Source organism: Chitinophaga sp. NPDC101104 (assembly GCF_050277495.1).
Taxonomy (GTDB): domain Bacteria; phylum Bacteroidota; class Bacteroidia; order Chitinophagales; family Chitinophagaceae; genus Chitinophaga.
Genome location: NZ_JBNNSF010000001.1, coordinates 900,859 through 958,231, shown reverse-complemented (window position 1 = coordinate 958,231; position 57,373 = coordinate 900,859). Strand labels below are relative to the sequence as shown.

At 55.4% G+C, this 57,373-nt stretch carries 51 protein-coding genes (1 of these 51 cut by a window edge); 17 read left to right on the top strand and 34 right to left on the bottom strand.

The genetic code is table 11. The features are described from left to right. Positions 1–952, top strand: the 3' portion of a protein-coding gene (locus ACQKLP_RS04095) for a quinone-dependent dihydroorotate dehydrogenase (RefSeq protein WP_427320306.1). Its footprint begins 80 nt before the window's first position; the window shows 952 of its 1,032 coding nt (coding positions 81–1,032); the start codon falls outside the window, past its left edge; its stop codon occupies positions 950–952. A gap of 3 nt (positions 953–955) precedes the next feature. Then, positions 956–1,753 carry a TerC family protein gene (locus ACQKLP_RS04090; protein WP_427320304.1) on the top strand — a complete coding sequence of 266 codons (798 nt, stop codon included), beginning with the start codon at positions 956–958 and terminating at the stop codon, positions 1,751–1,753. A gap of 71 nt (positions 1,754–1,824) precedes the next feature. On the opposite strand, the gene ACQKLP_RS04085 is transcribed toward ACQKLP_RS04090, so the two are convergent. From ACQKLP_RS04085 to dnaB, 3 genes are all read right to left on the bottom strand, one after another. Then, a complete protein-coding gene (locus tag ACQKLP_RS04085) occupies positions 1,825–2,532 on the bottom strand; it encodes an RsmE family RNA methyltransferase (protein ID WP_427320302.1) in 708 nt (235 codons plus the stop codon). A 9-nt stretch (positions 2,533–2,541) separates the two neighbouring features. Continuing rightward, the gene (locus tag ACQKLP_RS04080) at positions 2,542–3,903 is read right to left on the bottom strand and encodes an MATE family efflux transporter (RefSeq protein WP_427320300.1); all 1,362 of its coding nucleotides are present in this window, start codon (positions 3,901–3,903) and stop codon (positions 2,542–2,544) included. Positions 3,904–3,974: 71 nt separating this feature from the next. Continuing rightward, on the bottom strand, positions 3,975–5,549 hold the full coding sequence (gene dnaB, locus ACQKLP_RS04075; protein WP_126244933.1) for a replicative DNA helicase: 1,575 nt from the start codon (positions 5,547–5,549) through the stop codon (positions 3,975–3,977). A gap of 485 nt (positions 5,550–6,034) precedes the next feature. Between dnaB and pheT the strand changes: the two genes are divergently transcribed. Next, on the top strand, positions 6,035–8,467 hold the full coding sequence (pheT, locus tag ACQKLP_RS04070) for a phenylalanine--tRNA ligase subunit beta (RefSeq protein WP_427320298.1): 2,433 nt from the start codon (positions 6,035–6,037) through the stop codon (positions 8,465–8,467). 3 nt (positions 8,468–8,470) lie between these two features. Then, positions 8,471–8,776, top strand: coding sequence for a hypothetical protein (locus tag ACQKLP_RS04065; RefSeq protein ID WP_341842763.1), 306 nt, complete (start codon positions 8,471–8,473; stop codon positions 8,774–8,776). On the opposite strand, the gene ACQKLP_RS04060 is transcribed toward ACQKLP_RS04065, so the two are convergent. Both ACQKLP_RS04060 and ACQKLP_RS04055 read right to left on the bottom strand, forming a co-directional pair. Further along, positions 8,771–9,238, bottom strand: a complete 468-nt coding sequence (locus ACQKLP_RS04060; RefSeq protein WP_427320295.1) for an RES family NAD+ phosphorylase — start codon at positions 9,236–9,238, stop codon at positions 8,771–8,773. The genes ACQKLP_RS04065 and ACQKLP_RS04060 overlap by 6 nt on opposite strands. 9 nt (positions 9,239–9,247) lie before the next feature. Next, complete coding sequence (locus ACQKLP_RS04055; protein WP_427320293.1) at positions 9,248–9,739, bottom strand: antitoxin Xre/MbcA/ParS toxin-binding domain-containing protein; 492 nt, start codon at positions 9,737–9,739, stop codon at positions 9,248–9,250. Positions 9,740–10,271: 532 nt separating this feature from the next. Between ACQKLP_RS04055 and ACQKLP_RS04050 the strand changes: the two genes are divergently transcribed. The 3 genes from ACQKLP_RS04050 to ACQKLP_RS04040 all read left to right on the top strand — a co-directional run bounded on the left by ACQKLP_RS04050 (position 10,272) and on the right by ACQKLP_RS04040 (position 13,067). Then, on the top strand, positions 10,272–10,568 hold the full coding sequence (locus ACQKLP_RS04050) for a cell division protein ZapA (RefSeq protein WP_126244928.1): 297 nt from the start codon (positions 10,272–10,274) through the stop codon (positions 10,566–10,568). Between the two features lie 167 nt (positions 10,569–10,735). Then, the gene (gene rny, locus ACQKLP_RS04045) at positions 10,736–12,295 is read left to right on the top strand and encodes a ribonuclease Y (RefSeq protein ID WP_427320291.1); all 1,560 of its coding nucleotides are present in this window, start codon (positions 10,736–10,738) and stop codon (positions 12,293–12,295) included. A 163-nt stretch (positions 12,296–12,458) separates the two neighbouring features. Continuing rightward, complete coding sequence (locus ACQKLP_RS04040) at positions 12,459–13,067, top strand: 3-keto-disaccharide hydrolase (RefSeq protein ID WP_126244926.1); 609 nt, start codon at positions 12,459–12,461, stop codon at positions 13,065–13,067. Positions 13,068–13,218: 151 nt separating this feature from the next. Here the strand turns inward: ACQKLP_RS04040 and ACQKLP_RS04035 are convergent, their stop codons facing one another. The 6 genes from ACQKLP_RS04035 to ACQKLP_RS04010 all read right to left on the bottom strand — a co-directional run bounded on the left by ACQKLP_RS04035 (position 13,219) and on the right by ACQKLP_RS04010 (position 17,805). Beyond that, positions 13,219–13,698, bottom strand: coding sequence for a LytR/AlgR family response regulator transcription factor (locus ACQKLP_RS04035; RefSeq protein WP_427320288.1), 480 nt, complete (start codon positions 13,696–13,698; stop codon positions 13,219–13,221). 130 nt (positions 13,699–13,828) lie between these two features. Then, positions 13,829–14,299 carry an RES family NAD+ phosphorylase gene (locus ACQKLP_RS04030; protein ID WP_427320286.1) on the bottom strand — a complete coding sequence of 157 codons (471 nt, stop codon included), beginning with the start codon at positions 14,297–14,299 and terminating at the stop codon, positions 13,829–13,831. 17 nt (positions 14,300–14,316) lie between these two features. After that, a complete protein-coding gene (locus tag ACQKLP_RS04025; protein ID WP_126244923.1) occupies positions 14,317–14,760 on the bottom strand; it encodes an antitoxin Xre-like helix-turn-helix domain-containing protein in 444 nt (147 codons plus the stop codon). Between the two features lie 82 nt (positions 14,761–14,842). Then, complete coding sequence (scpB, locus tag ACQKLP_RS04020) at positions 14,843–16,108, bottom strand: SMC-Scp complex subunit ScpB (protein WP_427320284.1); 1,266 nt, start codon at positions 16,106–16,108, stop codon at positions 14,843–14,845. A gap of 106 nt (positions 16,109–16,214) precedes the next feature. Next, entirely contained in the window at positions 16,215–17,099 is an 885-nt protein-coding gene (gene atpG, locus ACQKLP_RS04015) for an ATP synthase F1 subunit gamma (RefSeq protein ID WP_427320282.1), read from the bottom strand. Between the two features lie 124 nt (positions 17,100–17,223). Further along, on the bottom strand, positions 17,224–17,805 hold the full coding sequence (locus tag ACQKLP_RS04010; protein ID WP_427320280.1) for a DJ-1/PfpI family protein: 582 nt from the start codon (positions 17,803–17,805) through the stop codon (positions 17,224–17,226). A gap of 276 nt (positions 17,806–18,081) precedes the next feature. Between ACQKLP_RS04010 and ACQKLP_RS04005 the strand changes: the two genes are divergently transcribed. Next, positions 18,082–19,443 (top strand): 3-keto-disaccharide hydrolase, encoded by a 1,362-nt coding sequence (locus ACQKLP_RS04005; RefSeq protein WP_427320278.1) that lies wholly within the window; start codon positions 18,082–18,084, stop codon positions 19,441–19,443. A gap of 146 nt (positions 19,444–19,589) precedes the next feature. Here the strand turns inward: ACQKLP_RS04005 and ACQKLP_RS04000 are convergent, their stop codons facing one another. From ACQKLP_RS04000 to ACQKLP_RS03975, 6 genes are all read right to left on the bottom strand, one after another. Next, positions 19,590–20,951 carry an alkaline phosphatase family protein gene (locus ACQKLP_RS04000; RefSeq protein ID WP_427320276.1) on the bottom strand — a complete coding sequence of 454 codons (1,362 nt, stop codon included), beginning with the start codon at positions 20,949–20,951 and terminating at the stop codon, positions 19,590–19,592. 30 nt (positions 20,952–20,981) lie between these two features. Further along, positions 20,982–22,187, bottom strand: coding sequence for a metabolite traffic protein EboE (eboE, locus tag ACQKLP_RS03995; RefSeq protein WP_427320274.1), 1,206 nt, complete (start codon positions 22,185–22,187; stop codon positions 20,982–20,984). Between the two features lie 38 nt (positions 22,188–22,225). Beyond that, a complete protein-coding gene (locus ACQKLP_RS03990) occupies positions 22,226–23,377 on the bottom strand; it encodes a 3-dehydroquinate synthase (RefSeq protein ID WP_427320272.1) in 1,152 nt (383 codons plus the stop codon). A gap of 178 nt (positions 23,378–23,555) precedes the next feature. Continuing rightward, positions 23,556–24,464 (bottom strand): UbiA-like protein EboC, encoded by a 909-nt coding sequence (eboC, locus tag ACQKLP_RS03985; RefSeq protein ID WP_427320270.1) that lies wholly within the window; start codon positions 24,462–24,464, stop codon positions 23,556–23,558. A 47-nt stretch (positions 24,465–24,511) separates the two neighbouring features. Next, the gene (locus tag ACQKLP_RS03980) at positions 24,512–25,498 is read right to left on the bottom strand and encodes a TatD family hydrolase (protein ID WP_126244915.1); all 987 of its coding nucleotides are present in this window, start codon (positions 25,496–25,498) and stop codon (positions 24,512–24,514) included. A 59-nt stretch (positions 25,499–25,557) separates the two neighbouring features. Next, the gene (locus ACQKLP_RS03975; protein ID WP_427320268.1) at positions 25,558–26,439 is read right to left on the bottom strand and encodes an EboA domain-containing protein; all 882 of its coding nucleotides are present in this window, start codon (positions 26,437–26,439) and stop codon (positions 25,558–25,560) included. Positions 26,440–27,018: 579 nt separating this feature from the next. On the opposite strand from ACQKLP_RS03975, the gene ACQKLP_RS03970 reads away from it, so the two are divergent. After that, positions 27,019–27,429 carry a transmembrane 220 family protein gene (locus tag ACQKLP_RS03970; protein ID WP_341842747.1) on the top strand — a complete coding sequence of 137 codons (411 nt, stop codon included), beginning with the start codon at positions 27,019–27,021 and terminating at the stop codon, positions 27,427–27,429. 307 nt (positions 27,430–27,736) lie between these two features. Here ACQKLP_RS03970 and ACQKLP_RS03965 read toward each other — a convergent pair whose 3' ends face one another. The 7 genes from ACQKLP_RS03965 to ACQKLP_RS03935 form a co-directional block, all read right to left on the bottom strand. Then, a complete protein-coding gene (locus tag ACQKLP_RS03965) occupies positions 27,737–31,144 on the bottom strand; it encodes a ThuA domain-containing protein (protein ID WP_427320265.1) in 3,408 nt (1,135 codons plus the stop codon). 92 nt (positions 31,145–31,236) lie between these two features. Then, the gene (locus ACQKLP_RS03960; RefSeq protein WP_427320263.1) at positions 31,237–31,971 is read right to left on the bottom strand and encodes a ThuA domain-containing protein; all 735 of its coding nucleotides are present in this window, start codon (positions 31,969–31,971) and stop codon (positions 31,237–31,239) included. A 10-nt stretch (positions 31,972–31,981) separates the two neighbouring features. Further along, a complete protein-coding gene (locus ACQKLP_RS03955) occupies positions 31,982–32,704 on the bottom strand; it encodes a 3-keto-disaccharide hydrolase (RefSeq protein WP_427320261.1) in 723 nt (240 codons plus the stop codon). A 26-nt stretch (positions 32,705–32,730) separates the two neighbouring features. After that, positions 32,731–33,135, bottom strand: coding sequence for a c-type cytochrome (locus tag ACQKLP_RS03950; protein WP_427320259.1), 405 nt, complete (start codon positions 33,133–33,135; stop codon positions 32,731–32,733). A 47-nt stretch (positions 33,136–33,182) separates the two neighbouring features. Continuing rightward, positions 33,183–34,241, bottom strand: coding sequence for a sugar phosphate isomerase/epimerase family protein (locus ACQKLP_RS03945; RefSeq protein ID WP_427320257.1), 1,059 nt, complete (start codon positions 34,239–34,241; stop codon positions 33,183–33,185). Positions 34,242–34,300: 59 nt separating this feature from the next. Further along, positions 34,301–35,464: a Gfo/Idh/MocA family protein gene (locus ACQKLP_RS03940; RefSeq protein ID WP_427320255.1), complete on the bottom strand. Its 1,164-nt coding sequence runs from the start codon at positions 35,462–35,464 to the stop codon at positions 34,301–34,303. Positions 35,465–35,485: 21 nt separating this feature from the next. After that, positions 35,486–36,775 (bottom strand): MFS transporter, encoded by a 1,290-nt coding sequence (locus ACQKLP_RS03935; protein WP_427320253.1) that lies wholly within the window; start codon positions 36,773–36,775, stop codon positions 35,486–35,488. Between the two features lie 29 nt (positions 36,776–36,804). Between ACQKLP_RS03935 and ACQKLP_RS03930 the strand changes: the two genes are divergently transcribed. From ACQKLP_RS03930 to ACQKLP_RS03910, 5 genes are all read left to right on the top strand, one after another. After that, entirely contained in the window at positions 36,805–37,167 is a 363-nt protein-coding gene (locus ACQKLP_RS03930) for a hypothetical protein (RefSeq protein WP_427320251.1), read from the top strand. A 63-nt stretch (positions 37,168–37,230) separates the two neighbouring features. After that, positions 37,231–40,578, top strand: a complete 3,348-nt coding sequence (gene secA / locus ACQKLP_RS03925) for a preprotein translocase subunit SecA (RefSeq protein WP_427320249.1) — start codon at positions 37,231–37,233, stop codon at positions 40,576–40,578. 89 nt (positions 40,579–40,667) lie between these two features. Beyond that, a complete protein-coding gene (deoC, locus tag ACQKLP_RS03920) occupies positions 40,668–41,330 on the top strand; it encodes a deoxyribose-phosphate aldolase (protein WP_427320247.1) in 663 nt (220 codons plus the stop codon). Between the two features lie 39 nt (positions 41,331–41,369). Next, positions 41,370–41,795 carry an SPOR domain-containing protein gene (locus tag ACQKLP_RS03915; RefSeq protein WP_341842736.1) on the top strand — a complete coding sequence of 142 codons (426 nt, stop codon included), beginning with the start codon at positions 41,370–41,372 and terminating at the stop codon, positions 41,793–41,795. Then, positions 41,795–42,970: a M20 metallopeptidase family protein gene (locus ACQKLP_RS03910; protein ID WP_427320245.1), complete on the top strand. Its 1,176-nt coding sequence runs from the start codon at positions 41,795–41,797 to the stop codon at positions 42,968–42,970. The genes ACQKLP_RS03915 and ACQKLP_RS03910 overlap by 1 nt, the downstream gene beginning before the upstream one ends. A 46-nt stretch (positions 42,971–43,016) precedes the next feature. On the opposite strand, the gene ACQKLP_RS03905 is transcribed toward ACQKLP_RS03910, so the two are convergent. From ACQKLP_RS03905 to ACQKLP_RS03890, 4 genes are read right to left on the bottom strand one after another with little or no spacing between them, the layout of a single operon-like run. Next, entirely contained in the window at positions 43,017–43,748 is a 732-nt protein-coding gene (locus ACQKLP_RS03905; RefSeq protein ID WP_427320243.1) for a hypothetical protein, read from the bottom strand. 12 nt (positions 43,749–43,760) lie between these two features. After that, the gene (locus ACQKLP_RS03900) at positions 43,761–44,138 is read right to left on the bottom strand and encodes a GntR family transcriptional regulator (RefSeq protein WP_427320242.1); all 378 of its coding nucleotides are present in this window, start codon (positions 44,136–44,138) and stop codon (positions 43,761–43,763) included. Between the two features lie 16 nt (positions 44,139–44,154). Then, complete coding sequence (locus ACQKLP_RS03895; RefSeq protein WP_427320240.1) at positions 44,155–44,994, bottom strand: hypothetical protein; 840 nt, start codon at positions 44,992–44,994, stop codon at positions 44,155–44,157. 10 nt (positions 44,995–45,004) lie between these two features. Further along, on the bottom strand, positions 45,005–45,841 hold the full coding sequence (locus ACQKLP_RS03890) for an ATP-binding cassette domain-containing protein (RefSeq protein ID WP_427320238.1): 837 nt from the start codon (positions 45,839–45,841) through the stop codon (positions 45,005–45,007). A 160-nt stretch (positions 45,842–46,001) separates the two neighbouring features. Between ACQKLP_RS03890 and ACQKLP_RS03885 the strand changes: the two genes are divergently transcribed. After that, positions 46,002–48,353 carry a right-handed parallel beta-helix repeat-containing protein gene (locus tag ACQKLP_RS03885; protein ID WP_427320236.1) on the top strand — a complete coding sequence of 784 codons (2,352 nt, stop codon included), beginning with the start codon at positions 46,002–46,004 and terminating at the stop codon, positions 48,351–48,353. 80 nt (positions 48,354–48,433) lie between these two features. Here the strand turns inward: ACQKLP_RS03885 and glyA are convergent, their stop codons facing one another. Then, positions 48,434–49,714 (bottom strand): serine hydroxymethyltransferase, encoded by a 1,281-nt coding sequence (glyA, locus tag ACQKLP_RS03880; protein WP_427320234.1) that lies wholly within the window; start codon positions 49,712–49,714, stop codon positions 48,434–48,436. 220 nt (positions 49,715–49,934) lie between these two features. Between glyA and ACQKLP_RS03875 the strand changes: the two genes are divergently transcribed. Both ACQKLP_RS03875 and ACQKLP_RS03870 read left to right on the top strand, forming a co-directional pair. Next, positions 49,935–50,927, top strand: coding sequence for a sugar phosphate nucleotidyltransferase (locus tag ACQKLP_RS03875; protein WP_427320232.1), 993 nt, complete (start codon positions 49,935–49,937; stop codon positions 50,925–50,927). A 15-nt stretch (positions 50,928–50,942) separates the two neighbouring features. Further along, a complete protein-coding gene (locus ACQKLP_RS03870) occupies positions 50,943–51,890 on the top strand; it encodes an NAD(P)H-dependent flavin oxidoreductase (protein WP_427320230.1) in 948 nt (315 codons plus the stop codon). Between the two features lie 77 nt (positions 51,891–51,967). Here the strand turns inward: ACQKLP_RS03870 and ACQKLP_RS03865 are convergent, their stop codons facing one another. The 5 genes from ACQKLP_RS03865 to ACQKLP_RS03845 all read right to left on the bottom strand — a co-directional run bounded on the left by ACQKLP_RS03865 (position 51,968) and on the right by ACQKLP_RS03845 (position 57,121). Continuing rightward, positions 51,968–53,266 carry an ABC transporter permease gene (locus tag ACQKLP_RS03865; RefSeq protein ID WP_427320228.1) on the bottom strand — a complete coding sequence of 433 codons (1,299 nt, stop codon included), beginning with the start codon at positions 53,264–53,266 and terminating at the stop codon, positions 51,968–51,970. After that, positions 53,259–54,023: a hypothetical protein gene (locus ACQKLP_RS03860; protein ID WP_427320226.1), complete on the bottom strand. Its 765-nt coding sequence runs from the start codon at positions 54,021–54,023 to the stop codon at positions 53,259–53,261. The genes ACQKLP_RS03865 and ACQKLP_RS03860 overlap by 8 nt, the downstream gene beginning before the upstream one ends. Positions 54,024–54,028: 5 nt before the next feature. Continuing rightward, entirely contained in the window at positions 54,029–54,955 is a 927-nt protein-coding gene (locus tag ACQKLP_RS03855; protein WP_427320224.1) for an ABC transporter ATP-binding protein, read from the bottom strand. A gap of 66 nt (positions 54,956–55,021) precedes the next feature. Beyond that, entirely contained in the window at positions 55,022–56,608 is a 1,587-nt protein-coding gene (locus tag ACQKLP_RS03850) for an FAD-dependent oxidoreductase (protein WP_427320222.1), read from the bottom strand. A 117-nt stretch (positions 56,609–56,725) separates the two neighbouring features. Next, the gene (locus tag ACQKLP_RS03845) at positions 56,726–57,121 is read right to left on the bottom strand and encodes a DUF3127 domain-containing protein (RefSeq protein ID WP_126244890.1); all 396 of its coding nucleotides are present in this window, start codon (positions 57,119–57,121) and stop codon (positions 56,726–56,728) included. Between the last annotated feature and the right edge of the window lie 252 nt (positions 57,122–57,373).

The following is a 57,373-nucleotide window of genomic DNA, read 5'->3' as shown; positions in this document are numbered from 1 at the left end:
CGTGAATGCACTGCCCTTCGGCAAGAATCTGCTGGACGCCTGCTGCCGCCCGAAAAACACGGGCCTGGAACGCAAACTCTGGGGCCTTACCTTCGCCAACCCGGTTGGCCTCGCCGCGGGTTTCGATAAAGACGCCCGGTTTATCGACGAACTGTCGCACCTCGGGTTCGGGTTCGTGGAAATCGGCACCGTTACGCCCCTTCCGCAACCGGGGAACGACCAGCCCCGCCTGTTCCGCCTCCCGGAAGACGAAGCCCTCGTCAACCGCATGGGATTCAATAATGAAGGCGTTCGCGCAGCCGCGAAAAGACTGCAGAAACGCAGGTCGAACATCATCGTCGGCGGCAACATCGGCAAAAACAAACTGACGCCCAACGAAGAGGCCGTGAGCGATTACGAAAAATGCTTCCACGCCCTGTTCGACGTGGTAGATTATTTCGTGGTGAACGTCAGCTCCCCCAACACGCCCGGCCTTCGCGCCCTGCAGGAAAAAGAACCGCTCAAGCAGCTGCTCCATCACCTGCAAATGCTCAATAACCAGAAACAGCAACCCAAGCCCATCCTCCTGAAAATTGCGCCAGACCTCACCAACGAACAGCTCGACGATATCATCGAGATCGTCCGGGAAACGGAACTGGCAGGGCTTGTGGCTACCAATACCACCATCAGCCGGGAAGGACTGCAAACGCCGGCCGCAGAACTGGAGAAGATCGGGGCCGGCGGCCTCAGCGGGCGCCCCGTGCGCGGGCGCGCAACGGAAGTGATCCGCTACATCCACCGGAAATCAGGCGGCACGATCCCCATCATCGCCGTAGGCGGCATCTTCACGGCTGCCGACGCACAGGAAAAACTAGACGCCGGCGCCAGCCTTGTACAGGTGTACACCGGCTTCATTTACGAAGGCCCCACCATCGTGAAGAAAATCTGCCAGGGATTATCCATTCAACCATAACCAATGATCGCATTTCAAGAACTCCTGACCATTGATTCCCTCATCAGTTTGCTGACCCTTACCCTCATGGAAGTGGTGCTGGGCATCGACAACGTAATTTTCGTTTCCATCGTCATGAACAGGCTGCCCGAGGAAAAACGCCTCAAGGCCCGCCGCATCTGGATGTTCACCGGCATCGCCGTGCGCATCGCACTGCTGTTGTGCATCGGGTACATCATCCGCGCCACACAGCCCCTGTTCTCCATTTTTGGGAACGACATCAGCCTCCGCGACCTCATCATGCTCGCCGGCGGTATCTTCCTCACCGTCAAAACCACTTTGGAAATCCACCACAAACTGGAAGGCGAAGACGAAGCCACGCCAAAGAGCGGCGCGCAGAAAACCGCCACTTCCCTGTTGAATGTGGTGGGGCAGATCATCGTGATCGACATCGTGTTTTCGTTCGACAGTATCATTACCGCCGTGGGTATCGCCAAGCATGTGGAGATCATGATCGTTGCGGTGATCATCGCGATGTTCGTCATGTTCACGTTCGCGCCGAAAATCAGTGCTTTCATTCACAAGCACCCTACTTTCAAAATGCTGGCGCTGTCTTTCCTCATCATGATCGGCGGCATCCTCATCATGGAAGGCTGGAATCCCGACGCCGTGCACGACCTTCACCTGAAGAACTATGTGTACTTCTCGATGGTGGTGGCGCTGCTCGTGGAGCTGCTGAACATGCGCATGCGCAAAAAACAGGCGGCCCATCCCGTGGAATTGCGCGGGCCGAAAGAGACCGACATCGAGCCGAAGAAATAAATCATGCCGGCATAAAACGAGAAAAGGCTGACCTGCGGGTCAGCCTTTTCTATGTTGATCGATGTATATCCCTATTTGTTATTCACCGCCGCCAGCAGCGTACATCCCACCAGGCCGGCAGTTTCCGTGCGCAGGCGGGTGTTGCCTAACGTTACCGGGTGATAGCCGTATTGCAGTGACAATTCCACTTCCTCCGGCGTAAAATCCCCTTCCGGCCCGATAAGCAGCAGCGCATCTTCCCCCGGCCGGGCGATCTGTAAAATGGATTTTTTCTCTCCGGGAAGACAGTGTGCGATGAAGCGCTGGCCTTCCATCGCCATCAGCGATTCGAAAGGCTGCGGGGTATGCAGTTTGGGAAGATGCCATTGCCGGGATTGCAACATCGCCGAAACGAGGATGCTTTCCAGCCTTTCCATTTTGAGGTTCTCTTTTTCGGTGCGCCGGGTAATGAGGGGGATGATTTCCGACATGCCGATTTCCGCCGCTTTTTCCAGGAACCACTCCATCCGCGACGTGTTTTTGGTGAACGCGATCCCTATGTGCAGGCGCGGCGCTGGCGCAGGAACGTGCTCCGTTCCGATAATGGCGGACACGCATTTCTTGCGGTGATCGTCTGTGATCTCGGCGGTGTATTTCCCACCGCGCCCGTCGGCCAGCAGGATGTTATCGCCTTTGGTTTTGCGCAGCACGGTCACGCAATATTTGGACGTAGGCTCATCCATCGTATAGGCGGCGGCGCCGGGCGCCATATCTCCGGCGTAAAAAACGGGCAATTCCATCCCCCAAAATTAGCTATTTCCCGCATTCCTTTCCAGCCGGCGGGTAAAGTCCTGGAACCGGAAGAACAGCAGCACCGATGCCACCACCAATCCCAGCAGCAATCCCCACCAGATCCCCTGCACGCCGAGCCCCAGCGGAAACCCGAGGAGATACCCGACCGGGAGGCCGATCACCCAGTAAGCGATCATCGTGATGACCGTAGGCACCTTCACATCGCCCAAACCCCGCAGCACGCCGAGCCCTACAACCTGCGTACCGTCGAACAGCTGGAAGAACGCCGCGATGAGCAACAATCCCGATGCCATATGCACCACTTCCGGATCGTTGATGTACATCAGCGGCAACCACCGGCTGCCCAGCACGAACACCAGCGCCGCGATCCCCATCATCACCGCCACCATATGATAGCTGGCGATGGATGAACGCCGCAGATCGGAAAAATTCCCGGCTCCGAAGTTATTGCCGCTCCGGATGCCCGCCGCGGCCGAAATCCCGCTCGCCATCATATACGTCATGGACGCGAGGTTGATGGCGATCTGGTGCGCCGCCTGCTGCGTGGAGCCCAGCCATCCGGCCATCACCACCGCCCCGCTGAACGCGCTCACTTCAAAAATATATTGCAGCGCCACCGGCGTTCCCAATCCGGCGATCTTCTTCAGCAACGATTTCGATACGTCCCGGAAATGGAAATCGCCGAGATATTCGCGGAACCGCGGCGATTTCAGCACGTACCACGCCATGGTGATGCCCATGAGCAAACGGTCGGTAAACGTGGCGATCCCCACACCGGAAATCCCCATGCGCGGCACGCCGAGCAATCCATACACGAGCGTAACGCCGATCAGGATATTGAGGACATTACCGATGATACTGATGTTCATAGCCTGGCGGGTAAAGCCCAGCCCCTCCGCGAATTGCTTGAACGTCAGGAACACCATGAGCGGGAGGTAGGAAAATGCGAGGTACCGGAGGAAGATGCGCGCTTCCGGCGCCACGGCCGCCGGTTGCCCCATCCGTTCCAGGTTTTCGGCGGTGATCAATATCCCGGCGAACATCACCAGCCCCGTAATGGCGTTGATGATGAGGCTATGCGCAAGCAACCGCCCGCAGATCTCCTGCTCGCCCCGCCCGTTCGCCTGCGCGATGAGCGGCGTGAGGCCGTAGGAAATCCCGATCCCGGCTACCATGAAAATGCTGAAGAACCCCACGCCGAGCGACACGGCCGCCAGCGAGATCTCGCCGGTATGGCCCATGATGATACTGTCGCTCAACCCTACCAGCGTATGGCCGAGCTGGGAAATCACGACGGGGTATGCCAGCTGGAAATTATCCTTATAATGATGTTTGTACTTTTCGTAAATCCGTTTCATGTTGATCCATTAAAAAAGCCGGTCCATCTTTTCAGAACGAACCGGCTTTCGATTATGTGCGATGCTTTCGTTTAGAACGGAGCATCACCGAATGCGTCGTCGTCAAAATCCATATCGTTCATCTTCGATCCTTTCTGGATGAACACTTTCGCCTCATCGAATCCGCCGGGGCCTTTACCAGGGAACCCTGCAGGGCCGCCGGGGCCGCCGATGGGCGCGGGCGGGCCGTCTACGAAACCGTCGTCTTCGAAACGCTGGAACTCCAGGATCGCGCGGAGCTTCACGGTATCGAGCTGGCCGTTACGGTGTTTCGCGATACGAACGTGGGTTTCGCCTTTGTTGGATTCGCCCATTTCATTGGTCGTGATCTCGTAGTATTCAGGACGGTAAATGAACATAACCATGTCCGCATCCTGCTCGATCGCACCCGATTCACGAAGGTCGGACAGCTGCGGCATCTTGTTGCCGTCTTTCCGTTTCTCCACGTCGCGGGAGAGCTGGGAAAGCGCCAGTACCGGCACGTGCAGCTCTTTTGCGAGGCCTTTCAGATCGCGGGAGATTTTGGAAATCTCCTGCTCACGGTTGGTATTGCGGCCGTCGTTCGGGCCAGACATCAGCTGCAGGTAGTCGATGATGATAATGCCAACGCCGTGGTTGTGCACGAGACGGCGGCATTTGGCGCGGAGCTCGAAGATGTTGAGACCGGGGGTATCGTCGATGAAGATCGGCGCTTTCGCGAGGCGCTCGATACCGTGGGTCATCAGCTTGCGCATTTCATGCTCTTCGAGCTTGCCCCGCGTGATCTTCTCCAGCCGGATCTCGGATTCGGCGGAAAGGATACGCTGAACGATCTGTCCGCTCGACATCTCCAGGCTGAATACCGCCGCGCCTTTCGCGAATTTCGGGTGGAGGGCGGCGTTTCGCGCGAGGTTGAGGGCGAACGCGGTTTTACCCACCGCAGGACGGGCAGCCAGGATAATAAGGTCGGAAGGTTGCCAGCCGTAAGTGATTTTATCGAGAGACGGGAAGCCGGAGGGGACCCCGGTGATTTCGTCGCCTTTGTTGCGGAGGTCTTCGATACGCTTGATCGTATTCACGAGGATACGGTCGATGGAGTCGTAGTTCTTGCGAAGGTGGTTATTGGTGACTTCGAAGAGCTTGGATTCCGCGGCATCGAGGAGGTCGAACACGTCGGCCGTGTCTTCATACGCTTCGGAGATGATTTCGCCGGAGATGCGGATGAGCTCGCGCTGGATGAATTTCTGCAGTACGATACGGGCGTGCGCTTCGATGTTGGCGGTGGACACCACCATGTTGGTGAGGCGGGAAACGAAGAACGGGCCGCCAACGGCTTCGAGGTCGCCGCTGGACTTGAGCTCTTCCACAACGGTGAGAATGTCTACCGGCATCGATTTACCGGCCAGGCGCTGCATGGCGGAAAAGAGCTTTTGGTGGGCATCAACGTAAAAACATTCAGCTTTCAGGATCTCAATTACGGTATCGAAGGCTCCTTTTTCCAGCATCAGTGCACCCAGTACAGCTTCTTCCAGCTCCTTGGCCTGGGGGGGCACTTTTCCATACACCATCGTCGACAGGTCCACACCGGGCTTGCGGCGTGTATTTCGGTCTTTCTTCGTGAGATCCATTATATGTGCAATACGTTAAGAAAGTTAAAAAAATGGTTACTGAACGAGGCCGGACATAGGTTTTCTACAATTCCGCATGCTTTCCATTCACCCATCTTTAACAAATTGTAAAATTTTTATTAGCCAGGGAAACTAAGGTAACGGACTTTATCCATTTCCCTCCCGCACAACGGAATTATATTTGTTCGACACAATTCCACCGCTATCCGCACACTTCCAGGGCAGTTATCCACCGTTTTGCACTATCTTATCCACAAAATCAGCAAACAACACACCGCAAATGTCCGACAATTCACAATAAGTGTGAATAAAGATTTTTCCACATTTTCTTGCGCAAAATTCCGCCTTCCCGTACGGGAGATTTGTTAACTTTACGCGGCGCGACCTGCACCCGTAAACGGAGGCAACATCGCCACAAAATATTGATTGACAATAAATTAAATCGATCCGGCGGAAGCCGGACAGCATAATACAAGGAGCATCCAATGACAATTTCGTACAACTGGTTATGTGATTATTTGCCGGTAAAGCCCGCACCGGAGGAACTTTCCGTGATTTTGACCGGCGTAGGCCTGGAAGTGGAAAGCCTGGAACGTTTTGAAAGCGTGAAAGGGAGTCTCGAAGGACTGGTAATCGGGGAAGTGCTGACCGTAGAAAAGCACCCCAACGCCGACAAGCTCCGTCTCACCACCGTGAACATCGGCAACGGCGCGCCCCTCGCCATCGTGTGCGGCGCTCCCAACGTAGCCGCCGGCCAGAAAGTGGTTGTTGCCCCCGTTGGCACCACCATCTATCCCGCCACCGGCGAGCCCCTCACCATGAAAAAAGCCAAAATCCGCGGAGAAGACAGCTTCGGCATGATCTGCGCGGAAGATGAAATAGGCCTCGGCGCCAGCCACGACGGCATCCTCGTCCTCGACGCCGCCCTCACGCCCGGCACCCCGGCCAGCGAAGTTTTCCATCCTTACCAGGACTGGGTATACGAAATCGGCCTCACCCCCAACCATATGGACGCCATGAGCCATATGGGCGTGGCCCGCGACGTGTGCGCGTTCCTCAACAACCGTGAGAACACGCAGGTTTACCAGCTTCGCAAACCCGGCATCAACGCCGCCGCCAAAGCAGAAAAACCGCTTCCCATAGCCGTGGAAGTGAAAAATACCGAAGCCTGCCCGCGTTACTGCGGCCAGTCGATCACCGGCGTAAAAGTTGGTCCTTCGCCCGCCTGGATGCAGCATCGCCTGCTCGCCATCGGCGTTCGGCCTATCAATAATATCGTGGATATCACCAACTACGTGCTCCACGAAACCGGCCAACCCCTCCACGCGTTCGACGCTTCGCAGATCAAAGGCGGCAAAGTGATCGTGGAAAACCTCCCGGCCGGCACGCCCTTCCTGTCGCTCGACGGTAAGGAACGCAAGCTGGATGCCGGCGACCTCATGATCTGTGACGGGGAAGACAACGGCATGTGCATCGCCGGTGTGTTCGGCGGCCTGAACTCCGGCGTGAAAGACGGGACCACACAGATCTTCCTCGAAAGCGCGTATTTCGACGCTACCAGCATCCGGAAAACGTCGATGCGCCACGGTCTGCGGACCGATGCGGCCATCCGTTTCGAAAAAGGGCTCGATATATCCCTCGCGCCTTTCGCGCTGGAAAGAGCCGTAGCCCTCATCAGCGAACTGGCGCACGGCGCGGCGGCATCCGACGTGACCGACATCTACCCCTCACCGAAGCAGCCCTGGCAGATCGACGTTACGTATGATTACATCCGCACCCTCAGCGGCCATCAATATCCCGAAGCGCAGATCAAGAACATCCTTTGCAGCCTCGGGTTCACGATCCACGAGGAAAACGAAGGGCGCCTCCGCGTGGCGGCTCCCCTCCATAAACCCGATATCACCATCCCGGCCGATATCGTGGAGGAAGTAATGCGGATCGACGGGCTGGACAATATCCCCATCCCCGCGCTCGTATCCATGGCCCCCTCCGTTCAGGCGCAGCCCGACAAGGAACGCGTGAAGGAAAGGATCGCGGATTACCTCGCCGGGAACGGGTTTTCGGAGATTTTCACCAACTCCATCACCAACAGTCAATATTACAAACACCTCGACGCGGATTCGCTGGTGAAAATGCTCAACAGCCTCAGCGCCGACCTGGACGTGCTGCGCCCGTCCATGCTGGAAACCGGCCTGGAGCGCATCGCCCATAACCTGAACCGCCGGAACGAAGACCTGCTGTTCTTCGAATTCGGTAAAACCTACCGGCAGGAAGCCGTGGGGCAATATCCCGAGAAAGCCCATCTCTGCCTGTACCTCACCGGCCGCAAACAGCCCGAAAACTGGATGCATAAAGAAAAACCGGTGGATTTCTACGACCTGAAGGCTTACATCGGCAACATCCTCCAGATGCTGGGCATCACCGCTCCGCAGATGACGGCCAACACCGTTCATGGCCTCCAGCCTTCGTTCGAGATCACTTCCGGCGGCAAAACCATTGCCGTGGCCGGAAGCGTGGCGCCCGCGCAGCTGAAAGCCTTCGACATCAAGCAACCCGTTTGGTACGCAGATTTTAACTGGGACGTGATCCTGACCCTGCTGCCTACCAAAGACGCGTTCTACGAAGAGATCCCGAAATTCCCGGCCGTTCGCCGCGACCTGGCGCTGGTGCTCGACAAAAACGTGCCCTTCGCCGCCGTGGAAACCGCCGCAAGGTCCGTGAAAACGAATCTTTTGCAACAAATCAACCTGTTCGACGTTTTTGAGAGTGACAAGCTGGGCGCCGGCAAAAAGTCGTACGCCGTGAGCTTCACTTTCCAGGACAAGCAGAAAACCCTGACCGACCAGGATACCGACGCACTTGTGAACAAACTCGTAAAAGCCTTCGAAACCCAGTTACAGGCGGAGATCCGCAAATAAACCATGGAGATCGAACAGTACATACAAAGCATTGAGGACAAGCTGCAGCAGCTGTTCCGTAAACTGCAACAGGCGCAGGCGGATAACGTCACGCTCCGGGACCAGTTGAAAGCACAGCAGGAAGAGCTGCTGCAGCAGCAGTCCACCATCACCTCCCTCGACGAAAAGCTCAAGCTTTCCAAAATCGCTACCGCTACGCAGGGGAACGGGCTTTCGGAAGACGAAGACGCCTTCCGGAGGGAAGTCCGCGGGAAGATCAACGACTACATCCGTGAGATCGACCGGTGCATCGCCCTGTTGAATTCATGAGAAAATCCTGGCCTGCCGGGTTTGCCCGGGCTGCCTGATGGCGGGGTAATAGTCGAGCACGCGGATTTGTTTGGCCAGGGGATGGGTGATATTGATGACGTAGATCCATTCCCGGTGAAGCGAAATGGAAGGAAAAGCGAGCAGGAGCTTTTTGGTTTTCCGGAGCCGGGCGGTACCAAAATCCCGCGCCACGAGCCGTACCCTCACATCGTCCCATCCGTCGGGCAATTCCTCTTCCGGAAAATATTCGATGCTGCCGTCGGGCACATCCAGCACGATGATCTTGGCGTCTTTGGGGATCATGCGAAAACGTTTCACCATCTCCTTTTCCAGCAGGCATTGGGAAGATTGTCCAACGGCATACCTGCAGGGCACTCCGGCATGATTCCAATAGCCGGCGTAATTTACACGGCGCAGCAGATCGACTGAACCGGCGCTCCGGTTCAACATAAATAAGGTCATATCTTCTGTTTAAAGGATAAACGCATCTATCCGGTACAGCGCATTCTTCACCTCTTCGATACCCGCGAGGGTATCCATCACTTCCAACGGGGTTTTATCCCCGAACTCCCGAGAAGGATCGCGCAGCCACGCGTGAAACCCTTCCCTGCTTCCAAAAACGTTGTACCCAACACTGAACACATCGGCGATGAAGATCAACCGGTCGCTGATGCCACGGTTCATCCGCTCTTTTCCCTTCTTGAGATGCAGTGAGCGATTGGTGACCGCGAGCAAGACGCTCAACGTGTCGTAATCCAACCCGAAAATCTCTTTTAACCGCGTGAGCTGGTCTTTCGAAACGCCCGACCTGACCATCTCGATCTTCCGGCCAAAAGGGAACGACCTCAGCTCCACCACATCAGCGTAGCTTTGCAGCACCATATGTTCTTCCTGTGCATGCTGTACCGGGACTTCCGACTTCCGCGGCCTGCCCCGGCGCCCTTTCCCATGCAAATTATCCATTCGAAGATAGGTTTAATTTCCCAAAAAATGTTGATATTCGTAAACCACACAGAACAAGTTCAATTTCCATGAAACTATGAATATCAATGTGATATTAGATGTTTCATGGCCGATCTGCTGTGCAGTTTCATCAAACATTATAATGATAAAGCCCGAGTGAAACTTTTTTCAGCGCGTAATTTTCCACTTTTTTTATCAACATGTGGATAGCTGAAACCAGCCACCATGAACCGTTTCACGAAAATTAACGCATAACTTCATTTTCGAACGGGCGATGGGAAAGTTGCATTCACTGCATTATAAAACTATCTTCGAATTCGTTGAAACCTTTTACCATAAATGGTTTCAGCATATCACAAAACGACTTTCATTTACATGGAATGCACACATTTTTAGCTTACGCGCCACCGCACGCCAACGCGCAACCCTCTTCAAAACCGCCACCACGAATGGTTTCACCACACAAATAGCATATCTTCATTTTTGAATGGTTAATCCGTTCATTTGTTACATTTGTATAAAGACCATCAACATGGAACCGCAACTGATACCCGTTAATATAGTCGTAGCAGACCGCACCTACAGGATAAAAATCCGGAAAGACGAAGAAGAGGACGTAAGAAGGGTGATGAAGGAAGTGAACGAAAAGATCGTCGAGTTCAAGGCTGCCTACGCCGGCAAAGACATCCAGGACTACATCGCCATGGCGCTCATCATGTACGCCACCCACCCGGCCACCATCGGCGGGAAGGCCCAGGCCAATATCGCCCCGTTCTTAAGGGAGAAACTGCAACATCTTGACAATCTGCTGGATGAACAGCTGAAATGACGGGAACCGCCACCCCGCCCGTTCGCAAATAACTCATTATCACGCCCCATGATGCGTTCCTGACAATTTTTACTTATTTTCGCGGGTCGGCTGGGCCGTTTGGAAAAAACGGGCCTTAGTCGTATTTTGATATACCTAAACAATACTTTTATTAAACAAAACAGAATATGGACATAATGGTGATAGTAGCCGGCGTTGTCGCCCTGGCTATTGGAATAATACTAGGAAAACTGATTTTCGCGAAAAACACCCAGATAAAGATCCAGGAAGCAGAAGAAAAAGCCAACCGAATCATCGAAGAAGGAAAACTGAATGCAGAGAATATCAAGAAAGATAAATTACTCGAAGCCAAGGAGAAATACATTCAGATGAAGTCGGAGCATGAGAAAGAAGTCATGCAGCGCAACCAGAAGATCGCAGAATCCGAAAACCGCATCAAACAGAAAGAGCAGAGCCTGAACCAGAAGAACGAGAACTTAACGAAGCAGGTAACGGAAAATGAAGCGATCAAGGAAAATCTCGCCCGCCAGATCGAGCTCGTGAACATCAAACGCTCCGAACTGGAAAAGCACCAGGAAGAGCATATCCGCCGTCTCGAAAAAGTAGCCGGCCTCACCGCGGAAGAAGCCCGCAACCAGCTCGTGGAATCCCTGAAGGAAGAAGCCCGCACCCAGGCCCTCAGCCACATCCAGGAAATCATCGAAGACGCCAAGACGAAAGCCAACAAGGAAGCCAAGAAGATCATCATACAATCGATCCAGCGCACCGCGGCCGAACAAACCATCGAAAACGCCATCACCGTTTTCAACCTCGAAAGCGATGAGATCAAAGGCCAGATCATCGGCCGCGAAGGCCGTAACATCCGCGCCATCGAAGCCGCTACCGGTGTAGACCTGATCGTGGACGACACCCCGGAAGCCATCGTGCTCTCCTCCTTCGACCCGCTCCGCCGCGAAATCGCCCGCCTTTCCCTCCAGCGCCTCGTGCAGGACGGCCGTATCCACCCCGCCCGTATCGAGGAAGTGGTAGAGAAAACCAAACGCCAGCTGGAAGAACAGGTAATGGAAATCGGCGAGCGCACCGTGATCGAGCTCGGTATCCACGGTCTCCACAAAGAACTCGTTCGTATGGTCGGCAAGATGCGTTTCCGCTCTTCCTACGGCCAGAACCTCCTCATGCACTCCAAAGAGACCGCTAACCTTTGCGCCGTAATGGCCGCAGAACTGGGCCTCAATCCCAAACTCGCCAAACGCGCCGGTCTCCTCCACGATATCGGTAAAGTTCCGGATGAAGAATCCGAACTGAGCCACGCCCTCCTCGGCGCCAAGCTCGCCGAGAAATACGGCGAACATCCCGCCATCGTGAACGCCATCGGCGCTCACCACGACGAGATGGAAATGAGCTACGTGATCTCCCCCATCGTACAGGCCTGCGACGCCATCTCCGGCGCCCGCCCCGGTGCACGCCGCGAGATCATGCAGAGCTACCTCCAGCGTATCAAAGACCTCGAAAACCTGGCCATGAGCTACGACGGCGTTGAAAAAGCCTACGCCATCCAGGCCGGCCGCGAACTGCGCGTGATCGTGGAAAGCGAAAAAGTGACCGACAACGACGCAGACCGCCTCAGCTTCGAGATCGCCAACAAGATCCAGAACGACATGCAGTATCCCGGCCAGATTAAAGTGACCGTAATCCGCGAGCGCCGCGCCGTAAACGTAGCCCGCTAATACCGCAAGTCTTACAATACTCTCAAAAGGCCGCCTTCCCGGGCGGCCTTTTCATTTCCGTTCCCCCCTCCACCCAAATCGGCATTTCCCCACCCGCCATTTCCCGGGGTACTTCTTAAACTTTTTTAATTATCTTACCCGTCCACAAAAAAACTACAGGAGCATGAAAACAAAATTGATGACGCTGGCTGCCATCGCCCTCCTTTCCGCCGGAACGGCTTTCGGGCAGAAAGCCCAGAAACTCTTCAACGGGAAGAACCTCGACGGCTGGAAGATCCATGGCACGGAAAAATGGTATGTAGAAAAAGGGGAACTGATCTGCGAAAGCGGCCCGGATAAAGAATACGGATATCTCGCCACCGATAAAACTTTCAAAGACTTCGAACTGACCGTGGAATTCAAACAGGAAGCCAACGGCAACAGCGGCGTCTTCTTCCACTCCTCCCTCGAAGGCACCAAAATCGCAGGATGGCAGGCCGAAGTAGCGCCTCCCGGCCAGCACAGCGGCGGCATCTACGAATCTTACGGCCGCGGCTGGCTCATCCAGCCCGCAGCTGAAAAAGACAAAGCGCTGAAAATGGGCGAATGGAACACGATGAAGATCGTAGTGAAAGGGAACCAGGTAACCACCTGGCTGAACGGCACGGAAATGATCACACTGAACGACGAAAAGATCGGCGCCAAATCCGGCCAGATCGCCCTGCAGATCCACTCCGGCGGCGGCATCAAGGTGCGCTGGAAAAACATCAAGGTGAAAGAACTGAAGAGCTGATCAGCTTTCGGAACGATAGAAAAGCGGTCCCGGCAAATGCCTGGACCGCTTTTTTTATGGGGCGTTATGCAGTGGATGTCTGGATATGAAAATTGCTGCTACGGCCGGGGTTATTGCCGTCATCAAACGTTACATCCATCGGTGGTGGCTATTATTCGCCCAGCCATTTGCGGAAATCCGGGGCGCGCAGGCGAGACACGATGATGTCTTCCTCCAACGCGGGCTTCACCTGCACTTTCAGCTTGCCGTTGAACCAGGCCTGTACTTTCAGGATACTGCGGTAATGCACGATACACTGGCGGTTGAGGCGGAAAAAGTCGTGCGGATCGAGCTCATTGGCAATGTCGTCCAGACTTTTGTCGATAAAGTGGTCCGTATTCTGATGGGTGCGGATGCAGGCCATCCGGTCGCGGATATAAAAGAACGCGATGTCCTGGATGGCTACGGAAATGAGGCGGGTGCCGCTGCGAACGAGGTATCGCTGAACGGTTTGCGTGGTGCGCAGGCCGGATAGCAGCATATCGATCTGGCTGTTGAACTGCAATATCTCCACATCGGGGTCAATGGTGGAGATCATGTCTTTCAGCTTCTGCGCTGCGATGGTTTCGGTTTCGTTGATGAGAATCTTCATGATGGGAACATTTAAAAGCATGGATTGTCCCCAAATGTAGCAAGTGCATCCTGAGCAGCACGAACAAATCGATGAAGTGCATGAATCGGCGATGAAATGACCGTAGCGGCGATGAAATTGCCGACGGGCGTTAGTGCGGATATTTCTTCAGGATGTCTTCGATGCGCTCGTCGGGCACGAGCTCGGTGGTCTCGATCAGCCGGATGCGGCGGAAATCGGGATGGAGGGTGTGGAGCACGTAATTGGAAGATTCGGGCAAGACGGCGGAAGGCACCTTCAGGACGGGCGTTTTCCCTTCATCGAACCATTTGTTGCCCAGGGGCTGGCAGTGGCTGTAATCTTTGAAATCGCGCCATTTAGCGTGCAGCTGTCCGGGTTGGATGGTGGTGATTTCCAGGCCGTCGGGCACTTCGATGATCATGATCTTGAAATCCTGGTTGAAGCCCACGCCCTGGCGGCGGATCATGTTTTCCAGGAAAGCGAGGGAAATGGATTCGGCACAATAAATGACCTTGCGGCCGGCGCCGTTCCAGCGGCCCTTGATGCCGGAGGCATAGAGTTCCTGGCTGTATTGTTTATGGGTGATGCGGAATACCAGCATGTAAAAGGGTAGGATAGTTAAACGGGGTAACCTTCGGCGAGTTTGTCGAGCTCCTCGGAGATAATATCTACGCCGCCGGGGGTTACCAGCCAGTCGATCGGTGTTTCGCGGGCGCCCCAGAACGGTTTTTTCAACCAGTAACTGAATTCGTCGACGGTGCCGAAGATGGTTTCGCCTTTTTCATAAAGGGCGATGAGTTTGAGCAGGTGCTCGCTATAGATGGGTTCCAGCACTTTTTGCTGTTCCTTGTAATTGCTGATGGTGCGGGCAGACAGGTTGATGATGCCTGCCAGTTCTTTTTCCGGCATTTTGATGGTTTCCGCGAAGTCGTAGAACACTTTGGTTTTCACGCCTTTGTGCGCGGAGGTTACCAGCCTGTAGAGGTTCCCCAGTTCCAGGCCCATGAACCGGTGCAAGACGGAGTACTTTTCCTTTTGTAATGCGATGGCTGTGGCAGGCATACGTCAATCATTTGTTCCTTACAAAGGTAGGAATTTTTTCCGTTTAAGAATAGAAATATTTCAACTTCCAAATGACTGATTATCAATTACGATCATCTTTCCCTTCTTCATCCTCCTCTTCATCTTCTTCATCATTCAGGCGATCGTCGGCGTCTTCGAATTCCTGTTCTTCGTCGTCGGCCTTTTCGGCATCGTCGCCGTCGTAGGGATCGTCTTCGTAGGGAACAGTGCCGGCAGTTTCGTCGTCATCGCCTTCATTTTCCTCATCATCTTCCTCATCATCTTCTTCGTCATCATCCTCATCGTCATCCTCATCTTCTTCATCTTCATCCTCGTCGTCGTCAGATTCCTCGCTGTCTTTACGGTCGCCGAGCATGGCTTCGATTTTGCCGTCTTCGTCGAGCTCGTCTTCTCCGGCATCATCATCATTATCATCAACTTCGTCTTCGTCCGGCTTCGCTTCGCCTTCATTGTTGCCGAGCATGGCTTCGATTTCGCCGTCTTCGTCGAGCTCGTCTTCATCATCTTCCCCGCTGTCGGCCATTTCAGGGTCGCCGCCGGCGCTGTTGCCGGAAGCGTGGGGATCGTCTTGATCGTCTTGATCGTCGCCGTTACCGCCATCGCCCGAAGATGCTTCGGGGGCATTTTCTTCGGAGGGCTCGTCGTCCATGACAACGGTGGTGGTTTCCGTGAGCTCGCCGGTTTCGGTGACTACGAAATGTCCGTCTGGCAAGGTTTCTTCGTCCACTTCCAGGTTATCGGCCGCTTCGAGGGTGAGCTGCGTGGGCGGCACGAAATCTTCTTCGAATACTTCCTTGAGCTTGGGCAGATCTGCGGGCGAATTGAGCCCGAAATAGTCCATAAACGCTTTGGAAGTGGAATACAGCAGTGGTTTTCCGGGCAATTCTTCGGAACGGCCGGAGATGATGATCAGTTCTTTTTCCAGCAGTTTGGTGATGGAATAATCGGTGCTGACGCCGCGGATATGTTCGATTTCCCCTTTGGAAATGGGTTGTTTATAGGCGATAATGGCGAGGGTTTCCAGTGCAGCGGTGGAGAGCCGTTTGAGGAATTTCTCGCCGTTGAGTTGCGCAACGGTTTGATAGTAGTCCCTTTTGGTGAGGAACTGGTATCCGCCACCGCTCTGGCGAACGCTGAACGAGTAAAACTCGGAGCTGTATTTTTCCTGGATGGCCTCAATGGCAGCTTCTACCTGCTCGGGCGTGGCGCGGTCTTCGAGGAAGGCCAGCGCGTTGTTGAGCAGCTCCAGGATGTCGGCGGCAGGCAGGGGCCGGTCGGCTGCAAAGATCAGGGCTTCGACATGCGGAATGAGCTGAGAGATCTCCATGGGAAATGCGGTTTAGGTCAAATAAAAATGTCAAAGGCCGAAAATAAGACCTTTGACATTCTTTATAAAATATAAAAAAGTGGCTGTGGATGAATTGTTGAAAACATCATCCCATCAGTGCTGCGGCACCAGACACGATCTCGGTGAGCTCGGTGGTGATGGCGGCCTGGCGAGCACGGTTGTATTCGATCTTCAGGCTGCGGAGCAGTTCGCCGGCGTTATCGGTAGCCTTGTCCATCGCGGTCATCCGCGCGCCATGCTCGGAAGCGTGGGCGTCGAGGACGGCTTTGAAGAACTGGGTGTTGAGGATTTTGGGCATCAGTTCGGCTACGAGCACGTCTTTCTCGGGTTCGTAAATGAAATCTGCCTTGCGGCCTTTGTTCCCTTCGTTTTCCACCTTGGCGATGGGGAGGAACTGTTCCAGTTTAAAGCGTTGGGTGGCGGCGTTCTTGAATTCGCTGTAGATGATGTCTACCGCATCGTATTCGCCTTTCACGAAACCATCGAGCGCAACGGCAGCAGCGGCTTTCACGGCATCGAAGCTGAGGTGGCTGAAGAGGTTCCAGAAGCTTTCGTTCACTTTGTAGCCGTTCTTGGTGAAATGTTCCCAGGCTTTTTTGCCGATGGGGAGCACTTCCACGTGGCCTTTGGCGAACTGGGCGGCGTACTTTTCGCGGATGGTTTGCTTGGCCAGCTTGATTAGGTTGGAGTTATACGCTCCGCAAAGCCCGCGGTCGGAGGAGATTACCACGATGAGGACTTTTTCCACCTGGCGGTTGGCAGCGAGTGCCATATCGAAGTCTCCCTCGGTATTGCTGACGATGTTTTGCAGCATTTCCTGCAGTTTCTCGGCGTAGGGGCGCATCTGGAGGATGGCGTCCTGCGCGCGGCGCAGCTTGGCAGCACTCACCATTTTCATGGCTTTGGTGATCTGCTGGGTAGACTGGATGGATTTAATACGGTTGCGAACTTCTTTAAGCTGTCCAGACATATATTATAAAATATTTATAAAAAAGGGCATCCGCCCCCTTATTTTGGGCGCAAAGGTAAGTAAAGGCGGGATCATTCGGAAATCCCCCCGCCGATATTTCTCCTGATTCTGGTCAGGTTTCCCGTCAGGGCTCGATCCGGGTGCCGAGGACTTTCAGGAAAGCCGCCATCCACTGGGGGTGAGCGGGCCAGGCGGGGGCGGTTACCAGGTTGCCGTCGGTCACCGCTTCGTAGACGTTCACCGATTCATAGGTGCCGCCGGCCATGGTTACTTCGGGCTCCACGGCCGGGTAGGCCGTCAATTTCTTCCCGCGCACCACATCCGCCGCCGTAAGTATCTGGATACCATGGCAAACGGCCGCGATCGGCTTACCGGCCTTCGCGAAATGCTGTACCATGTCGATCACCTTTTTATTCAGCCGCAGGTACTCCGGCGCGCGCCCGCCCGCCAGCACGAGGGCGTCGTACTCCGCCGGGTTAATGTCCGCGAAAGAAGCGTTCAGCACGAAATAATGCCCCGGCTTCTCGCTGTACGTCTGCTGCCCCTCAAAATCATGGATCGCCGTGATCACCTTGTCGCCGGCCGATTTGTCCGGGCACACCGCATGCACGTCGTGCCCCACCATCTGGAGCATCTGGAACGGCACCATCGTCTCGTAATCTTCTGCATAGTCCCCCGTAAGGAACACGATCTTCTTACTTGCCATGTCTCATTTTTTTAGCTGGTTATAAAGATAAGGTATTATATTGTCCCCCGGAATCCATGCCCTGTCCCTTGCCATAGGATGGAATAAACATTTTGCAACCGATTGTAATTTTGCGGCAAAATGGCTATCTTGGCTTCGCCGGGCGGCGTAAAACCGAGCCTGGGCGCAATGTCACGGGCAGCAGGCGCAAACAATGGTCAACTTACAACAAGAAAAGCGGGGTCGCAAACAGCCCGAATTGTCTACGGCCGCTTTTACTGATACAAAACACAATCGATGAAAAAGCACCTCCTTCTGGGCTGCGGGGTTTTGCTCATGTCTGTTTCCTATGCGCAGACGGCCAAATGGCAGAACCTGTTCAACGGCAAAGACCTGAAAGGCTGGAAACAGCTCAACGGCAAAGCGATTTATGAAGTAAAGAACGGCGAGATCGTGGGTACCACGGTGCTCAGCGAACCTAATTCCTTCCTGGCAACGGAAAAGGATTACGGCGATTTTATTTTCGAAGTAGAGTACAAGCTGGAAAAGGATTTCAATTCGGGCATCCAGTTCCGCTCCCAGAGCAAGGCCGACTATCAGAACGGCCGGGTATTCGGTTACCAGATGGAAGTAGACCCCTCTCCCCGCAGATGGAGCGGCGGCGTGTACGAAGAAGGCCGCAGGGGCTGGCTGTATCCCCTCGATCTGAACCCCGGCGCCCAGAACGCTTACAAGGCGGGCGACTGGAATAAATACAGAATTGAATGTCGTGGCTCCGAAATCCGTACCTTTATCAACGGAGTATCGGCCGCCCACGTTATCGACAGTGAACTTCCCTCCGGGTTCATTGCCCTGCAGGTCCACGGAATTGGCAAAAAAGCCGAAGATGCAGGCAAGAAGATCCGCTGGCGCAATATCCGCATCATGGAGAACCCTGCCGCATCGCAGTTTTCGAAGTATGATGACGTGTACGTGGTGAACAACATTCCCAACAACATCTCCGAACAGGAGAAACTGCAGGGCGTTCGCCTGCTGTGGGACGGGTCCAGCACCAAAGGCTGGCGCGGTGCCTACAAATCCGAATTCCCGGCGAAAGGTTGGGAAATCAAGGATGGCATCCTCAGCGTACAACCGTCTGACGGCGGCGAATCCACCAACGGCGGCGATATCGTGACCGAAGAGGAATTCGCGGCGTTCGACCTTGAATTCGATTTTAAACTAACGCCGGGGGCCAACAGCGGCGTGAAGTATTTTGTGACGGAATCCGAAAACAACAAAGGCTCCGCCATCGGTCTGGAATACCAGGTGCTGGACGACGATCAGCATCCCGATGCCAAACTGGGCGCAGCCGGCAACCGCAAAGTGGGTTCGCTGTACGATCTCATTCCGGCCTACAAGATGACCAACTCCCATCGCAAGGTCGGAGAATGGAACCACGGCCGCGTGGTAGTGTATCCGGACAACCGCGTAGAGCACTGGATGAACGGCCATAAAGTCGTGAGCTATACCCGTGGCGACAATATCTACAAAGCCCTCGTGGCGCGTAGCAAGTATGAGAAATATCCGAACTTCGGGCTCGCAGAAAAAGGCCGCATCCTGATCCAGGACCACGGCAATAACGTGAGCTTCAAAAGTATCAAGATAAAGAGTTTGAAGTAGTCAGCGACTATTTCATTGTTCACTGTTTTTCAAACCGACATCCCTGATTCTTCGGGATGTCTTTTTTTTTGCCCCATAAAAAAAGCCGGTTTGGAAACCGGCTGATTGAGTATGATTTTAAAACCGAATGGACCGGTCTTCAGTAATTACCCGATATGCTCCAGGATGATATCCCTCACATCCGTGGCCTGCACTGATTGCGGGACGGGCCTCGAGGTCAGGAGCACCGCATGATCCTTCACATCTTCCGCCAGCCTGCCGTGCGAGCCCTTGATCAGCGTGGCATCCAGGGGGATGACGTTCATGAGGTACCGGAATCCCAGTTTCTTTTTCAGCACTTTACCGATCACTTTCAGCTTCACCAGCGGGTCTGCCGGATCGAGGAACATTTCCACCGGGTCGTATCCCGGCTTGCGGTGGATCTCCACCAACCGCGCGAAGTCGGGCGCCTTCGCATCGTCGAGCCAGTAATAGTAAGTGAACCAGCTGTCTTTGTCGGCCACCAGCACCAGGTCGCCGCAGCGTTCGTGGTGCATGTTGTGCGCGCGGATCCCGTCGCGGTCGAGCACCTGTCCCACCCCGGGCAACTGCTCCACCAGGTCGCGCACCTTTTTGGTCACGCTCCGGTCGTTGATGTAAATATGCGCGATCTGGTGATCGGCAACGGCGAACGCCTTGGAAGCGCCCGCGTCCAGCAACTCCGTCCCCCGTTCCACACGAACATCGATCAGCCCATGCTCACGCAGCAGGCGGTTGATATGCACCGGGCGGTTGACGTTGGTGATGCCGTATTCGGAAAGTATGATCACCTCCGCTTTCTGTTGTTCGTAATATTCGACGAGCTGCTTCACCACAGCATCGATAGCGCGCAGCTCCGGCCCGATCTTCGTATAGTCGTGCCCGAATTTCTGCAGGCAATAGTCGAGATGGGGAAGATAGATCAGCGTGAGATCGGGATGGTGCCAGCGGTCTGTGAGGATAGACGCGTCGGCGATCCATTGCGAGGATTTGATGTTGGCCCCGGGCCCCCAGAACTGGAAGAGCGGAAAAGTGCCCAGCTCCTGCTGCAGCCGGTCTCTCAGACCGGCCGGGTACGCATAGCAATCGGGCATCTTCCGCCCGTCGGAAAGGTACTGCGGGCGCGGCGTTACGGAGAAATCGGCGGTGGAGTACATGTTGTACCACCAGAACATCTTGGAACAGGTGAGCCCGGGATGTTTCCGGCGGGCGGTTTCCCAGACTTTTTCCCCGTGAACGAGTTTATTGGATTGTTTCCAGAATTTGATCTCACTGTCTGTCCGGTCGTACCAGCCATTCCCGACGATGCCGGTTTCGCTGGGCCAGGCCCCGGTAAGGTAGGTCGACTGCACGGCGGTGGTAACGGCGGGCAGCATGGGCCGGATGGACGACTGGTGGTTTTTCTTCGCCCAGGCGCTCAGGAAGGGCGTGTGCTCCCCGATGAGGGCGCCCGACAATCCTACGATATCCAGCACTACGGTTTTTCTCATATTCTTGGCTTCTCTGATTGCGTATCTGATCTAAATGTCCAGCTGTTTCATCACCCATTTCAGTTCCCGGGAGATGGATGCGCCCATTTCCTGCTTCAGGCCGGCTGGCAACACTTCCCAGGTATAGGTTTCCACTTCGAGATGTGTGGTGAAGGGTTTGGATTGCTGGCGCGAAAGCACGCGAACGATATCGTCGCGCGTGGAGCTGAGGGCGCCGAATTCGCCGGTGAATACGGGCACATGGAAGTGCGCGCGCCATTCCTCCACATCTTCGCGTCCTGCTTCCGCGAGGGCTTCCGGCAGATCGGGATAATGGATTTTATCGCCGTCGCTTTTCCGGGCGATCACCTGGTGGAGGTATACCGCTTCATTGAACTGCCGGAAAGCGGCCACCACATTTTCCCTGTCGCCTTTTGGCAGCAAGGCTTTCAGCGCGGCGCTGATCTGAATCTTCCCGACTTTCAAACCGAAAAACTGCATGCGTTCCAGCACTACCTGCGGGTCTTCGTAAGACACGGCAAAGTGGCAAACGTCGTAGCAAAGCTGCACGTGCCGTTTGATGGCGAGTGTGGCTTCTTCTTCGCTGAAACCGAACTTTTCGGTGAACAGCATCACGCCGGCGGGCAGGAGGTATTGGAAGTACCAGTCCAGGTACTCTTTCGAATTTTCCAGGAGGCCGTCGGGCTCGGGCTCAATGTCGAGATGCAGCAACGGCCCCCCGTTCTGATGCACCTGGATGAGCTGTTCCACGACGAGCAGCATATTGAAAGTGGCGCCTTCGGTCACGGATTTCCTTTCTTCTTCACAACGGTGCCAGAACTTGTAAGACAGCGGTGAAGTGGAGATGCCGCCTTCCATCCCTTCCGGCAGCAAAGCGGCCAGAATGCGGAACAGGCGGGCGGTGTAAGCGGCGCGTTCGGCGGTGGACCAATCGGGCGTATGCACCTGGTCTTTCACGCGTTCGTGATGGAATCCGCCGAAGGGGAAACCGTTCATGGTAAAAACGTAGCAGTCGTTTTCCTGCAGCCATTGTTGGAATTCCTCCAGCGCGGGCGCTTTCGACAGTTCGAGGCTGGCGAGGTTACTGAGCCGCAGCCCGATGCCGAAAGGCTTGCCGGGGCTCACTTCGGCTTTCACGGCGGGGATGAACCGGCGCAGTTGCCCGAAATGATCTGGCCAGCTTTCGCCGGAGTGAATATTGGTGCAATAGGTCAGATGCCCGAATGGTGTTTCCATGTTGTTTATTGTTGACGGGGCCGTTTACGGTTGCGCTGCTACCATTTGTCGCGCAGCATGTTCACGGCTTTGCGGAGGTTGTTGACGTCGATGGAATGCACTTCCTTACCTTTGCCGATGGCTTCGAGGAGGGAAATGGTGAGCCTGCCGCCGAGGTGCTCGCGAAATTCCTGCAGGCCGGCCACGATGGGCGCTTCGTCGTCTTCGATCTCCAGCAGCGGATGATAAAGCGGCAGGCGCAGGGCTTTCAGCAGCTGGATGATGCGTTCCAGGCTTTCGGGGTCCAGCAGACCGGTGAGCCAGGAATACACGCTGTCCAGCGCGATGCCGATAGACACGGCTTCGCCGTGGCGCAGTTCGAAATCGGTGAGCTGTTCGAGCTTGTGCGCGCTCCAGTGGCCGAAATCCAGCGGACGGGAAGAGCCGCTTTCGAACGGATCGCCACCGCCGCCGATATGTTGCATATGCAGTTCCGCACAGCGGTGAATAAGGTAATTGAGGGCTGCCGGCTCCGCTTCGGTGAGTTGTGCGGCGTTCGCTTCCATCCAGTCGAAGAAGGCGGCGTCTTTGATGAGCGCCACTTTCACCGCTTCCACCATACCGCTGCGCCAGTCGCGCTCATCGAGCGTGGTAAGGAAATGCGCATCGTTGAAAACGGCCGCGGGCGGGGCGAAAGTGCCGAGGAAGTTCTTTTTGCCGTGATAGTTGATGCCGTTTTTCACGCCCACGCCGGAATCGTTTTGGGAGAGCACGGTGGTGGGAATGCGGATAAGTTTAACGCCACGGTGGCTCACGCCGGCTACATACCCTACGAGGTCGAGCACGGATCCGCCGCCGATGGCTACGATATAGGAATGACGGTCGATGGCATGCTGGTCTACCGCGTTCACGAGCCAGTGGAACAGCTGGAGATCGTTTTTGGAAGCTTCGCCTCCCGGTACCACGATCACGTCTTCCACCAGTTCGAACCCTTCGATATCGGCGCAATAGGCCGTGATCTGCTCCTGCAGGTAATCGTGCCGGCTGGAAACGCCATCGTCTACAATGAAAAGTAATTTCTTACGAAAGCCTTTCTCTGCACGGGTTTCGAGGAATTGTGCGAAAACCCGGTTGTCTGTACTGAACAGGTGCTCCGTGAAAAAAACCTTATACTCGAACGCAACACTGAATGATTGTTGAATAAACGCCATAGCAAAAGTTCCTGAAGTCCCGGTGTTTGCGGGACGGTTTAAAACGGTTAAAAGTACGAAAACGGGACTACCGGAACAACAATAAAATGGCGGATGTGAAAGGGGGACGGATGAACGGGGGAAACGGCGGGAACCTCCGCAATCCCGTGGGTGCGCCATGGCTGATAATAGCCGTGGATCAGGTAACTGCGAAGAGTTTACCGAGGAAGATGGACAGCGGGAGGAAGGCGAGCACGGCCAGGCCGTAGGGGGAGCCGGCGAAGGCGGCCGTCCAGGCGGCGTTCATGGCGATAAGGCCCAGTACGCCCCATTTGACGGACTTCCCGATGTTGGGCCCGGTGGGCTCTTTCATCGCTTTGAGGAGCGGTTTATAAATGAGCCAGGCGAAGAAAGCGAGGAACAGGGGGACGGTGAGCCACTGGCCGGTCATGTAACTGAAAAAGCCGATGACCCCGATCACGAGCGCGTAGGTGACCGCCGCGCGCATGAGCGGTGTTTTTGTGCCGCCGTGCACTTCATCCCGCGAGATCATCGTTACGGCCGCGATGTACGCTACCGGCACAACGGCGATCCACCAGAGAAAATCTCCCTGGAGGGAAACGAGGTAAACGCTCATCCCGAGCGAGAGGTTCAGGCCGCGGCAAACGCCCATCAGCAAGGGGCCGAGCACGGAATGATGTTTTGCCCATTTATCGTAAACGAGGGCCGAAACGGCGGTCAGCACCGCGATCCAGCCGGAAAAACTACTGACGGTGAAAGCGGCGAGGATCCCTACCACGAGGAGGTACCCGCCCAGCACGCTGGCTTCGGTGATGGAGATGACGCCGCTGGGGATAGGCCTTTCCGGGCGTTCCACCTTATCGAGTTTCGCATCGAACACGTCGTTGAAAACCACGCCCCCGCCATACAGCCCGATGGTGGCGATCACGAGGCATCCCAGTTGGAGGATGGATTGCAGATCGTTCAGCCCATGTTCAAAAAAGCCTACGATGGCCGCGCCGGCAATGATGTCGGTAATGGCGGTCAGGATATTGGCCGGCCGCATAAGCCGGAGGTAGCCCAGCAGTTTGCTAAGGATATAGTTCACGCTTTTCCCAGGTTTTCAATACGATACGATAAAATTCGGTCGGTTTCTTATCGTATGATCGTGGATTGTTTGTTTGGTCTTGGCTGCTGACCGCCTCTCAAAACGGTGCTGCCATTGAATTTCAGGCTTTGGTCGATTTCCGCGGGCCTTTCGAAATCCGCTACGTTGATCTGGCCGCTCTGCGCGAAAGCCGTGATGGCGTTGCGATAGGTGACCATTTCGATATCTTCTTTGGATATGCCCCTTTCGAGCATGAGCGCCGCGGTTTTCGGAACGGCCAGCGGGTCGCTGATGCCCCAGTCTGCCGCGGAATTCACCATGATGCGCTCCGTACCGTACTGTTTCACGATGTCTACCATCCGCTCGTTGCCCATTTTGGTGAACGGGTAGATGGTGAAGGCCGCCCAGAAACCACGGTCCAGCACTTCTTTCACGGTTTCTTCGTTGTTGTGGTCAACGATCACCATGCCGGGATCGAGCCCCATTTCGATGGCGATGTCCATGCTGCGGGTGGTGCCCTGTTTTTTATCGCGGTGCGGTGTATGGATCTGCACGGGCAGCCCGGCTTCTTTGGCGAGCTGCAGCTGTGCGCGGTAATATTTTTCTTCCAGCGCGGTCTGATCGTCGAACCCGATCTCGCCCACGCCTACAACGCCTTCCTTGTAAATGAACAGCGGGAGGATTTCCATCACCTGTTCGCTGAGTTTTTCGTTGTTGGCTTCTTTGGAATTAAGGCCGATGGTGCAGTAATGTTTGATGCCGAACTGGGAGGAGCGGAAGCGTTCCCATCCGATCAGACTGCTGAAATAATCGCGGAAGGTATCGATACCGGTCCGCGGTTGCCCGAGCCAGAAGGCCGGTTCTATGATGGCGACCACGCCGGCATCGGCCATGGCCTGGTAATCGTCTGTGGTCCGCGAGGTCATATGAACGTGCGGGTCGAAGAACCGCATGCCTTTGATGGCATCGAGGAAGGCCGGGTCATATGATTGCGGGACTAAATCCTTTTCCGTCAGCTGAGCATTACAACACATATAAGTACGAATTACGATTGCGATTAAATTAATAAAACGGGCGTTACCGGGCGTAACACCTAATAACCATTTACACGGGCGGCAACGGTGTCCCAGGTCAATTGCTGCTGCTGTATTTCCGCAGCCATATCGGCGCGGGTTTCGAGCAGTTGCCTGGCCGGCGCGTAGGTTGACAGGTGGCAAGCCAGTGCGGCGGCTTCGCGTTCGGCGTGCACTTCTGAGAACCAGGCGCGTTCGAGGTCTTCGAAGTTATCTTTATCGATGAACGGGCCAACGAGGCGCCAGAGCATGGGCGGAACGGGGCGTGCGGCGGCGCGGCGCTCGCGGGAGAAATCGCGCAGGATGCGGGCCAGTTCCGGGTTTGCACGTTGGTCGAGGCCGGTTATGAGATGAACGGGTTTGTCGGTGAAGAAGGCTTTCATGACGAGCTGGTTCCATGCGGGCTCGTCTAGATACTGCGCCGGGTAAGGGTTGCGGACCATGATGGCTTCGAGTACGGAGCCGATGTTGGAGCGGATGCCTTCGGCGGTGCGGAGTTTCCAGGCCTCCGGGAAAGCGAGGAACGGGAGGGCGCCGTAGAGGGCGGTGAGCTCGTACATTTCCCCGGCGAGGAAGAGGTTTTCGACGGCCTGCACGTAGGCGGCCTGGTCGGTAACCGGCAATTGCAGGAGCCACCAGGTGCGGAAAAGGCGATCGGCGGTGTAACCGTCTACCGAGCGGGGCAGCAGGGCTTCGCGTGCGGCGGGAGGCACGGAAATTTCGTCGCGCCCCAGGAACCTGGGGGCGGCGGTGAATGCGATATTGAAAGTTTGAAGAGTGCCCTTCGTTTGCCAGGCTTCCAGTTGGCCGGCTATCCATTGCTTACCCTTTTCGGGGACCTGCTGTTGAATGATCTCTGCTAAAACTGCGGCTGTACCCGGTGCTTCGTATGCGTATCCCATGCAGCTAAAATAAATAATAATCGGTGTTCCTGCTGCTGATTGTGATCAGCGATGCCCATGACCAAAAATAAAAGAGAGGCAACTAGTGCCTCTCCTTCCGCCATTCTAAAACCTGATTAGTAACCAGGATATTCTTCAGGGGTGGTGCCCCAATATTTTTGTCAGGGTTAGCAGGAAAAATGGCCGGAGGTTTCCGGTTCCGGCCCTAATTCTTTTGCAATATAAGGATTAAATATTGTTCGGCGCTCACCTGAAGGTGTGAAAATTTTAACTTTTCCTTCAGGAAAAACGATTTTGCATGGGTTATCGCTGAACGGGAGCCGGTGTCGGCAATATTTTCAACTATGCTGAGGTGGAATTTATAAAGGCAAATAAGTTTGTTGGCCTCCTCGTAATCAGCTTAGATCGGTGTTCATGCAAAGTTCCGTACAATGGGTCCGTCCTTACGTTCTAAAATTATAACATTAATTTAACAACCGCAAACTTCCGTCCGACTTTTTTTTCCGCGTGTTTATCTAGTGTTTCCAGTTTAGTTTAACTGCTGGAATTTCCGTAAGTTTATCGGATATACCATTTAGCATGATGAAGATTTTCAATGTGTTTTGCTGTGTAATGTTTGTGCTGTTCGCCGCCCTTCAGTGGAACGATCCGGACCCCTACATCTGGATACCCATTTACCTGTTCGGAGCCGTTCTCTGCGGCCTCGCCGCCACCCGCCGCTATTATCGCGGCTGGTACCTTTTCGGCATCCTCGTTTTCCTCGCCTACGCCACCTTCCTCTTCTTCGAGAAAGACGGCGTGCTCAGCTGGGCAACCGAGCACCAGGCCCAAAACATCGCCGGCACCATGAAAGCATCCACCCCCTGGATCGAAGACACCCGCGAATTCTTCGGGCTCTTCATCCTCATCATCGCATTACTTGTCAATTTCGTGCACTCCAGCCAGAAAAAAGCCAAGAAAATGCGCAAAAAGATGATGAAAATCGGGTAATCCCTTCCACCAAAAAAGCATTCAAAAGGGCTGTATCTCAATAGGTACGGCCCTTTTTGCAATGTTGGCGATCCACGCACAACGCCCAAAAACCGAGGCGGTGCCGCAAAAGCCATTTGCAAACCCTATATCAGGACTAGCCCCTACCCGCTAACAGTATAGATACAGTAGGGATATAGTAGGGATACCGTACTGTAACCGTACTATAACCATACTGTCAGCATAAATTTCCCCCTTCACCCTGAAACATAAAAAAAGCCGTCCTGCTACACTCGGGACGGCTTTTTCGTTATGATCTGATCCTGACTTATTTAGCCTGCAATCTGAAGTAATCGATCGCCACCGGCGTCTGCTCGGCCGGATCGGCCGCCTTGATCACCAGCACCAACGACTGCTTCTTCCCGCCGGCGATCGCCGGGAAGGAAATGTTCGCCACGTTCGGCTGGCCCGCTTTGGCGCCCTTGCCGATCGTTACGCTGCCAAGCGCCGCGCCCGACTGGCTGTCCAAATGCGCGGAAACGGTATAGCCGTGAGCAGGGATTTCCCGCACGAAGTACGTCATTTCGATGCCGGAAACACCGGTCAGATCGAGGTTGGGATATGCCGCCCAGGTATTGGCGCCCGGCACCAGCAGTTTCATCCCTTCGATCTCCACGGCATTCGCACCGTCAGACTCCTTGTAGCTTTCCGCCTGGATTTTCGGGTTGCGCAGTTCCACGCTGGCTGTCCCCGTAATCGGCCGGATGCCGGGACCGCCTTTGTCGGTGTAAGTGGCGATCAGGTAAAGGATTCCCCTGTCTTTCACTTCATTGCCCAATGTTGCGTTCAGGCTGCCGCTCGCCGGCAGCGAGGGGTCCTGTTTGGCGCCGCCCGCCAGGGAGAAGATGTATTCCACGATCTGTTTGGCTTCGCCGTGAGAAATGCCGGGGTGCGCGGCCATTGCCGTTTCGCCCCAGACACCGCCGCCGCCTTTGATGATCTTGTCGGCCAGGTAGTCGGGCGATTTCGGATCGGCCTTATACTTGTTCGCCACTTCAACGAAGCTCGGCCCGATGGATTTCTCGTTCGGCTTGTGACAGGTTTTACAATCGGAAGATTCCATGATGTTCTTCCCCGCGATCGCACCGGAGATGATCTGGTGGCCCTGAGACATCGCTGCCTTGTCGCGCCCTTCCATATAAATCGCTTTCACGTACAGGTTGGCGGCGTCGAAACCACCGGCAGCGGACTGCCCGTCTTCCTTATCCGCCACTTCCACCGCATAATCCACTTTCTTTCCGGGGAAATAGAACATGCTGTTGCCTTTCACCTGGATGTTAACAGTGGGCGTTTCGTTCCCCGCATACACCTGGATGGTCTGGCTCAGGGTATGTGCGCCCTTGTCGTCGGTCACCTCCACCGAAACCGGGTATTCACCGGCGGTGGTGTAAGTGAATTCCGCCGAAGGCGTTTTCGTTTCTTTCTTATTGCCGTTCCCGAAATTCCAGGTGTAGGTGATCGCGTCGCCGTCGGGGTCAACGGAACCTTCGGCAGAAGCTTTCACGGTAAACGGCAGTGCACCGGTCAGTTTTTCCACTTCCATTTTCACTTTCGGCGCACGGTTGCCGCCGTTGTAATCGATGCGGACCAGCCCTGCGTCGGCGTTTTTGGAGAACCAGCCATTCCCGTATTCGAGGATGTACAGTTTCCCGTCGGGGCCCATTTCCATATCGATCGGCGCGTTGAATTTCTGCGATGGCAGGAAGCGCTCCATTTTCACATAATTGCCGTCTTTATCCATCGTAACGGCCATCACCCAGCCCCTGATCCAATCGTAGATGAACAGTTTGCCGTTGTAGTAATCCGGCAGGCGGGTTTCTTTCGGATAAAATTCGCTGTAGTACACCGGCCCTGCTTCTGCATTACGGCCACCGGTGCCCACCAGCGGGAACTCGTCCGATTTGCCGTAAGGGTACCAGATGAACGCGGGCTGCGCGGGCGGCAGTTCGGTAAGACCGGTATTGTTCCGGGAATTGTTGATGGGCTTCTTCGGATCGTTGTAAGGCCCGGAAACGCCCGTAGCGTAATCGTAAGCGCGGTACGGTTTATTGTCGGCGATGAACAGCGGATAACCGTAATAGCCGGCCTTCTTCGCCTGGTTCACTTCGTCGTAACCGCGCGGGCCGCGGGTGGAATCGTCGTTCGCCGCATCGGGCCCCACTTCGCCCCAATAGAGGAAATTCGTTTTACGGTCGATGGAAATGCGATACGGGTTGCGGGTCCCCATCGTATAAATCTCGGGTTTCGTTTTCGCGGTGCCTACCGGGAAAAGGTTGCCCTCGGGGATTTCGTAAGAACCGTCTTCCTTCAAACGGATGCGCAGCACTTTACCGCGGAGATCGTTGGTGTTGGAGGAACTGCGGCGGCCGTCGTACTGCTGGTGGCCGGGACGGTCGTCTACAGGCCCGTAGCCTTTGCTCACGTAAGGCTGTCCGGCTTCGTCGAACGGCGTGGTATTGTCGCCGGTGGAAACGTACAGCAAGCCATCCGGACCGAACGCGATGGAGCCGCCGGTGTGGCAGCAGATATCGCGCTGGGAGTAGAACTGGAGGATCACTTTTTCGGATTGCATGTCCAGCTGGCCGTTCACGAATTTGAACCGGCTGAGTCGGTTCACGGAAGTATCGGTGGGCGAATAGAAGAGGTAGATGTAATTATTTTTCGCGTAGTCCGGATCAGCGGCGAGGCCCATGAGCCCTTCTTCCGCGTTCACATTGGGGACTTCCGTTTTATGGTACACGTGCAGCAGGCCAACTTGGGAAAGTTTCTGCGAAGCGTTGCTGTAGAGCATCAGTTCGCCGCGGCGCTGTGCAACGAGGATGTCGAGATTGGGGAGGATGGCCATTTCGGTGGGCTCGAAGAACTCGCCGCTGGTGAGGGTTTGGCGGGTGAAGCGGTCTTCTTCCGGCACGCGGAGCGATTTGGCTTTGGCGTAATCCAGTTCGAGGTTTTTGCCGATGGCGTACTGGATGCCGCCGAGCACATGTTTGAGGAAGTTTTCTTCCTTGTAGGATTCTTCCGTATGGCCAAGTTCGGTGTAGAACGCGCGGCCGCCGTCGTATTCGTGGTACCAGGAGATGTTGTGGTCGTTGCCCATCTTGCCACCGGCGTAGGTGGATTCGTCGACTTTCATGAGCACTTTCGTCTCCTTGTTCACGTTTTTGAAGTTATACCATTCGTCGGTGTGCTCCCAGGTGTCGGGGAGGTTGGCGGTGGACGGGTGGCTTTTGTCGGTAACGATGAGTTTTGCTTTGTGGGTGCCGGCCGGGTGGTCGGAGAAGTAGGCGCCTACCAGTTTGCCGTACCAGGCCCAGTCGTACTCGGTGTCGGTGGCCGCGTGGATGCCCACAAAGCCGCCGCCGGATTGTACGTACCGTTCAAAGTCCGCTTCCTGTGCGGTGTTGAGGACATCGCCGGTGGTGTTGAGGAAGATGATGGCGGAGTATTGTTTGAGGTTGTTCTCCGTGAATTTGCCGGCATCTTCGGTGGTATCGACGTCGAAATTATTTTCGGCGCCCATTTTCCGGAGTGCCTCGATGCCCGCGGGGATGGAGGCGTGGCGGAATCCGGCGGTTTTGGAGAAGACGAGCACTTTCGCTTTTCCGGGCCGGGTTTTGCTGCAGCTGAGCATGGTTGCCGCAACGATAAAGACGAGCAGGTATGTGATATGCTTCATGGTATCGTTCAATTAATCGATAGTAAACGTGGTATTTAAAAGCAAGTAGAGACGCATGGAAGCGTCTCTACCGGTAAGTTATGCATGGTTGCCTACTTCTTCTTTCCTGCGGCGTAGTTGATACCGCCGAGGATGTGTTTGAGGAAAGCGGGCTCGCTGTACGACTCTTTGGTATGGCCCAGCTCGGTGTAGAAGGTGCGGCCGCCGTCGAACTCGCGGTACCAGCTCATGGGGTGGTTGCCGTCGTTCTTGCCGCCTTCGTAGGAGCTTTCATCGATTTTGATGAGGACGTTCAGCCCGGGCACGATGCTTTTGAAGTTGTACCATTCGTCTTTGCGCACCCAGGTAGGCTCGAGGTGGGCCGTTGCGGGGTGGTTCCTGTCCACTACGTTGAGCGTAGCGGTTTGCTGGTGCGGGTGGCTGAGGAAGTACGCGCCAACCAGCTGGTTGTACCAGGGCCAGTCGTACTCCGTATCGGTGGCCGCATGCACGCCCGCGTACCCGCCGCCTTTCCGGATGTAGCCTTCCAGGGCGGACTGCTGATCATCGTTGAGGACATCGCCGGTGGTGTTCAGGAACACGACGGCTTTGTACCGGGCGAGGTTTTTAGCGGTGAACAGGGATGCGTCTTCGGTGGTATCCACTTCATAACCGTTTTCCGCTCCCAGCTTCAGCATGGCCACTTTGGCCACGGGGATGCAATCGTGTCGGAATCCTGCTGTTTTCGAGAAAACGAGCAGGCGGGGCTTTGCTTTTTTGAAAGCCACCAGGCCGGTGGAGACGGCAACCACGGCGCAGAGGAGGAAGAGATATTTGTAGCGCATCATGTGTTAAGGCTTACAGTTGGCGGATCTTGATGTTTCTGTACCAAACTTTGTCGCCATGATCTTGCAGGGCGATGTGTCCTTTCTGGAATTTGCCGAAGCCATCCCAGGCTTTGAATTTCGATCCGGCAACGAGTTTATCCCATGCTTCGGAACCCATGGTTACTTCTGCGGTTTTGTGGCCGTTGAAGACGAGGGTCAGTTTGCCGTCTTTCTTGATGATCTTGGCGGTGTTCCATTGGCCTACCGGTTTGGCGTAGCGGGCGGGAGCAGCGATGAGATCGTAGAGATCGCCGGAGTTGTGTTTGTGGATTTTGCCGTCGGAATGCTTGTCGTCGTCGAGCACCTGCATTTCGGGACCGGTTTGGTAGGTGGCGCCGAATTTCGGGTCTTCATGCACGCTGAAGATGATGCCGGAGTTGCCGCCTTCGGAGATTTTCCATTCCAGTTCGAGCTCATAGTTTTCGTACGGCTCGGCTGTCATGATATCACCGCCTTTGGCACCTGCTTTTTTGGCATCGGTGTCGAGGAAGAGGGCGCCGTTTTCCACTTTCCAGGCGCCGGGGGCTTCCTGGGTTTTGTAGCCGCGCCAGCCGTTGGTGGTTTTACCATCGAACAGCAGTTTCCAGCCGGCTTTCTGTTCTTTTTTGGAAAGCGTGGCTTCCTGCGCGAAAGCGGTAGTGCCGGCAGACAAGGCGCCGATCAGCATAACGGTGGATAATATACGTTTCGTCATTGTTGAACTGTTTATAGGGTTGTTTCTTATTTAACAGTCAGGATGTACTTCACCATTTCTTCCGCGTCGGATTTGGAAATGCCGGCGTGCGGAGCCATGGGAATTTCGCCCCAGTTACCGGAACCGCCGCTGATGATCTTGTCGGCCAGCGTGGCGATGTTTTCCGGGGTGTTGGGATATTTCGCGGCAATATCCTTGAAGGCGGGCCCGATCACTTTTTCGGTTTCCTTGTGGCAGGTGGCGCAATCCTGCGCTGCCATCAGTTCCTTTCCTTTGCCGGCCACGTCGGCTACCATGGAATTGTCTGCCGCGGGAGCCGGGGCTTCTTGAGATGCCTTCTCTTCGGCTTTCTTTTCTTCACCGCCGCCGCCGCATGCTGCCATGAACACTACGGAACCAATTACCACCGGCATCAAGAATAATTTCTTCATCGTTTACTGAGTTTTAAAGTCTTTAGAAAATCGTTATTGCAAAGCCATTACAGCCCTAATATACGTCTGTTCAGGTTTTCATCCGCACCTGTTCCGGCAAAATCGTCGAACGCTTTTTCGGTGACGCGGATGATATGTTCCTTAATGAACGGCGCGCCTTCGCGTGCCCCGTCTTCCGGGTGCTTCATGCAGCATTCCCATTCCATCACGGCCCAGCCGGCGAAATCGTATTGGGTCAGCTTGCTGAACACCGCCTTGAAATCCACCTGTCCATCGCCCAGGGAGCGGAAACGCCCCGGCCGGTCGATCCACGACTGGTACCCGCCGTACACGCCGGAGCGGCCGGTGGGATTGAATTCCGCGTCTTTTACGTGGAACATCTTTATTTTCTCGTGGTAGATATCGATGTATTCGAGGTAATCCATGGCCTGGAGCACGAAGTGGCTGGGATCATACAAAAGGCAGGCGCGGTTGTGGTTGCCGGTGGCAGCGAGGAACCGCTCGTAGCTGATGCCGTCGTGCAGGTCTTCGCCCGGATGGATCTCGTAGCAGAGGTCCACGCCGTTCGCGTCCATTTCATTGAGGATCGGCAGCCAGCGGTCGGCCAGCTCCCTGAACCCTGTTTCCACCAGCCCTGCGGGGCGCTGGGGCCAGGGGTATACCGTTTGCCAGAGCAACGCGCCGCTGAAAGTGGCGTGGGCGTTCAGGCCCAGGTTGCGGCTCGCTTTGGCGGCGTATTTCAATTGCTGAACGGCCCATTCCGTACGGGCCTTCACGTTGGCGCTGCCCCGCAGTTCCGGGGGAGCGAACCCGTCGAACAGTTCGTTATAGGCGGGGTGAACGGCCACCAGCTGGCCCTGCAGGTGGGTCGACAGCTCGGTGATCTCCATCCCTGCGCTTTGCACGATGCCTTTGATCTCGTCTGCATAAGTCTGGCTCTCGGCGGCTTTCTTCAGGTCTATCATCCGGGCGTCCCAGGTGGGGATCTGCACACCTTTGAAACCCAGGGAGGCAGCCCATTTGGTGATGCCTTCGAGGGTATTGAAAGGGGCTTTGTCGTCCAGGAACTGCGCCAGGAAAATGCCGGGCCCTTTGATCGTCTTCATATGCTTTTCCTTATCAGATTAATAAAATTCAATTTCCGCAATTGCTTCGAAAAGGCGACCTAAATTTCGAAGGTCGTCCATTTTTCGGTACTGGCGGAGCTTTTCACCACATTATCGATAAAAGCCATGCCGCGTACACCTTCGTTCACCGAGGGGAAGTCGAGCGCTTCCTTCGGCGCTTCGGTACCGTCTATACGGGCCTGGAGCGACAGTGCGAAGTTGCGGTACAGGTTGCCGAATGCTTCGAGGTACCCTTCGGGGTGGCCGCCCGGCGTACGGCAGTTGTGGGTGGCGAAGGAGCTGAGGTGCGGGTTTCCGGCACCTGCGCGGAGGATTTCGGCGGGCTTGTCGAGCCAGCGCACGATGAGCGTGTTCGGCTCGTGCTGTGCCCATTCCATACCGCCTTTCTCTCCGTATACACGGATTTTGAGGGCATTTTCTTCCCCGGCAGCAACCTGCGAGGCCATCAGTACGCCTGCAGCGCCGTTGGTGAAGCGCATGAGCACGGCGCCATCGTCGTCGAGCAGGCGGCCGGGCACCATGATGTGGTTGTCTGCGCAGAGTTTTTCCACGGTATCGCCGGTGATGTATTCGGCGAGGTTGAATGCGTGGGTGCCGATATCGCCCATGGCGCCGGCTTTACCGGAGCGCTTGGGGTCGGTGCGCCAGGCAGCCTGTGCGTTGCCTTCGCGCTCGCTGAGCTTGGACAGCCAGCCTTGCGGATATTCTACCCATACTTTGCGGATTTTGCCCAGGGTGCCGTTGGCTACCATCTGGCGGGCCTGTTTCACCATGGGGTAGCCGGTATAGGTGTGGGTGAGCAGGAGGCTGAGGCCGGTCTGCTCCACCTTGGCTTTGAGTTGTTTGGCTTCGTCGAGGGTGAAGGTGATGGGCTTTTCGATCACGACGTGGAACCCTTTATCGAGGGCCATCATGGCCGGCTCGAAGTGTGCGAAGTTGGGGGTTACGATGGTGATGAAGTCCAGCCGCTTTTCAGCCGGCATGGCCGCTTCCTTCTCGAGCATGGTTTTGAAGTCCGTATAGATGCGATCGCTATCCAGGAAGAGCGAGCGCCCGGAGTCTTCGGCCACTTCGGGGTTGATGCTCAAGGCACCTGCTTTCAGTTCGATGAGCCCGTCCATATTCGCCGCGATGCGGTGGATGGCCCCGATGAAGGCGTCTTTCCCGCCTCCGATCATTCCCATTCTGAGTTTCCTGTTCATACTATATAGTTTCAGATACGTTTATGCAGTTTGTAATTGTTGTTTGCTTTTGCCTCTCATATAAAAATAAAGGCCGCCGAAGGCAACGATGAGTATCAGCGGTATCACGAGAGTCACGTTGATGATTTCCGGACCTGCGACCGCCTGTGCCTGCGCGTAGGCCGCTGCTTCGGCGGTGCCGGGAGCGGCGGAGCGGAAGGTATCGAGCGTGCCGCCGGCGGGGAGGTTCTTCCCGATGATGCTATCGTAGAAACCACCCATGAACATCATATAAATAGATACGGCGAACATACCCGCGCCACCCATGAGGTTCATGCCGAGCGCGCCGGACTCCGGGATGTTTTCAGAAACGAACCCGAGCATGGTAGGCCAGAAGTAAGTGATGCCAAGACCGAAAATGACAGCGGCTACGAAGAGCATGCTGCCAGACTGGCTACCCATGAGATAGAGCCCGAGGGCCGACAAAATCGCTGAAATGAACAGCACGCCGGTGGGCGACAACCGGTGAACGATAGGCCCTGCCACCGCACGGCCCAGCACCTGCACGCCGGCGGTGAGCGCCAGGATGAGGATACCGTTTTCCGTCACGTTTTTCAGCAGTATTTCGATCCATTGGTTGGTGAAGAGCTCCGTGATGGCCGTGCCGAACATGCAGATGAACATGAAGATGAACAGCGGGCTGGTTACCGAGCGGTACATCTGTGCGTTGGAAACCCCTGCAGCCACGCGCTCCGTAACGGGGAAGTCCAGCTTGGAGAAAAGGTAACCGTACAGCAGCGTCGGGATGATCATGAGGCCTACCTGCAGTTGCCAGAGGTCGGCATGCCCGAGCTCCTTGAACAGGAATACCACGAGCGCGCCTACTACGATACCGCCGGGGAACCAGAGGTGGAAGTGGTTCAGCTTGGTGGTTTTATTGTCGGGGAAGATGGTGGCTACGAGCGGGTTGCAGGCGGCTTCCACCGTACCGTTCGCCATACCGATGAACAGGGTGGAGATGAACAGCGGCCAGAAACCGGAGCTGAAATAAGGGGTGGCGATGGTGAGGAGGATGCCGAGCAAGTGAAGCACGAATGCCGCGATGAGCAAGCGTTTCATGCCGATGGCATCTACGATGAAACCGCCCAGCACAACGGCAAGCGGGAAACCCCAGAAAGCAGTACCGGCGATAATGGATAATTCCTGGGCATTCAGATGGAATTGCACGCCCAGCTGTCCGAGGATGCCGGCGCGAATCCCGAAGGATAAGGAAGTGACAAGCAGGGCCAGGCAGCTGGCAACGAAAAGACTCTTAGGCTGTATCTGCTTCATAGACGTGTTGTTTGTAAAAATCTAATACGGTGATTAAAACCTTTAAATTTATAAAAAGTATTTCCACATTTCTTACTTTTTATGATGAAAAAGCGGAAAATACCGGACACGAATGTGGTCATTTTTTGTGGGATAGTGTCTATCCAACACTAATTATTTTTTTTAAGGAAGTCGGGGATGGGGAACCGGGGTGTAAAAAGGGCTTCTGTGGGCGGGGGTGTCTCCCGTCCGCAGAAATCCTGCATTTTCTCCTTCCAAACGGCAGAAATACCGCGGCAGGCTTAATTTTTCCGGGATTTGATACGGTCATCCCCCAAAAATTCCTAATTTTACCAGCCTTGGTCCGCAGGCCCGCTCCTGCCACCTTGTCACAACCTGGCATCCGGGCTTAATATTTGACTATATTTCCCCCGCAACCAGGTTCCTTTATTCTTTTAGACATCGAAAATTTTAACATGCTAGGTTTTTTAACAAAGCTTTTCGGAGGAAACAAGTCTGAGCGAGACATCAGGCTGATCCTTCCCATGGTGAAGCAGATCAACGAGGAGTATGAAAAACTGTCATCCCTGCCTATCGACGAACTGCGTGGCAAAACGCAGGTTTTCCGTTCCCGTATCAAGGCGCACCTGGCCGAAATAGACCGGGAGATCGCAGAGAAGAAAACTTCCGCAGAGTCCGAAGAGGACGTGAACACCAAAGATCTCGTCTACCGCGAGATCGACAAGCTCCAGAAAGATCGTAACAAGAAAATAGAAGAAGTCCTCCTCCAGATCCTTCCAGAAGCATTTGCCGTAGTGAAGGAATCTGCCCGCAGGCTGAAAGAAAATACCACCATCACCGCCACCGCCACCGAAATGGACCGCAACCTCGCCGTACTGCGCGACTATGTGACCATCGAAGGTGACAAAGTGACCTGGAAGAATTCCTGGATCGCCGGTGGTACGGAAGTGACCTGGAACATGGTGCATTACGATGTGCAGCTGATCGGCGGTATCGTGCTCCACCAGGGTAAAATTTCCGAAATGGCGACGGGTGAAGGTAAAACCCTCGTATCCACGCTCCCCGCTTACCTCAACGCCCTCACCGGCGAAGGCGTGCACGTGGTGACCGTGAACGATTACCTCGCCCGCCGTGACTCCGAATGGAACGGTCCCCTGTTCGAATTCCTCGGCATCACCGTGGATTGCATCGACAAGCACCAGCCCAACTCCTTCGAGCGCCGCAACGCATACCAGGCAGACATTACCTACGGTACCAACAACGAATTCGGCTTCGATTACCTGCGCGATAACATGGTGCACAGCCCCGAAGAAATGGTACAGCGCAAGCATCACTTCGCCATGGTGGATGAGGTGGATAGCGTACTGATCGACGATGCGCGTACCCCGCTCATCATCTCCGGCCCCATCCCGCGTGGCGACGAGCAGGAATTCCACGCCCTGAAGCCCCGCATCCAGCGGCTGGTGGAAGAGCAGCGCAAGATCGTGACCTCCAGCCTCCTCGAAGCCAAGAAACTCATCGCCGAAGGGAAAGACGACCCGAAAACGGGCGGCCTCGCGCTCATGCGCGCCCATCGCGGCCTTCCGAAAAACAGCGCCCTCATCAAATACCTCAGCGAGCCCGGCATGAAAGTGCTCCAGCAGAAAGCGGAGAACTATTACATCGCCGACCAGCAGCGCGAAATGCCCAAGGTAGACGAAGGCCTCCTGTTCCATATCGACGAAAAGAACAACAGCGTAGACCTCACCGATAAAGGTATCGCCCTCATCACCGGCGCCGGCGAAGATCCCGCGTTTTTCGTGATGCCCGACGTAGGCTCCGAAATCGCGGAACTGGAAAAAATGGACCTGACCACGGAAGAAAAAATGGCCAGGAAAGACCAGCTCCTCCAGGACTTCGCCGTAAAATCGGAACGCATCCACTCCGTTCAGCAGCTCCTCAAAGCGTACACCCTCTTCGAAAAAGATGTGGAATACGTAGTGATGGACGGGAAAGTGAAGATCGTGGACGAACAGACGGGCCGTATCCTCGATGGCCGCCGCTATTCCGACGGTCTCCACCAGGCGATCGAAGCCAAGGAAAACGTGAAAGTGGAAGCCGCCACCCAAACGTTCGCCACCATTACCCTGCAGAACTACTTCCGTATGTACCACAAACTCGGTGGTATGACCGGTACGGCCACTACCGAGGCCGGTGAGTTCTGGGAAATCTACAAGCTGGACGTGGTAACCATCCCCACCAACCTGCCGATCACCCGGAAAGACGCGGAAGACCTCGTATATAAAACCAAGCGCGATAAATACCGCGCCGTGATCGAAGAGATCAAGAAACTGAAAGAAGCCGGCCGCCCCGTACTGGTAGGTACTACCTCCGTAGAGGTGTCTGAGCTCCTCGGTAAAATGCTGACCTTCGAAAAAATCCCCCACAACGTACTGAACGCCAAACAGCACGCCCGTGAAGCCCAGATCGTGGCCGAAGCAGGTATGCCCGGCGCCGTGACCATCGCCACCAACATGGCCGGCCGTGGTACGGACATCAAGCTGGGGCCCGGCGTGAAAGATGCCGGCGGTCTCGCCATCATCGGTACCGAACGCCACGAAAGCCGCCGTGTAGACCGCCAGTTGCGCGGCCGTGCCGGTCGCCAGGGCGACCCCGGTACTTCCCAGTTCTTCGTATCGCTGGAAGACGACCTGATGCGCATGTTCGGCTCCGACCGTATCGCCGCGCTCATGGACCGTATGGGTTACAAGGAAGGCGAAGTGATCCAGCACAGCATGATCACCCGCTCCATCGAACGGGCGCAGAAGAAAGTGGAAGAGAACAACTTCGGCATCCGTAAGCGCCTCCTCGAGTACGACGACGTGATGAACAAGCAGCGTACGGTCATTTACTCCAAACGCAACCACGCCCTGTTCGGCGAACGCCTCGCCATCGATATCGACAATGCTTTCTACGAAGTAGCGGACAACCTGGTAAACACGCATCGCGCCACCGGCGATTTCGAAGCGTTCAAACTGGAAGTGATCAAGAACTTCGCGATAGACACCGTGATTTCCGAAGACGAATTCCAGAAAGGGAACGTGCAGGAAATAGCTGAAAAGCTCTACGGTGAAGCGGTTGCCAATTACCACCGCCGTACCAACGAGGTGGTGACCGGTACTTATCCCGTTATCAAAAAGATCTTCGAAGAGCAGGGCCAGCATATCGAGAACATCTCGATCCCGTTCACGGACGGCCGCCGCGGCCTCCACGTGCTGGCGCCCCTCCGGAAAGTGGTGGATACCCAGGGCAAGGAGACCATCTCCGCCCTCGAGCGTTCCATCACCCTCAACCTGATCGACGACGCCTGGAAAGAGCACCTCCGCGCCATGGACGACCTGAAACAGTCCGTTCAGAGCGCCGTGTACGAACAGAAAGACCCGCTGCTGATCTATAAATTCGAAGCGTTCGAGCTGTTCAAACAGATGAGCGCCGAAAACTCCAAAGAGATCGTCTCCTTCCTTTGCAAGGCCGGCATCCCCGGTCAGCAGGCCGAAGAAGACGCGCAGATCACCGAAGGCCATGAAGAAAAAACCGACATGAGCCACATGCGCGCCTCGCACCAGGACCCGGACGCTTCCAACGGCCACAGCGCACCGCAGCAACAGCAAGGCTCCGCCTCCGCCCGCCGCGAAGATTACGCGCCTGCCATGGACGAACCCAAACAGGAACCCGTTCGCGTAGGCCCCAAAGTAGGCCGGAACGATCCCTGCCCCTGCGGTAGCGGCAAGAAATTCAAAAACTGTCACGGGAAAGAACAATAAGCTCCCGCTGCGTAAAATAACCAACGGAGTTACCCGGGACCATCCTGCGTAACTCCGTTTTTTTATTTTTGGAAAACACCCTTCAAAAAATGAACATTAACCGGTACATCGACCATACCGTCCTCAAACCCGTTACCTCGCTCGACGACGTAAAACGCCTCAGCATGGAAGCCGTGGAATACGACTTCGCCGCCGTGTGCGTGCCGCCTCCTTTCGTGAGCACGGCTAAAACCTTCCTCGGCGGCACCACCACCGCCATAGCCACCGTCATCGGTTTCCCCTTCGGCTATTCCGCCATAGAAGCCAAAGTAGCCGAATCCGTGCTCGCCATTATCGACGGGGCAGACGAGCTGGACATGGTCGCCAACCTCATCGCGGTGCGCGGGGGCGACTGGGCTTTCCTGGAAAAGGAAATCGCGACCATCATGCCCATCATCCGGAACAAACAGCGCAAGATCAAGGTGATCATCGAAAGTGGCATATTATTGGAGGAAGAGATCGTGAAATGCTGCGAGCTGTACGGGAAGTACGGGGTCGATTTCGTGAAAACCAGTACCGGCTACGCCGAGAAGGGCGCTTCCGTGGAAGCGGTAGCCCTCATGCGGAAAAACCTCCCCGCCAATATTCAGATCAAGGCTTCGGGAGGGATTCGTACCTTTGCTTTCGCGAAGGAACTAATCGCCGCAGGCGCTACCCGGATCGGGACGAGCGCCGGTGTAGCGATCATGAAAGAAGCGGCCGCCCTGCAATAGGGACCGAAAAACCATTTTGCCATCAAACGAACCAAACATATGATGTTAAGAACAGGCTGCCTGTTGCTGTTGCTCTTATCCGCCGCTACCGCCCTGCGCGCGCAGGAATCGGTGCAGCAGGAAGGCAATGTTAAAGTGACCAAAGACAGCCGGATAGACATCCTCATCCGTAAACAGGTGTACATCAACAACCTGGCTATCCGCAACCAGCCCGGCTTCCGCGTTCAGGTGCTCACTACCAACAAGCGGAACGAAGCCAACGAGGCCAAAACCCGCGTGATGCAACGCTATCCCGACTACCGGACCTACATCGACTTCGAAGCCCCCTATTTCAAGGTGCGTGTGGGCGACTTCAAATCCCGCGAGGAGGCGACCGAACTGCGCAAGGAACTGGCGGAATACTTCCCCAACGGCGCGTTCGTAGTGCCTACCATCATCAACGTATCACCGGAAAAAGAAGATTAATGAAAGAGCGGATCAAAGCCCTGGCCAGCGAATACGCCGCTGACCTGGTGGCTTGCAGAAGACATTTGCATGCACATCCCGAACTATCCTTCCAGGAATTCGAAACGTCGAAATTCATTCAGCAGCAGCTCGAGAGCTGGGGCGTCCCCTACCGCGCCGGTGTAGCCGGAACGGGCGTAGTGGCCCTTATCGAAGGGAAAAACCCCGGCAAGAAGGTCATCGCCCTGCGCGGCGATATCGATGCGCTGCCGATCGAAGAAGCGAACGACGTCCCCTATAAATCACAAAACCCCGGCATCATGCATGCCTGCGGCCATGACGTGCATACCACCGTGGCCCTCGGCGCCGCGCGCATCCTGCAGCAGCTGCGGGGCGAGTTCGAAGGCACCGTGAAAATCCTTTTCCAGCCCGGCGAAGAAAAGCATCCCGGCGGCGCCAGCCTCATGATCCAGGACGGCGCGCTGGAAAACCCGAAACCCGAAGCCATCCTCGGCCTCCACGTGCTCCCCGCGATGGAAACGGGGCTCCTGGGCTTCCGGGAAGGAAAATACATGGCGAGCGCCGACGAGATCTACATCACCGTGAAAGGCAAAGGCGGCCACGCCGCGGCGCCCCATCTCACGGCAGACACCATCCTCATCGCCTCCAACCTGGTGGTCAGCCTCCAGCAGATCATCAGCCGCAACAACGATCCTTTCTCCCCTTCCGTATTGTCTATCTGCGCCTTCAACGGCGGGCACACCACCAACGTGATCCCCAGCGAAGTGAAGCTCATGGGCACTTTCCGGGCGATGGACGAAACCTGGCGCTTCAAGGCGCATGAACTGATCCGCAAACAGGCGACCGAACTGGTACACGCCATGGGCGCGGAAATCGATATCGACATCCTCGTAGGCTACCCCACGCTGTACAATAACGAAGCCGTGACCGCCAACGCCCGTAAACTCGCAGAAGATTACCTGGGCGCCGATAACGTGGTGGACACCGAACTGCGGATGGGCGCGGAAGATTTCGCGTTCTACTCGCAGGTGATCCCCGCTTGCTTCTTCCGCCTCGGCACCGGCAACAAAGCGAGAGGCATCAGCTCCGGCGTGCACACGCCTAAATTCGACATCGACGAACGCGCACTGGAAATCGGCGCGGGAACGATGGCTTATCTGGCTACACAATTCTGATCTCCACTTCGAATAAAAAAAACGCCCGGTACTTCGGGCGTTTTTTTTATTCCGAGCTCGTCGGGAGCGTTAAGGGGGTTGGCGGAAGCAATTTCGCCGATTTATCGACATACTTTTCATCCAGCACCTTTACCCGCTGGGAAGGCTGCAAGTTCAGAAAACTACCGGGCCCCAGCGAATAACTCAGCGTATCTACCAGAGCGGGCCCCAGGTACATCTCCGTATTATCCAGCGTAAGGTCCATTTTCGGCATGCGGATATTTCCCATGTACAACTGTTTGGACCGGAACACCTGCAGGACCACCGGTTCGTCTTGCTGCCATTCGTCGATGCTCAGATGGGTATCAGTGGCCCGGATGCCCGCGAGTGTGCAGTTGTAGATGACAACGGCTTGGCTGCTGTTTCTTTGCCCCCACTCCGCCGGGTACTTTGCTTCAAACCACACATACAGCGTATCGCCGGAAACCCGGGTGCGGACGTATTCCTTCATAAAATCCTCGATTTGGATCGCCGAAGAACGGACGCGCCCTACGCTCACCCTTACATCTTTTATATCGCTTTGCATTCCCGCCGGCATGCGGGCTTCCATTTTCACCTTGCCGTCGATCGACACATAACGGAAATCGGGCAGTTCCGTTACAATTTTCACATCTTTCGCCATCGGCAGCTTCGCAAAGTTTCTTTTCCTGTATTCCGCCAGTAACGTGAAGTTCGTTAATAAAATACCGACCGGGAGAATCAGTATTAGTATCGTGAGGATAATATTGCTTTTTTTCATGTGGATGGGATTTTATGGCACATGGATGTGCTGCTGTTTGAATGTGGTGTACCTTTCTTTAAGTTCATCGAGCTCGATGCCCAGCAAAAACAGCCGCCTGAAAAACTGGGGCAACTCTTCCTGCATGAACTGCTCCTTGCGCGCGGCCGCGATGCGCGGCACCGCGTCTGGACTCACGAAATACCCCAATCCGCGCCGGGTGTGGATCACGCCCATTTGTTGCAGATGTTCGTAAGAGCGCATGACGGTATTAGGATTGACTTCCAGGCTTACGGCCAGCTCGCGGACGGACGGGATTTTTTCTCCGGCCGGCCACTGCAGCAACTGGATCCTGTCGCAAACATGTTCTGCAATCTGAAGGTAAATGGCCAATTGGTTATTGAATTCCATAGAATGGATTAAAGATCTATAAAGTGGATTCCCGCATTTTGAACCAGATGTAACAGATCAGCAGAAACGGGACCGAACAGGCCGTTATATCCGCCAGGGTTTTGAGCCAGGCAGGCCGCTGAACGGTTTGCAAATCTGCGGTGTCGCCGGTGGTGGTTACCGGTTTAATGATCCATTGATCGAAGCTGGCGCGGAAGAATTGGTCCTTCACCAGTATTTCCTCCCCGTTGTATGGTATTACGTAATGCCTTTGCGGCTCCCGCTCAATGAGGGTTTTCGCCAGCAATCCGCCACCGCTGTTCACTACGATGAAAATCAGCGCCACAATGCATACCGCTTTTACTACCGGCAGTTTTCGGAACGTCAAACCCGCCGCCAGTCCGATTGCAACCATCATGAACCCTGCAACAAAGAGCATCGGAAATCTATCTCCGTCTAAAATGTAAGCGTACCGGTTGCCCTGGTGAAGCAAAAAATTACCGATCAGATAACAAAGTGTATTGCAAAACAGAAAGATCAATAAATACGCTGCCAGATATAACCCAAGAATCATGACAAAAGCCCCTATCGTCCGCTCCAGCGTTGAAACCGGCAGCATGAAGGCCCGCAGCCGTGCCGAAGTGCGGCCGAGCTGCCAGTAATATCCGGACGATACCAGCATAAACAGCATGGCGCCTTCAAAAGCGATCCGGTCCTGCATTTCCCACTGCAGCCCGAACGGTACGGCAAAAACATAATACATCATATACGCCAGCATCAGGCCGGCCACCGTGAGTAGGGTATAGAGGTGCAATCTGCGGTTCATAACCAATTGCAATCTGATGAGGTGCAGACACCTTTTCAAAGAAAATTGCATGACGGGCATTTTAATCTTGAAGAATGGGGAGGATGGATGCTTCGCCGGAAAGCGTCGCGTTGAACAGCAGTTCCATATCGAGGCGCGAGCTTTCGTCGGTCGTGTTGCGGGCGATGACGGCGTATCCGCCGAGGGCTTCTTCGGCATAGAGCGGCTTCCCGCTTTCGGCGCGCTCTTTCACTTTTCGGAACACGAGCCGCTCCGTGATCCGCGACACCGGCGCCTGCAGCACAATGCGCCCCTGGTCCAGGATCAGCACATCGTCGATGAGGCTGTCGAGATCGCGGACCTGGTGCGTACTGATCACCATCACCTGGTCGTCGCGCAAGCTGCCTGCCACTACTTTGCGGAATTGTTGTTTGGACGGGATGTCCAGCCCATTGGTAGGCTCATCCATGAGCAGCAGCTTCGCGCCGGTCGCTATGGCAAAGGCGATCTGGAATTTCTTTTGCTGGCCATGGCTGAGGCCGGCCAGTTCATCATCTGGCTCAATTCCGAATTGCCGGAGAATGCTGGTGCACAGCGCATGATCGAACGTGGGATAAAAAGGCGCATGCAAACGGATGTAAGCGTTGGATGAAAGGTCGGGCAGAACGAACGCTTCCGGCACCACGTACACCTGCTGCAGGAAAGCAGGTTCCCTGCGCGAAGGCGTAAAACCAAACACCGTGCAGGAACCGGATTGGGGGAACAACAAACCGGCCATCTGGTAAAGCAGCGTGCTTTTACCGGTGCCATTGCGGCCAAGGAGGCCGTAAATGCGGCCGGGCGCCAGGGTAAGGCTCAACCCGCCGAGCACCGGCTTCCCACGCCGGTAAGAATAGGCAATGTTTTGAAGGGATACCATTGGATAAAGTTATAGGTGGATGAACAGTGTACTATTTAACTAGTACACTACAAATGTAAGGATAGAATCTGTACTTCCAAATAATTTTGTCAGGATTTGTTCAATTACTACCAACCGGCCCGGAAGCAAGGGCCTATCTTGCCAATACTAAAGAATCGCTATGCTGAAATGGATCATCGCCTGCAGCCTGTTGTCGCCCCTGGCGGTACAGGCCCAGGAAACCCTCGTCTACCTTTCCCCTACCGGCAACGATGCCAATCCCGGCACCCGGGCTCAACCCAAAGCCACACTGGAAGGCGCCCGCGAAACCTGGCGCCGGAATCCCGGTAAAGCCACCACCATCATTTTAAAGGGCGGCACCTATTATCTCGATGCGCCCTTCGTGCTCACGACCGCCGACAACCCGCAACACCAGCACTTCACCATCAAGGCCGAACCGGGCGAAAAACCCGTCATCAGCGGCGCCCGGAAACTCACCGCCAATTGGCTGGACGCGGGGAACGGCATCTGGAAAACCTCCATCCCAGCGGGTATCACGGAAATGGACAGGCTGTACGTGAATGGGAAACTGCAAATCTCCGCCCGCTACCCCAACTACGATTCTTCGGCCCGCTTTTACCATGGCACAGCTGCAGACGCGCTTTCACCGGCGCGCATCAAAACCTGGAAACATCCGGAAACCGCCATCGTCCACGCATTGCACCGCGCGGAATGGGGCGGCTATCATTATAAAGTGACCGGCGTGGATACACAAGGCAACGCCATCCTGGAAGGAGGCTGGCAAAACAACCGGCAGATGGGCCTCCACCCCGACCACCGTTTCGTGGAAAACGTCCGTGAAGAACTGGACGCCCCGCACGAATGGTTCTTCGACGCATCCGGGCATACCCTTTACTTCCAACCCGAAAATGGGAAAAAACCATCCGCCGACATCGCTTATGCGGCCACCACGGAGCTCATCGTGCTGAAAGGAAGCATGGAACAGCCTCTGAAAAACGTGACCGTTCGCGGCATCACGTTCACCGGCAACAAACGCACGTTTATGCTCACGAAAGAACCGCTCCTGCGCAGCGACTGGACCATCTACCGCGGCGGGGCCGTGCTCGTGGAAGGGGCTGAAAACGTGGCCGTCACCAATTGCATGTTCGACGAAGTGGGCGGCAACGCCGTGTTCGTGAACAACTATAATCGGCATGTGCGCGTCGACAGCAATCATATTTACAGGGCCGGCGCATCCGGCATCGCGTTTGTCGGGAGCCCGGGCGCCGTGCGTTCTCCGGCTTTCGAATACAACCTCGCCGTGCCTTTCAGCGAAATGGACTTCACGCCCGGCCCCAAATCGGAAGATTTCCCGAAGAACTGCAGTGCGGCAGATAACCTCATTCAATTTTCCGGCGAGATCGAAAAACAATCGGCCGGCGTGCAGATCAGCATTTCGAACGCCATACATGTGGCACATAACACGATCCACAACGTACCGCGCGCGGGCATCAATGTCAGCGAAGGAACGTTCGGCGGCCACCTCATCGAGCGGAACGACGTGTACAATACCGTGCTCGAAACCGGCGACCATGGCGCTTTCAACAGCTGGGGCCGCGACAGGTACTGGCACCCCAACCGCAGGATCATGGACAGCGCCACCATGGCTAACATCGGCCTCACAAAGCTCGACATCCTCGGCACCACCGTCCTCCGCGAAAACCGTTTCCGCTGCGATCATGGCTGGGACATCGACCTGGACGACGGCTCTTCCTATTACGACATTTACGACAACGTATGCCTGAACGGCGGATTGAAACTGCGGGAAGGATTTTTCCGGAGAGTGCATCACAACCTGATGATCAACAACACTTTCCACCCGCACGTATGGTTTGCGAACAGCAACGACGAGTTTACCGCCAACGTAGTGACGACCGACTACAAGCCCATCCAGGTCAATGTTTGGGGCAAGAAGGTGGATAATAACTTCTTCCCCGACAAGGCTTCCCTCGAAGCGGCACGGCAGCGCGGCACGGATAAAAATTCCTATGTGCTCGACCTTCAGTTCCGCGACTTCAAGAAAGGCGATTACCGGCTGAAACCCTCCAGCATGCCGGGCAAGATTACTTACCGCGATTTTCCCGTAGACAATTTCGGAACGCGGATCGCGGCGTACAAAAAGCTTGCGGCGCCCGTTCCCCTGCCTGCCATCCTGCTTTCCGCCGCATCCTCGAAAGGCGATCTGCTCGAGTGGAAAGGCGCCAAAGTGAAGAATATCGAAGGATTGGGGGAACGTTCCGCCACGGGCCTCCCAGACGAAAAAGGCGCGTATTTCGTAACGGTGCCGGAAAACAGCGATGCCTGGAAAGCCGGTCTGCGCACGAACGACGTGTTGCTGAAACTCGACGGCCAGCCCGTCAACTCGGTAAAAACTTTCCTTTCCGTATACCAGCCCATCGCCTGGCGGACCAACCTGAAAGCGGTGGTGTTCCGCAACCAGCGCGAGCAGGAGATCACGCTGGCGAACAAATAATTCATCTTTTGAACGAAGAAGGCCGGTCTCGGAGCCATACGCTCCAGACCGGCCTTTTACATTATTCGCTTGGATCAGCCTCAGCCCATTTCGGGGTAGAGGGGGAATTGTTTCATGAATTCGTTCACTTCGCCACGGATGCGCTGCTGCAGGCCTTCGTTGTCGGCGTCGAGGAGCAGTTTGTCGATCCATTCCACGATTTGCGGCATGTGATCTTCCGTCAGGCCGCGGGTGGTGATGGCGGGAACGCCGACGCGGATGCCGGAGGTGATGAAGGGAGATTTATCGTCGTAGGGGACCATGTTCTTGTTGCAGGTGATATCTGCCTGAACGAGCACATTTTCCGCTTTTTTACCGGAGATGTTCTTGTTGCGGAGGTCGATCAGCATGAGGTGGTTATCGGTACCGCCGGAGATGATCTGGTAGCCTTTTTCCACGAAGGAGCGGGCCATGGACTGTGCGTTTTTGATGATCTGGCGGGCGTACACATCGTAATCGTCTGACAGGATCTCGAAGAACGAAACCGCTTTGGCGGCGATCACGTGTTCGAGCGGGCCGCCCTGGATGCCGGGGAACACGGCCATATCGAGCAGGTTAGACATCATGCGGATTTCGCCTTTCGGGGTTTTGAGGCCGAAGGGGTTTTCGAAATCCTTGCCCATCATGATCATACCGCCGCGGGGGCCGCGGAGGGTTTTGTGGGTGGTGGTGGTCACGAAATGGCAATGCGCGAAGGGCGAATTGAGGAGCCCCTTGGCGATGAGGCCCGCGGGATGCGCGATGTCTGCCATCACGAAGGCGCCGATCTTGTCGGCGATCTCGCGGATGCGGGTGTAATCCCAATCGCGGCTGTATGCCGAAGCACCGCAGATGATCAGTTTGGGTTTTTCGGCGAGGGCAACCTCTTCCATCTTGTCGTACTCAACCAGGCCGGTTTCCTTATTCACGCCGTAAAACAGCGGCTGGTACAGTTTACCGGAGAAGTTAACCGCAGAGCCGTGCGTGAGGTGACCGCCCATGCTGAGGTCCAGGCCGAGGATTTTGTCGCCCGGCTGGAGGATGGCCAGCAGAACCGCCGCGTTCGCCTGCGCACCGGAGTGGGGCTGCACGTTGGCGTACTCGATGCCGAAAATCTGTTTGGCACGGTCGATGGCCAGCTGCTCGCTCAAGTCAACGATCTCGCAACCGCCATAATAGCGGCGTCCGGGATAGCCCTCGGCGTACTTGTTGGTCATTACGTTGCCCATGGCCTGCATTACCTGATGGCTCGTGAAGTTCTCAGAAGCGATCAGTTCAATGCCATGGCGCTGCCTTTCCAGTTCCTGGCGGATGATGTCGAAGATCTGCTGGTCTCTTTGCATGATGAAAGAAAATTTAAGACGCAAAATTAATCATCTTCCTACTAAATATAAAGTTGGAATTGATGAAAAGTAGCGTCCAGCCATATATACTAAAACGATAATATCTTTTCGCAGCCAGACCGTTATCATGTTTTTATTCCCCGTTATTCCGTAATTTGCCCCCCTGAAGCAAAGTGATTCCGTAACTGTAGCAGTGGACCACTTCCATCAAACCCGATACATGAAGGCAATTATTCCAGTCGCAGGTGCAGGCACAAAATTGCGCCCGCATACATATACGCAGCCCAAAGCTTTGATTCCGCTGGCGGGCCGCACCATCCTGAGCATTATCGTAGACCAGCTGGTGGAGTCCGGTATCCGCGAATTCGTGTTCGTGGTGGGCTATCTCGGTGAAAAGATCCAGCATTACGTCGAAAAGAAATATCCCGATCTGACAACGCACTTCGTGCAGCAGAATTCCCGCGAAGGCACCGGCCACGCCATTCTGCTGACCAAAGACGTGGTAGCGGGCGACGAAGTGCTCATCGTTCTGGGAGACACCATCGTGGAAGTGGATTTCAAGGAAGTGATCACCTCGCCGGTTTCCGTGCTGGGCGTGAAGAAGGTCGACGATCCCCGCAACTTCGGCGTTGCCGAGCTCGGCGAAGAGCTCACCATCACCCGGGTGATCGAAAAACCCCAGATCCCCAAATCCAACCTCGCCCTCGTAGGCATGTACAAAATCCGGGAAACGGAACAACTGTACCAATGCCTGGAAGACAATATCCGCCAGCAGATCCGCTCGCACGACGAGTTCCAGCTCACCGATGCCCTCGAATGCATGATCCAGCACGGCGTGCAGTTCAATGCGTTCAAGGTCAACAACTGGTTCGACTGCGGCCGCAAGGAAACGCTCCTCGAAACCAATGCCACGCTGCTGAAGAAATATAAATTGTCGGCCAGCCCCGTGCTCCCTTACGAGAACACCATCATCATCCCGCCCGTGAGCATCGGCGAAGGCTGCAATATCAAAAACAGCATCATCGGCCCCAACGTGGCCATCGGCGACAATACCGTCATCAGTTATTCCATCGTGAAAGATTCCATCATCGGCTCTTTCAGCAACCTGTACGAAGTGGTGCTGAAATCGTCGCTCATCGGTAGCGATGCCAATATCCGCGGGCTCAGCCAGAGCCTCAATATCGGCGACAACACGGAAATCGATCTCGGTTAAACCAATTTTCGGCAGATGGCATTCCAAAACCCCGTTACCAGCTTATTCGGCATCGAATATCCCATCATCCAGGCAGGCATGATATGGGCCAGCGGATGGCGGCTCGCCAGTGCGGTGAGCAACGCCGGCGGACTGGGGGTCATCGGCTCCGGCAGCATGTACCCCGATGTGCTGCGCGAACATATCCAAAAGTGCAAATCGGCTACGGATAAGCCTTTCGGCGTGAACGTACCGCTCCTGTATCCCGATCTCGACAAACATATCCAGATCATCCTGGAAGAGAAAGTACCGGTGGTATTCACTTCCGCAGGCAATCCCAAAACCTGGACACCGCTGCTGAAAGCGCACGGCGTGAAGGTGGTACACGTGGTATCGAGCAGCAAATTCGCCGTGAAAAGCCAGGAAGCCGGAGTAGACGCGGTGGTGGCCGAAGGTTTCGAAGCCGGGGGCCACAATGGCCGCGAAGAAACCACGACCATGGTGCTCATCCCCGCGGTGGCGGCCGCAGTCACGATCCCCGTGATAGCGGCGGGCGGCATCGGCTCGGGAAAGGCCATGGCGGCGGCTTTCGCACTGGGCGCCTCGGGCGTGCAGGTCGGCAGCCGGTTCGTGGCTACGCCGGAAGCTTCGTCGCATGCCGCATTCAAACAAGCCGTGATCACGGCGGGAGAAGGCGATACGATGTTGTCGCTGAAGCAGTTGACGCCGGTACGGCTGTTGAAGAACGCATTTTTCGAAGCGGTGAAAAAAGCCGAATCGGAAGGGGCGGACATCGAGCAGCTAAAAGGGCTCCTGGGCCGGGGGCGCGCCAAGAAAGGCATGTTCGAAGGACAACTCGATGAAGGCGAACTGGAAATCGGCCAGGTGAGCGCGCTCATCCGCGAGATCAAGCCCGCGGCCGACGTGCTGCACGAAATCTGGAACGAGTTCCGCGCCACCTGTTCGCAGCTCGGATCGCTCTGATCATCCCTCCCATCAAGATATACAAATAAAAAAGGCCATCCTGAGATGGCCTTTTTCTATTATCCTGGAACGGTTCACTAGCTTTTTCTGAAAATCCATTTCCCCACTTCGCCCAGCGTCACCTTTTTACCATACATGAGGATCCCCGTGCGGTAAATCTTCGCGGCCACCCAGGTGGTAGCGAGGAAACCGGCGATGAGCGAGAACATCGAGAGAGCGAGCTGCCAGATCGGCACCGTGCCCGGCACGCCGTAAGGGATCCGCGCCATCATCACCACCGGCGATGTGAAGGGAATGATGCTTCCCCACACGGCCAGCTGGCTTGTGGGCTTCATCACCGCCTGGATCATGATCACCATGGCCACGATCACCGGGAGGGTGATGGGGAACGTGAGCGACTGCGCATCATTCGGGTCTTCGTTCACCAAACTGCCTACCGCGGCGAAAAGCGCCGCGTAGAAAAGGTACCCGCCCAGGAAGTAGAACAGGAACAGCGAAATGATGGAGAACCAGTTGACGCTGCCCGTGAAACCGGCGATCTTCTGCGCCATATCTTCAGTTGCAGCGCTCATGCCCGGCTGCGTAGCTGCAGAAACCGAACCTGCGTCCGCTCCCAGCATCCCCACGATCACCAGGAAGTAAATCCCTATCAGCAAACCTACCCAGATGAGGAACTGCGTGAGCCCCACCCCGGCGATCCCTACGATCTTGCCCATCATCAGCTGGAACGGCTTCACGCTGGAAACCATTACTTCGGCGATGCGGTTCGTTTTTTCTTCCATCACCCCGCGCATCACCATCATGCCGAAAACCAGCAATACGATGTAAATGAGGAACCCGGCAAACCAGCCGATGATGTAAGCCGCTACGGTGCTGCCTTTCTTCTCTTCGTCGCCGGCGAGGTTGTCGATAGAGATATCTGCACGGATTTCTTCGAGTTTCGATTTGTCGACCCCGGCGAGCTCCATCCTTTTATCTTCCACCACGCTTTCGAGTCGCTTTTCCATGCTGCCCCGCAGCGTGAAAGGCATCTGGCCCTTGCTGTAGTAGACGATGGCGGGCAGGCGGTTAATGTCGAGCCTGGGGATATGCAACAGGCCGGTATAGCCCTGGTCGCGGTACGTTTTCTTGAACGTATCCAGTTTGGCGTCTACGAACTTGTACTGGATACCTTTTTCGTCGGGCAGTTTGCCGGCGAAGTAACCGCTTTCGTCGATCACGGCCACTTTTTCATTGTTGTCGGAGTTGATGAGCAAGCCTGGCAAAATGACCATGGCGGCGAACAAAACCGGCAGCAGCAGGGTGGTGACGATGAAAGATTTCTTTCTTACCCTGGTGAGGTATTCTCTTTTGATGATGATCCAGATCTTATTCATGGGAGTCTGAGTTAGAATTTGGGTGATATTCTACGTATACGGAATCGGGTACCTGGTAACTGTTCTTGAATTTGGCGCGAAAGAACGCTTCGTTACGGCGCTGCTTCATGCCGGTGGTGTCGAACGCATCGTTCCTGAACCGGAAAATGGCGTAGTCGGTGGATGACTCCGAGCGGCCGGTCGTATCCTCCGGGTCTTGATACGACGTGAGCACGGCCATTCTCACTTCGAGCTCCTTGCCATCGGGATGGAGCCAGCTGTAGGTTTGCTGCGCATCGCCGGCATCGCCCCACTCGTCTGCCAACATGATGTGATCTTTCACGCGGGCGGTGGGTTTGTGCCATGCGAGCAACTGGATCCTGCTGCTCTGGTATTCGCCGGGCGCTCTGAGCAGCAGCATTTCATAATCGCCCATGGAGAATTTGCCGACGGCGAAATATCCGCCATACAATTCTCCCGGCACGCCGATCTCTCCTTCTGCCCAATTGTCGGGCAGGAATTTGACCATGCTGCTGTCGAGCCATTTGCCTACCATCCCCTTCATGACGCCGTTAGAGTCGGTCTGGGGAGATTCGACGGCGAGGTCGTTGGGGTTGACGGAGGGGAAAAGTTGCAGGAAAGCCTCCGCCCTGGCGCGCGCGTCTGCAGCGGCAAGACTGTCCGCATTCTGGACCGTGCTATCGGTATTTTGCTGCGAGCCGGTGGCGGAACCGCATCCCGCAGCTACGATCATTAATAAGAATATGCAGTATTTCATGGGTGTCAGTTAGCGGCTACCTCCAGGTCGGTGATCTTCACCTGTTGGATGAAGACTTCGTGAATGGTGGGGAGGATTTCTTCGAAATAGGTGACCTGGATGCCGTGATGGATGAAATGGGCCAGGATGTCGTTCGTCTGGCTGTATTCATTGATCTTCACGGTATAACCGTTTTCGTGCTGTTTGACGATCTCGAAATGATGCGTCGCCATTTGCGCGGGATTGGGCATGGAAGCCAGGCTGATGCGGAAAAGGTGATGCTTGAAATCCTGCCGGATCTGCTTCACCGGGCCGTCGAGCACTTTTTTGCCTTTGTTGACGAGCACGATGTGGTCGCAGATTTCTTCCACCTGCTCCATGCGGTGCGTGGAGAAAATGATGGTGGTGCCGCTTTTGGCGAGCTGGAAGATTTCGTCCTGGATGAGCTGGGAGTTGATGGGGTCCAGGCCGGAGAAGGGCTCGTCGAGGATGAGCAGTTTGGGTTGATGCATGACGGTGGAAATGAATTGCACCTTTTGTTGCATGCCCTTGGAGAGCTCTTCGATCTTCTTGTTGGTCCAGGAAGTGATCTCGAATTTGTTGAACCAGTAATCGATCCGCTGGCGGGCATCCTGTGCGCTGAGGCCTTTGAGCTGGGCCAGGTACATGGCCTGTTCGCCCACTTTCATCTTTTTATACAGTCCGCGTTCTTCCGGCATATACCCGATATATTGGATATCGTTGCGAGGGTCGAACGGGCGGCCGTCGAAAAGGATGTCCCCGGCGTCGGGGTAAATAATGCCGGTGATCATGCGCAGGAGCGTGGTTTTACCTGCGCCGTTGGGGCCCAGTAGCCCGAAGATGCTGCCCTTCGGGATGGAGAAGCTGATATCGTCCACTGCTTTGTGCGTGGCGTAGTGCTTCCTGAGATGTTGGAGTTCCAGTACGTTCATAAGGATAATTGACGGGGGAAAATTACCTAATTACCCCATGCGCGCCAAAGAATTGATAACGTATTTTCATAATGATACACCAACCGGACGATTCCCAGTACCAACCCCGGCGATGGCTTCGGCCACGCGCTCGCCGTCCATGGCTGCTGAAACGATGCCGCCGGCGTAACCTGCGCCTTCTCCGCAGGGGTAGAGCCCTTTCACCTGCGGGTGCATGAGGTCATGATCGTTGCGTGGAATGCGCACGGGGCTTGAGGTGCGGGATTCCGTGGCTACGAGGATGGCGTCTTCCGTAAAATATCCCCTGATCTTCTTGCCGAAAGCTCTAAAAGCCTCTCCCAGCCTGGAATGTACCGCTGCAGGCAGTACTGTTCTCAGGTCGGTGCTGCGAACGCCGGGGATGTAGGAGCAATCCGGCAAGGAGCCAGACACTTTGCCTTTCACGAAATCGGTCATGCGCTGGGCCGGGGCTACGAAGCCGCCGCCTCCGGCCTCGAAGGCGCTGCGTTCCACGGCTTGCTGGTAGTGCATGGCGGCGAGGGGGCCGGCTTTGGCGAATGGCGCAAAATCCTCCTCGTCTACCGTTACTACCATGCCTGAGTTGGCGTAGGGGTTGTTGCGCTTCGAGGGCGACCATCCGTTTACCACGAGTTCTCCCGGCGAAGTGGCGGCCGGGGCGATGATGCCGCCAGGGCACATACAGAAGGAAAACACGCCGCGGCCGTTCACCTGTTCCACGAGGCTGTAGCTGGCGGGAGGGAGGTGATCGCCGCGGAGGGCGCAATGGTATTGGGCGCTGTCTATCAACGATTGCGGATGTTCCACGCGAACGCCGAGCGCGAAAGGCTTCCGTTCTATGAGGATCTTCTTCTCATGCAGCAGCTCGAAGATATCGCGGGCGGAGTGGCCGGTGGCCAGGATGACGTGTTGGGCGTGGAATACGTCGCCCCTGGCGGTTTTCACGCCTGTCACCGCTTCGTTTGCGATGAGGAAATCGGTTACTTTCTGTTCGAAATGCACGGTGCCGCCGCTGTCGGCGATCTGTTCGCGCATGGCGGTGATGATATGGGGGAGCTTGTTGGTGCCGATGTGGGGATGCGCATCTGTGGTGATGGCGTCATCGGCGCCGAACTGCCGGAATATGTTGAGGATGCGCTGGATGTTACCGCGTTTGTTGGAGCGGGTGTACAGCTTGCCGTCGGAATACGTGCCGGCGCCGCCTTCGCCGAAGCAGTAATTGGATTCGGGGTTGACGATGCCCGTTTTATTGAGGGCGGCGAGATCTCTACGGCGGGCGCGCACATCTTTGCCTCTTTCGAGCACGATGGGCCGCAGGCCGAGCTCTATGAGGCGAAGGGCGGCGAAGAGGCCCGCGGGGCCAGCGCCTATGACGATGACGGGGCGGGCATCTGGCCGGAGGGGCTCGTAGCGGAAGGGCTCGAGTTGTTTGGGCTGAAAGGGCTCGCTGGCGAAGACTTCGAGGGTGAGCACGAAGTAAGGCTGGCGGGAACGCGCGTCTATAGAGCGTTTGACGATATTGAACCCGGTGATGTCAGTCGGTTTGACGCCGAGGGCTTCGGCGGCGTGGCGCGTGATGGCGCGATGTTGGGTAGCTTCCTGCGGGAGGAGCTTGAGGGAGATTTGTTTGACCATTGTTAGGTATTTATCCTAAAAACCGGGGCAAAGATAGGTATAAAAAAGGAGGCGCCCCGCAGCAGCGGGGCGCCTGGAATATGATCGGGCTCTCGGGAGCCGGTGTATTATTATATATTAGAACGGAAGATCGTCTCCGCTGTTGCCGCTGTTGCCACCGCCGAAGGAACCTTCCTGGGAAGTGTTGTAGTTGGGCATGGGATCGGCGCCGGGCGCACCTTGCATCATGGACTCGATACGCCATGCATCGAGGTTGGTGATGTAGTTCACTTTGCCATCTTTCTCCCAGCGGGTGCCTTTTATATTAAAATAAACTTTAACCATTTCACCTTCATTGTGACGGTCCACAATGGCGGTACGATCCTGAACTGACTGAAACTTGATATAATTGGTAATCACCCGGCCGTTGATATCGTCTGTCTTCTCGATAACAAATTCACGGGTTTTGAAAGATTCGCTGCGCTGTACCGTATTGTACTTCACTACCAGTTTACCGGTAACTTCAAAGCTCATATATAACTAGTTTAAAAATTTCAATTTGCGCCAAAGATAAGTTTTTAGATACAGGAATAATCAAGAACTTTTACACAAGTTATTCGCATTTATTAGAAACAAGATCATAAATTTGCAGCCGATTCGAGAAAACGAAAAAGCAGTTACCAAAAAAGTGAAACACCGAAGCGCCAACAATGCGCCCTACTGGGCTTGCTTTTTAAAGCAGGCAAAGGGCAATGTTATTTTACCTGATAAGCAGTCCTTTTGCGC

Excerpts from the sequence above, each read along its gene's own strand:
- ACQKLP_RS04090 (WP_427320304.1), top strand. The coding sequence starts at position 956 with ATGATCGCATTTCAAGAACTCCTGACCATTGATTCCCTCATCAGTTTG.
- ACQKLP_RS04085 (WP_427320302.1), bottom strand. The coding sequence starts at position 2,532 with ATGGAATTGCCCGTTTTTTACGCCGGAGATATGGCGCCCGGCGCCGCC.
- ACQKLP_RS04080 (WP_427320300.1), bottom strand. The coding sequence starts at position 3,903 with ATGAAACGGATTTACGAAAAGTACAAACATCATTATAAGGATAATTTC.
- dnaB (WP_126244933.1), bottom strand. The coding sequence starts at position 5,549 with ATGGATCTCACGAAGAAAGACCGAAATACACGCCGCAAGCCCGGTGTG.
- pheT (WP_427320298.1), top strand. The coding sequence starts at position 6,035 with ATGACAATTTCGTACAACTGGTTATGTGATTATTTGCCGGTAAAGCCC.
- ACQKLP_RS04065 (WP_341842763.1), top strand. The coding sequence starts at position 8,471 with ATGGAGATCGAACAGTACATACAAAGCATTGAGGACAAGCTGCAGCAG.
- ACQKLP_RS04060 (WP_427320295.1), bottom strand. The coding sequence starts at position 9,238 with ATGACCTTATTTATGTTGAACCGGAGCGCCGGTTCAGTCGATCTGCTG.
- ACQKLP_RS04055 (WP_427320293.1), bottom strand. The coding sequence starts at position 9,739 with ATGGATAATTTGCATGGGAAAGGGCGCCGGGGCAGGCCGCGGAAGTCG.
- ACQKLP_RS04050 (WP_126244928.1), top strand. The coding sequence starts at position 10,272 with ATGGAACCGCAACTGATACCCGTTAATATAGTCGTAGCAGACCGCACC.
- rny (WP_427320291.1), top strand. The coding sequence starts at position 10,736 with ATGGACATAATGGTGATAGTAGCCGGCGTTGTCGCCCTGGCTATTGGA.
- ACQKLP_RS04040 (WP_126244926.1), top strand. The coding sequence starts at position 12,459 with ATGAAAACAAAATTGATGACGCTGGCTGCCATCGCCCTCCTTTCCGCC.
- ACQKLP_RS04035 (WP_427320288.1), bottom strand. The coding sequence starts at position 13,698 with ATGAAGATTCTCATCAACGAAACCGAAACCATCGCAGCGCAGAAGCTG.
- ACQKLP_RS04030 (WP_427320286.1), bottom strand. The coding sequence starts at position 14,299 with ATGCTGGTATTCCGCATCACCCATAAACAATACAGCCAGGAACTCTAT.
- ACQKLP_RS04025 (WP_126244923.1), bottom strand. The coding sequence starts at position 14,760 with ATGCCTGCCACAGCCATCGCATTACAAAAGGAAAAGTACTCCGTCTTG.
- scpB (WP_427320284.1), bottom strand. The coding sequence starts at position 16,108 with ATGGAGATCTCTCAGCTCATTCCGCATGTCGAAGCCCTGATCTTTGCA.
- atpG (WP_427320282.1), bottom strand. The coding sequence starts at position 17,099 with ATGTCTGGACAGCTTAAAGAAGTTCGCAACCGTATTAAATCCATCCAG.
- ACQKLP_RS04010 (WP_427320280.1), bottom strand. The coding sequence starts at position 17,805 with ATGGCAAGTAAGAAGATCGTGTTCCTTACGGGGGACTATGCAGAAGAT.
- ACQKLP_RS04005 (WP_427320278.1), top strand. The coding sequence starts at position 18,082 with ATGAAAAAGCACCTCCTTCTGGGCTGCGGGGTTTTGCTCATGTCTGTT.
- ACQKLP_RS04000 (WP_427320276.1), bottom strand. The coding sequence starts at position 20,951 with ATGAGAAAAACCGTAGTGCTGGATATCGTAGGATTGTCGGGCGCCCTC.
- eboE (WP_427320274.1), bottom strand. The coding sequence starts at position 22,187 with ATGGAAACACCATTCGGGCATCTGACCTATTGCACCAATATTCACTCC.
- ACQKLP_RS03990 (WP_427320272.1), bottom strand. The coding sequence starts at position 23,377 with ATGGCGTTTATTCAACAATCATTCAGTGTTGCGTTCGAGTATAAGGTT.
- ACQKLP_RS03980 (WP_126244915.1), bottom strand. The coding sequence starts at position 25,498 with ATGTGTTGTAATGCTCAGCTGACGGAAAAGGATTTAGTCCCGCAATCA.
- ACQKLP_RS03975 (WP_427320268.1), bottom strand. The coding sequence starts at position 26,439 with ATGGGATACGCATACGAAGCACCGGGTACAGCCGCAGTTTTAGCAGAG.
- ACQKLP_RS03970 (WP_341842747.1), top strand. The coding sequence starts at position 27,019 with ATGATGAAGATTTTCAATGTGTTTTGCTGTGTAATGTTTGTGCTGTTC.
- ACQKLP_RS03965 (WP_427320265.1), bottom strand. The coding sequence starts at position 31,144 with ATGAAGCATATCACATACCTGCTCGTCTTTATCGTTGCGGCAACCATG.
- ACQKLP_RS03960 (WP_427320263.1), bottom strand. The coding sequence starts at position 31,971 with ATGATGCGCTACAAATATCTCTTCCTCCTCTGCGCCGTGGTTGCCGTC.
- ACQKLP_RS03955 (WP_427320261.1), bottom strand. The coding sequence starts at position 32,704 with ATGACGAAACGTATATTATCCACCGTTATGCTGATCGGCGCCTTGTCT.
- ACQKLP_RS03950 (WP_427320259.1), bottom strand. The coding sequence starts at position 33,135 with ATGAAGAAATTATTCTTGATGCCGGTGGTAATTGGTTCCGTAGTGTTC.
- ACQKLP_RS03945 (WP_427320257.1), bottom strand. The coding sequence starts at position 34,241 with ATGAAGACGATCAAAGGGCCCGGCATTTTCCTGGCGCAGTTCCTGGAC.
- ACQKLP_RS03940 (WP_427320255.1), bottom strand. The coding sequence starts at position 35,464 with ATGAACAGGAAACTCAGAATGGGAATGATCGGAGGCGGGAAAGACGCC.
- ACQKLP_RS03935 (WP_427320253.1), bottom strand. The coding sequence starts at position 36,775 with ATGAAGCAGATACAGCCTAAGAGTCTTTTCGTTGCCAGCTGCCTGGCC.
- secA (WP_427320249.1), top strand. The coding sequence starts at position 37,231 with ATGCTAGGTTTTTTAACAAAGCTTTTCGGAGGAAACAAGTCTGAGCGA.
- deoC (WP_427320247.1), top strand. The coding sequence starts at position 40,668 with ATGAACATTAACCGGTACATCGACCATACCGTCCTCAAACCCGTTACC.
- ACQKLP_RS03915 (WP_341842736.1), top strand. The coding sequence starts at position 41,370 with ATGATGTTAAGAACAGGCTGCCTGTTGCTGTTGCTCTTATCCGCCGCT.
- ACQKLP_RS03910 (WP_427320245.1), top strand. The coding sequence starts at position 41,795 with ATGAAAGAGCGGATCAAAGCCCTGGCCAGCGAATACGCCGCTGACCTG.
- ACQKLP_RS03905 (WP_427320243.1), bottom strand. The coding sequence starts at position 43,748 with ATGAAAAAAAGCAATATTATCCTCACGATACTAATACTGATTCTCCCG.
- ACQKLP_RS03900 (WP_427320242.1), bottom strand. The coding sequence starts at position 44,138 with ATGGAATTCAATAACCAATTGGCCATTTACCTTCAGATTGCAGAACAT.
- ACQKLP_RS03895 (WP_427320240.1), bottom strand. The coding sequence starts at position 44,994 with ATGCAATTTTCTTTGAAAAGGTGTCTGCACCTCATCAGATTGCAATTG.
- ACQKLP_RS03890 (WP_427320238.1), bottom strand. The coding sequence starts at position 45,841 with ATGGTATCCCTTCAAAACATTGCCTATTCTTACCGGCGTGGGAAGCCG.
- ACQKLP_RS03885 (WP_427320236.1), top strand. The coding sequence starts at position 46,002 with ATGCTGAAATGGATCATCGCCTGCAGCCTGTTGTCGCCCCTGGCGGTA.
- glyA (WP_427320234.1), bottom strand. The coding sequence starts at position 49,714 with ATGCAAAGAGACCAGCAGATCTTCGACATCATCCGCCAGGAACTGGAA.
- ACQKLP_RS03875 (WP_427320232.1), top strand. The coding sequence starts at position 49,935 with ATGAAGGCAATTATTCCAGTCGCAGGTGCAGGCACAAAATTGCGCCCG.
- ACQKLP_RS03870 (WP_427320230.1), top strand. The coding sequence starts at position 50,943 with ATGGCATTCCAAAACCCCGTTACCAGCTTATTCGGCATCGAATATCCC.
- ACQKLP_RS03865 (WP_427320228.1), bottom strand. The coding sequence starts at position 53,266 with ATGAATAAGATCTGGATCATCATCAAAAGAGAATACCTCACCAGGGTA.
- ACQKLP_RS03860 (WP_427320226.1), bottom strand. The coding sequence starts at position 54,023 with ATGAAATACTGCATATTCTTATTAATGATCGTAGCTGCGGGATGCGGT.
- ACQKLP_RS03855 (WP_427320224.1), bottom strand. The coding sequence starts at position 54,955 with ATGAACGTACTGGAACTCCAACATCTCAGGAAGCACTACGCCACGCAC.
- ACQKLP_RS03850 (WP_427320222.1), bottom strand. The coding sequence starts at position 56,608 with ATGGTCAAACAAATCTCCCTCAAGCTCCTCCCGCAGGAAGCTACCCAA.
- ACQKLP_RS03845 (WP_126244890.1), bottom strand. The coding sequence starts at position 57,121 with ATGAGCTTTGAAGTTACCGGTAAACTGGTAGTGAAGTACAATACGGTA.